Annotated in this window: 51 protein-coding genes (1 of these 51 only partly in view); 26 read left to right on the top strand and 25 right to left on the bottom strand. The window is 71.1% G+C overall.

The window, feature by feature from the left end; all coding sequences use genetic code 11:
• Window positions 1-1,114, top strand: the 3' portion of a protein-coding gene (locus AB0B96_RS00255; RefSeq protein ID WP_362895173.1) for an ArsB/NhaD family transporter. It extends 173 nt beyond the left edge of the window; the window shows 1,114 of its 1,287 coding nt (coding positions 174-1,287); its start codon lies off the left edge, out of view; it ends in the stop codon at window positions 1,112-1,114.
• A 162-nt stretch (window positions 1,115-1,276) separates the two neighbouring features.
• On the opposite strand, the gene AB0B96_RS00250 is transcribed toward AB0B96_RS00255, so the two are convergent.
• The 9 genes from AB0B96_RS00250 to AB0B96_RS00210 all read right to left on the bottom strand — a co-directional run bounded on the left by AB0B96_RS00250 (window position 1,277) and on the right by AB0B96_RS00210 (window position 10,849).
• The gene (locus AB0B96_RS00250) at window positions 1,277-2,839 is read right to left on the bottom strand and encodes an MFS transporter (RefSeq protein WP_362895171.1); all 1,563 of its coding nucleotides are present in this window, start codon (window positions 2,837-2,839) and stop codon (window positions 1,277-1,279) included.
• Between the two features lie 2 nt (window positions 2,840-2,841).
• Window positions 2,842-3,522, bottom strand: coding sequence for an LppX_LprAFG lipoprotein (locus AB0B96_RS00245; RefSeq protein WP_362895169.1), 681 nt, complete (start codon window positions 3,520-3,522; stop codon window positions 2,842-2,844).
• Between the two features lie 59 nt (window positions 3,523-3,581).
• Window positions 3,582-4,046: a MarR family transcriptional regulator gene (locus AB0B96_RS00240; protein ID WP_362895167.1), complete on the bottom strand. Its 465-nt coding sequence runs from the start codon at window positions 4,044-4,046 to the stop codon at window positions 3,582-3,584.
• A gap of 120 nt (window positions 4,047-4,166) precedes the next feature.
• The gene (locus AB0B96_RS00235; protein ID WP_362895165.1) at window positions 4,167-5,609 is read right to left on the bottom strand and encodes an aminopeptidase P family protein; all 1,443 of its coding nucleotides are present in this window, start codon (window positions 5,607-5,609) and stop codon (window positions 4,167-4,169) included.
• Window positions 5,610-5,728: 119 nt separating this feature from the next.
• On the bottom strand, window positions 5,729-7,021 hold the full coding sequence (locus AB0B96_RS00230) for an ABC transporter substrate-binding protein (protein WP_350948251.1): 1,293 nt from the start codon (window positions 7,019-7,021) through the stop codon (window positions 5,729-5,731).
• 4 nt (window positions 7,022-7,025) lie between these two features.
• Window positions 7,026-8,186, bottom strand: a complete 1,161-nt coding sequence (locus AB0B96_RS00225; RefSeq protein ID WP_362895163.1) for a branched-chain amino acid ABC transporter permease — start codon at window positions 8,184-8,186, stop codon at window positions 7,026-7,028.
• On the bottom strand, window positions 8,179-9,069 hold the full coding sequence (locus AB0B96_RS00220; RefSeq protein ID WP_362766613.1) for a branched-chain amino acid ABC transporter permease: 891 nt from the start codon (window positions 9,067-9,069) through the stop codon (window positions 8,179-8,181). The genes AB0B96_RS00225 and AB0B96_RS00220 overlap by 8 nt, the downstream gene beginning before the upstream one ends.
• A complete protein-coding gene (locus tag AB0B96_RS00215) occupies window positions 9,066-10,025 on the bottom strand; it encodes an ABC transporter ATP-binding protein (protein WP_362895161.1) in 960 nt (319 codons plus the stop codon). Before AB0B96_RS00215 ends, AB0B96_RS00220 begins: the two co-directional genes overlap by 4 nt.
• The gene (locus AB0B96_RS00210) at window positions 10,022-10,849 is read right to left on the bottom strand and encodes an ABC transporter ATP-binding protein (RefSeq protein ID WP_362895159.1); all 828 of its coding nucleotides are present in this window, start codon (window positions 10,847-10,849) and stop codon (window positions 10,022-10,024) included. Before AB0B96_RS00210 ends, AB0B96_RS00215 begins: the two co-directional genes overlap by 4 nt.
• A gap of 183 nt (window positions 10,850-11,032) precedes the next feature.
• Between AB0B96_RS00210 and AB0B96_RS00205 the strand changes: the two genes are divergently transcribed.
• Window positions 11,033-12,232, top strand: a complete 1,200-nt coding sequence (locus tag AB0B96_RS00205) for a helix-turn-helix domain-containing protein (RefSeq protein ID WP_350948255.1) — start codon at window positions 11,033-11,035, stop codon at window positions 12,230-12,232.
• Between the two features lie 92 nt (window positions 12,233-12,324).
• Entirely contained in the window at window positions 12,325-12,753 is a 429-nt protein-coding gene (locus tag AB0B96_RS00200; RefSeq protein WP_362895157.1) for a CBS domain-containing protein, read from the top strand.
• Between the two features lie 241 nt (window positions 12,754-12,994).
• Here the strand turns inward: AB0B96_RS00200 and AB0B96_RS00195 are convergent, their stop codons facing one another.
• Window positions 12,995-16,339: a S8 family serine peptidase gene (locus tag AB0B96_RS00195; RefSeq protein ID WP_362895155.1), complete on the bottom strand. Its 3,345-nt coding sequence runs from the start codon at window positions 16,337-16,339 to the stop codon at window positions 12,995-12,997.
• Between the two features lie 398 nt (window positions 16,340-16,737).
• Here AB0B96_RS00195 and AB0B96_RS00190 point away from each other — a divergent pair, with 398 nt between their 5' ends.
• The 3 genes from AB0B96_RS00190 to AB0B96_RS00180 all read left to right on the top strand — a co-directional run bounded on the left by AB0B96_RS00190 (window position 16,738) and on the right by AB0B96_RS00180 (window position 19,132).
• Window positions 16,738-16,992, top strand: coding sequence for a Smr/MutS family protein (locus AB0B96_RS00190; RefSeq protein WP_329093428.1), 255 nt, complete (start codon window positions 16,738-16,740; stop codon window positions 16,990-16,992).
• A 146-nt stretch (window positions 16,993-17,138) separates the two neighbouring features.
• On the top strand, window positions 17,139-18,494 hold the full coding sequence (locus AB0B96_RS00185; RefSeq protein WP_362895153.1) for a hypothetical protein: 1,356 nt from the start codon (window positions 17,139-17,141) through the stop codon (window positions 18,492-18,494).
• A gap of 275 nt (window positions 18,495-18,769) precedes the next feature.
• Complete coding sequence (locus AB0B96_RS00180) at window positions 18,770-19,132, top strand: hypothetical protein (protein WP_350948259.1); 363 nt, start codon at window positions 18,770-18,772, stop codon at window positions 19,130-19,132.
• 205 nt (window positions 19,133-19,337) lie between these two features.
• Here AB0B96_RS00180 and AB0B96_RS00175 read toward each other — a convergent pair whose 3' ends face one another.
• The 3 genes from AB0B96_RS00175 to dhaK all read right to left on the bottom strand — a co-directional run bounded on the left by AB0B96_RS00175 (window position 19,338) and on the right by dhaK (window position 21,483).
• Complete coding sequence (locus AB0B96_RS00175) at window positions 19,338-19,709, bottom strand: phosphoenolpyruvate--protein phosphotransferase (RefSeq protein ID WP_362895150.1); 372 nt, start codon at window positions 19,707-19,709, stop codon at window positions 19,338-19,340.
• Window positions 19,703-20,332 (bottom strand): dihydroxyacetone kinase subunit DhaL, encoded by a 630-nt coding sequence (gene dhaL, locus AB0B96_RS00170; protein ID WP_362895148.1) that lies wholly within the window; start codon window positions 20,330-20,332, stop codon window positions 19,703-19,705. The genes AB0B96_RS00175 and dhaL overlap by 7 nt, the downstream gene beginning before the upstream one ends.
• Before the next feature lie 158 nt (window positions 20,333-20,490).
• Entirely contained in the window at window positions 20,491-21,483 is a 993-nt protein-coding gene (gene dhaK / locus AB0B96_RS00165; RefSeq protein ID WP_362895146.1) for a dihydroxyacetone kinase subunit DhaK, read from the bottom strand.
• 194 nt (window positions 21,484-21,677) lie between these two features.
• Between dhaK and AB0B96_RS00160 the strand changes: the two genes are divergently transcribed.
• The 5 genes from AB0B96_RS00160 to AB0B96_RS00140 all read left to right on the top strand — a co-directional run bounded on the left by AB0B96_RS00160 (window position 21,678) and on the right by AB0B96_RS00140 (window position 26,898).
• Window positions 21,678-22,451, top strand: coding sequence for a cyclase family protein (locus AB0B96_RS00160; protein ID WP_362895144.1), 774 nt, complete (start codon window positions 21,678-21,680; stop codon window positions 22,449-22,451).
• Window positions 22,448-24,211 (top strand): thiamine pyrophosphate-binding protein, encoded by a 1,764-nt coding sequence (locus AB0B96_RS00155; protein WP_362895142.1) that lies wholly within the window; start codon window positions 22,448-22,450, stop codon window positions 24,209-24,211. The genes AB0B96_RS00160 and AB0B96_RS00155 overlap by 4 nt, the downstream gene beginning before the upstream one ends.
• 76 nt (window positions 24,212-24,287) lie before the next feature.
• On the top strand, window positions 24,288-25,040 hold the full coding sequence (locus AB0B96_RS00150) for a lysophospholipid acyltransferase family protein (RefSeq protein WP_362895140.1): 753 nt from the start codon (window positions 24,288-24,290) through the stop codon (window positions 25,038-25,040).
• 85 nt (window positions 25,041-25,125) lie between these two features.
• Window positions 25,126-25,677 carry a hypothetical protein gene (locus tag AB0B96_RS00145; RefSeq protein WP_362895138.1) on the top strand — a complete coding sequence of 184 codons (552 nt, stop codon included), beginning with the start codon at window positions 25,126-25,128 and terminating at the stop codon, window positions 25,675-25,677.
• 327 nt (window positions 25,678-26,004) lie between these two features.
• On the top strand, window positions 26,005-26,898 hold the full coding sequence (locus AB0B96_RS00140) for a hypothetical protein (RefSeq protein ID WP_362895136.1): 894 nt from the start codon (window positions 26,005-26,007) through the stop codon (window positions 26,896-26,898).
• 257 nt (window positions 26,899-27,155) lie between these two features.
• Here the strand turns inward: AB0B96_RS00140 and AB0B96_RS00135 are convergent, their stop codons facing one another.
• The 5 genes from AB0B96_RS00135 to AB0B96_RS00115 form a co-directional block, all read right to left on the bottom strand.
• Window positions 27,156-27,428: a type II toxin-antitoxin system RelE/ParE family toxin gene (locus AB0B96_RS00135; RefSeq protein ID WP_362895134.1), complete on the bottom strand. Its 273-nt coding sequence runs from the start codon at window positions 27,426-27,428 to the stop codon at window positions 27,156-27,158.
• On the bottom strand, window positions 27,425-27,712 hold the full coding sequence (locus AB0B96_RS00130) for a type II toxin-antitoxin system Phd/YefM family antitoxin (protein ID WP_350948270.1): 288 nt from the start codon (window positions 27,710-27,712) through the stop codon (window positions 27,425-27,427). Before AB0B96_RS00130 ends, AB0B96_RS00135 begins: the two co-directional genes overlap by 4 nt.
• 84 nt (window positions 27,713-27,796) lie before the next feature.
• The gene (locus AB0B96_RS00125; RefSeq protein ID WP_362895132.1) at window positions 27,797-28,561 is read right to left on the bottom strand and encodes an SDR family NAD(P)-dependent oxidoreductase; all 765 of its coding nucleotides are present in this window, start codon (window positions 28,559-28,561) and stop codon (window positions 27,797-27,799) included.
• 19 nt (window positions 28,562-28,580) lie between these two features.
• On the bottom strand, window positions 28,581-29,021 hold the full coding sequence (locus AB0B96_RS00120; RefSeq protein ID WP_362895130.1) for a MarR family transcriptional regulator: 441 nt from the start codon (window positions 29,019-29,021) through the stop codon (window positions 28,581-28,583).
• Window positions 29,018-29,572, bottom strand: coding sequence for an NAD(P)H-dependent oxidoreductase (locus tag AB0B96_RS00115; protein ID WP_362895128.1), 555 nt, complete (start codon window positions 29,570-29,572; stop codon window positions 29,018-29,020). The genes AB0B96_RS00120 and AB0B96_RS00115 overlap by 4 nt, the downstream gene beginning before the upstream one ends.
• 301 nt (window positions 29,573-29,873) lie before the next feature.
• Here AB0B96_RS00115 and lanM point away from each other — a divergent pair, with 301 nt between their 5' ends.
• The 10 genes from lanM (at window position 29,874) to AB0B96_RS00065 (ending at window position 42,871) form a co-directional block, all read left to right on the top strand.
• On the top strand, window positions 29,874-32,756 hold the full coding sequence (lanM, locus tag AB0B96_RS00110; RefSeq protein ID WP_362895126.1) for a type 2 lanthipeptide synthetase LanM: 2,883 nt from the start codon (window positions 29,874-29,876) through the stop codon (window positions 32,754-32,756).
• Window positions 32,746-33,003, top strand: a complete 258-nt coding sequence (locus tag AB0B96_RS00105) for a hypothetical protein (protein ID WP_362895125.1) — start codon at window positions 32,746-32,748, stop codon at window positions 33,001-33,003. The genes lanM and AB0B96_RS00105 overlap by 11 nt, the downstream gene beginning before the upstream one ends.
• A gap of 40 nt (window positions 33,004-33,043) precedes the next feature.
• On the top strand, window positions 33,044-35,977 hold the full coding sequence (locus tag AB0B96_RS00100) for an AAA family ATPase (RefSeq protein WP_362895123.1): 2,934 nt from the start codon (window positions 33,044-33,046) through the stop codon (window positions 35,975-35,977).
• A 208-nt stretch (window positions 35,978-36,185) separates the two neighbouring features.
• Complete coding sequence (locus tag AB0B96_RS00095) at window positions 36,186-39,416, top strand: type 2 lanthipeptide synthetase LanM family protein (protein ID WP_362895121.1); 3,231 nt, start codon at window positions 36,186-36,188, stop codon at window positions 39,414-39,416.
• Window positions 39,413-41,578: a peptidase domain-containing ABC transporter gene (locus tag AB0B96_RS00090; protein ID WP_362895119.1), complete on the top strand. Its 2,166-nt coding sequence runs from the start codon at window positions 39,413-39,415 to the stop codon at window positions 41,576-41,578. Before AB0B96_RS00095 ends, AB0B96_RS00090 begins: the two co-directional genes overlap by 4 nt.
• A gap of 77 nt (window positions 41,579-41,655) precedes the next feature.
• Window positions 41,656-41,841 carry a hypothetical protein gene (locus tag AB0B96_RS00085; RefSeq protein ID WP_362895117.1) on the top strand — a complete coding sequence of 62 codons (186 nt, stop codon included), beginning with the start codon at window positions 41,656-41,658 and terminating at the stop codon, window positions 41,839-41,841.
• Window positions 41,842-41,932: 91 nt separating this feature from the next.
• Window positions 41,933-42,106 carry a hypothetical protein gene (locus AB0B96_RS00080; RefSeq protein WP_362895115.1) on the top strand — a complete coding sequence of 58 codons (174 nt, stop codon included), beginning with the start codon at window positions 41,933-41,935 and terminating at the stop codon, window positions 42,104-42,106.
• Window positions 42,107-42,136: 30 nt separating this feature from the next.
• Window positions 42,137-42,304, top strand: coding sequence for a hypothetical protein (locus AB0B96_RS00075; protein WP_362895113.1), 168 nt, complete (start codon window positions 42,137-42,139; stop codon window positions 42,302-42,304).
• Window positions 42,305-42,335: 31 nt separating this feature from the next.
• Window positions 42,336-42,515 carry a hypothetical protein gene (locus AB0B96_RS00070; protein WP_362895111.1) on the top strand — a complete coding sequence of 60 codons (180 nt, stop codon included), beginning with the start codon at window positions 42,336-42,338 and terminating at the stop codon, window positions 42,513-42,515.
• Between the two features lie 179 nt (window positions 42,516-42,694).
• Window positions 42,695-42,871 carry a hypothetical protein gene (locus tag AB0B96_RS00065; RefSeq protein ID WP_362895109.1) on the top strand — a complete coding sequence of 59 codons (177 nt, stop codon included), beginning with the start codon at window positions 42,695-42,697 and terminating at the stop codon, window positions 42,869-42,871.
• A gap of 244 nt (window positions 42,872-43,115) precedes the next feature.
• On the opposite strand, the gene AB0B96_RS00060 is transcribed toward AB0B96_RS00065, so the two are convergent.
• From AB0B96_RS00060 to AB0B96_RS00050, 3 genes are all read right to left on the bottom strand, one after another.
• Window positions 43,116-44,375 (bottom strand): PP2C family protein-serine/threonine phosphatase, encoded by a 1,260-nt coding sequence (locus AB0B96_RS00060; RefSeq protein WP_362895107.1) that lies wholly within the window; start codon window positions 44,373-44,375, stop codon window positions 43,116-43,118.
• A 275-nt stretch (window positions 44,376-44,650) separates the two neighbouring features.
• Window positions 44,651-46,276, bottom strand: a complete 1,626-nt coding sequence (pruA, locus tag AB0B96_RS00055) for an L-glutamate gamma-semialdehyde dehydrogenase (RefSeq protein WP_362895105.1) — start codon at window positions 46,274-46,276, stop codon at window positions 44,651-44,653.
• Window positions 46,276-47,202 carry a proline dehydrogenase family protein gene (locus AB0B96_RS00050; protein ID WP_362895103.1) on the bottom strand — a complete coding sequence of 309 codons (927 nt, stop codon included), beginning with the start codon at window positions 47,200-47,202 and terminating at the stop codon, window positions 46,276-46,278. The genes pruA and AB0B96_RS00050 overlap by 1 nt, the downstream gene beginning before the upstream one ends.
• Window positions 47,203-47,296: 94 nt before the next feature.
• Here AB0B96_RS00050 and AB0B96_RS00045 point away from each other — a divergent pair, with 94 nt between their 5' ends.
• On the top strand, window positions 47,297-48,367 hold the full coding sequence (locus AB0B96_RS00045; protein WP_362895101.1) for a helix-turn-helix domain-containing protein: 1,071 nt from the start codon (window positions 47,297-47,299) through the stop codon (window positions 48,365-48,367).
• A 13-nt stretch (window positions 48,368-48,380) separates the two neighbouring features.
• Here the strand turns inward: AB0B96_RS00045 and AB0B96_RS00040 are convergent, their stop codons facing one another.
• Window positions 48,381-49,130 (bottom strand): glycoside hydrolase family 16 protein, encoded by a 750-nt coding sequence (locus AB0B96_RS00040; RefSeq protein WP_362895099.1) that lies wholly within the window; start codon window positions 49,128-49,130, stop codon window positions 48,381-48,383.
• A gap of 111 nt (window positions 49,131-49,241) precedes the next feature.
• Here AB0B96_RS00040 and AB0B96_RS00035 point away from each other — a divergent pair, with 111 nt between their 5' ends.
• Window positions 49,242-50,195: a hypothetical protein gene (locus AB0B96_RS00035; RefSeq protein ID WP_350947024.1), complete on the top strand. Its 954-nt coding sequence runs from the start codon at window positions 49,242-49,244 to the stop codon at window positions 50,193-50,195.
• Between the two features lie 203 nt (window positions 50,196-50,398).
• Here the strand turns inward: AB0B96_RS00035 and AB0B96_RS00030 are convergent, their stop codons facing one another.
• Window positions 50,399-51,553: a glycosyltransferase gene (locus AB0B96_RS00030; RefSeq protein WP_362895097.1), complete on the bottom strand. Its 1,155-nt coding sequence runs from the start codon at window positions 51,551-51,553 to the stop codon at window positions 50,399-50,401.
• 275 nt (window positions 51,554-51,828) lie between these two features.
• Window positions 51,829-53,688, bottom strand: coding sequence for a SpoIIE family protein phosphatase (locus tag AB0B96_RS00025; protein WP_362895095.1), 1,860 nt, complete (start codon window positions 53,686-53,688; stop codon window positions 51,829-51,831).
• 125 nt (window positions 53,689-53,813) lie between these two features.
• Between AB0B96_RS00025 and AB0B96_RS00020 the strand changes: the two genes are divergently transcribed.
• On the top strand, window positions 53,814-54,536 hold the full coding sequence (locus AB0B96_RS00020; protein WP_350947027.1) for a GAF and ANTAR domain-containing protein: 723 nt from the start codon (window positions 53,814-53,816) through the stop codon (window positions 54,534-54,536).
• A gap of 185 nt (window positions 54,537-54,721) precedes the next feature.
• Here AB0B96_RS00020 and AB0B96_RS00015 read toward each other — a convergent pair whose 3' ends face one another.
• Window positions 54,722-55,093, bottom strand: coding sequence for an STAS domain-containing protein (locus AB0B96_RS00015; protein ID WP_350947028.1), 372 nt, complete (start codon window positions 55,091-55,093; stop codon window positions 54,722-54,724).
• Between the two features lie 195 nt (window positions 55,094-55,288).
• On the opposite strand from AB0B96_RS00015, the gene AB0B96_RS00010 reads away from it, so the two are divergent.
• Together AB0B96_RS00010 and AB0B96_RS00005 are read left to right on the top strand one after the other, a co-directional pair.
• Complete coding sequence (locus tag AB0B96_RS00010; protein WP_350947029.1) at window positions 55,289-56,065, top strand: SigB/SigF/SigG family RNA polymerase sigma factor; 777 nt, start codon at window positions 55,289-55,291, stop codon at window positions 56,063-56,065.
• A gap of 176 nt (window positions 56,066-56,241) precedes the next feature.
• Entirely contained in the window at window positions 56,242-56,640 is a 399-nt protein-coding gene (locus AB0B96_RS00005) for an ATP-binding protein (protein ID WP_362895092.1), read from the top strand.
• The last annotated feature ends 138 nt before the right edge of the window (window positions 56,641-56,778 follow it).

Below are 56,778 nucleotides of genomic sequence, written 5' to 3'. Positions count from 1 at the left end.
CATCTTCCTGCTGCTCGGAATGATGATCATCGTAGGGATCATCAAGCAGACGGGGATCTTCGACTACCTGGCGATCTGGGCCGCCAAGCGGTCCAAGGGCGATCCGTACCGGCTGATGGTCATGCTGATGGTGATCACGGCCATCGCCTCGCCGTTCCTCGACAACGTCACCACGATCATGCTGGTGGCGCCGGTCACGGTGGTCGTGTGCGACCGGCTGCGGATCCCGGCGCAGCCCTACCTGATCGCGGAGGTGCTCGCCTCCAACATCGGTGGTGCGGCCACCCTCATCGGGGACCCGCCCAACATCATCATCGGCAGCCGGGCGGGGCTCACGTTCAACGACTTCCTGGTGCACATGGCACCCATCGTGGTCGTCATCTTCGTGGTGTTCGTCCTGCTGACCAAGGTGTTGTTCAGAAGCTCCTTCCAGTACAACCCCGAGCACGTCTCGGCGGTGATGGCCCTGCAGGAGAAGCGGGCGATCACCGATCCACGTCTGCTCGTGCGATGCCTGGCGGTGCTCGCCGTGGTGGTGGTGGGGTTCGGGATGCACGCGGTGGTGCACATCGAGCCGTCCATCGTCGCCCTCGTGGGAGCGGGGGTGATGCTCCTGCTGTCGCGCCTGTCGGTCTCGGAGGTGCTGGCGGAGGTCGAGTGGCCGACGCTGGTGTTCTTCATGGGACTGTTCGTGATGGTCGCGGGTCTGGTGCAGACCGGTGTGATCGCGACGATCGGGACGTGGGCCATCGACGTGGTCGGCGACGACTACTTCCTCGCGGCGACGTCGCTGCTGTTCGGCTCCAGCGTGCTGGGGGCGTTCTTCGACAACATCCCCTACGTCGCGACGATGGCGCCGGTCGTGGAGGGGATGGTGGCGCAGGCCCCCGACCCGGCGACCGGGCAGGCGCTGTGGTGGGCGTTCGCGCTGGGTGCCGACTTCGGCGGCAACGGTACGGCGGTCGCGGCCAGCGCGAACGTGGTCGCGATCGGCATCGCGGCGCGGACGGGACACCCGATCAGCTTCTGGCAGTTCACCAAGTACGGGATCGTGGTGACGGTGCTGAGCACGCTCATGGCGTGGGTGTACGTCTGGCTGCGTTACTTCACCTGACCGCCTCGCGGGGCTGGTTCCGGTCCGCGTCGGGGGCCGGAACCGGGCCGGCCCGTGTCGAGGTCGTGCCCGGTTCGGGATCGTGTCCGTTTCCGATCTCGAACCGCGCGGCCGGGTCCGCGCCCGGTTCCGGCTCGTGCCCGGTCGGCGCGGGTGTCGAGGTCAGGTCCGGTCGGCCCGCCGGGACCCGCGGGGCAGGAGCAGCGCGACCAGCGCGCCCACCCCGCACAGGACGGCCGTGATCAGGAAGATCTCGCTGTACTCGATGTGCAGCGCCTCCTTCACCTTTTCCTGGTACTCGGCGAGCCGCCCGGCGTACACGACGGGGTCCACCCCGAAGGGCAGCGGCGTGTCCAGGTCGGCGGTGAGTGACTGGAAGCGGTGGAAGCCCCACGCGGACAGCGCCGCGACGCCGAGCAGCATGCCCATCATCCGGGCCACGACCACCGCCGCCGAGGCCACCCCGTGCTGGACGGCGGGCACGGCCCGCAGCACCGCGGAGGAGACCGGTGCGATCACCAGGCCGAGACCCAGGCCGGCGACGACGAGGTCGACGTCCGTGCGGTATCCGGCCGAGGCCAGGTCCAGGGGCCACTGGCCGATGCGCGCGTACCCGGCCGTGGCCACCGCGAGCCCGAGCACCGTCACCGCGCGCTCGCCGTAGCGGCGGGACATCACGCCGCCCACCAGCGCGGCGACCGAGAGCGCGACGAGGAAGCGCGACAGCACCAGGGCGCCGTCCAGGCTGTCGAGCCCCAGCAGCGTCTGCGCCGACAGCTGCACGTCGACCAGGGTGACCAGCAGCGCGGCGCCGGTCAGGAAGCTCACCCCGAGCGTGGCGAAGAACGGGCCGCGCCGCACCCCCGTCATGTCGATCAGCCGGGTCGCGGAGCGCCACTCCCAGGCGACGAACGCCGCGCCGGACACGACCCCGGCGACGATCATCGGCATGCCCCACGGGGGGAGGACCGACCGGCCGGGGTCGGGGTTGTAGAGACCGGCCACGAGCAGGCCGAGTGAGAGCGCGAGCAGCAGCCCGCCCACCACGTCGACGCGCCTTCGGGCCCCGGGTTCCCTGTCGCGGGAGGGCGGCGGCACCGACCGCTGCACGGCCACGGCGGCCAGGGCCACCAGCGGGACGTTCAGCCAGAAGATCGACCGCCAGCCGCCGAGCTGCACGCCGCCGATCTGGAGCCCGGCGGGGACGAGGGCGGCGAGGGCGGCGCCGTACAGGGGACCCAGCACGCTGCCGAGTTCCTGGGCCGACCCCACCGCGCCGAGCGCCACCGGGCGCTCGTCCTCCTCCCACAGGTCCCCGATCAGGGCCATGGTGATGGGCAGCAGCGCGCCGCCCGCCACTCCCTGCAGGGTCCGCCCCGCGACGAGCCAGGGCACGGTCTCGCCCAGCGCGGTGATCACCGAGCCCGCTGCGAAGCCCGCCAGGCACAGATGGATGAGCGGGCGCCTGCCGTACCGGTCGGAGAGCTGGCCGAGCAGCGGCATGGCCGCGATGTAGCCGAGCAGGAAACCGGTGACGATCGGGGTGGCCCGCTCCAGGTGGTTGAGGGGGACATCGACGTCCCTCGCGATGTCGACGAGGACGGTCACCACGACGTAGGCGTCCAGGGCCGCGAGCAGCACCGCGGTGCCGCCGACGCCGAGGGCGGTCCGCCGCCGGGCGGGGAGGGCGTCGCCCGAGGAGGTGCGGGCCCCTGCGTGGGTCACCGTCACTCCGCCGGAGCGGTGACCTGGACCGGCACGTCGTAGTCGCCGAAGCTCACGATCACCTTGCCGTCGGTCAGCGGCAGGTCCGCCTTGAGCAGCCGGTTGGTGGCCTTGTCGATCCAGAGCACCGCGTCGACATTCTGCGTGAGACCGGGCACCATCGTGGCGAGCACCTGCTGGGAGAGCGTCGCCGAGACCCGGTAGGTGTCGACGCCGTCCAGCTTCTCCGCCGCCTGGGTCTTCGCGTCGAGCGCGTTGGTCAGTAGCTGTACGACGCCCTTCTCCGGGTTGAGGATGGCGGACGGGTCGTAGATCGCCGCCAGCTGGCTCCGCGACATCTGCTGGAAACCGCCGGTCACGCCCTTGAAGTGGACGGTCTCCCCGATCAGCACGAAGTTGATCTCCTGGAGACTGCCCAGTACGTCGATCTGGAGGGTGCCGTCCGCGTCGCCGGTCCCGCTGAGACGACCGGAGGCCTTCTTGACCGGTACGGGCGGGGTGCCCTCGGTCTCCAGGGAGAAGGTGGCGGACTTCACGGAGCGCGTCGCCTCCGCGGACTTCTTGACCAGATCCGCCCCGCTGGGAAGGGCTGTCGTGCCGTCGGAGGCACCGCCGCCACTGCATGCGGTGACCAGGGATAACGCGGCGATCACCGCGGTGATGAGGATCCGGCGAGCAGACATGGGCGGATCGTAACGACCTTCCGGTCTACTAACGAGGAACGACCGGTATCGGTTTCGCGTCAGCGGATGCTTTTGAGGTGCTTGACCACCGGCGTGTACGCCGCTTCCAGCTCGACCAGCTGGTCGTCGGTGAGCAGGTCGATGAAGTGACGGCGCACGCCGGCCACGTGGTGGGGCGCGACCTTCTGGATGGTGGCCCAGCCGTGCTCGGTGAGGACGGCGAAGGTGCCGCGCCTGTCGTCGGCGCAGGTCTCCCTGGTGACCAGACCGGCGGCCTCCATCCGGGAGATCTGGTGTGACAGGCGGCTGCGGGACTGGATCGTGGCCTCCGCCAGATCGCTCATCCGCATGCGGTGACCGGGGGTCTCCGAGAGGTTCACCAGAATCTCGTAGTCGTTGAACGAGAGCCCGAAGGGCTGGAACTCACGGTCGAGGCGATGCTCCAGGAGCTTGTGCGCGGCGAGGTGGGCACGCCATGCCCGCTGCTCGACGGAGGACAGCCAGCGAGGCTCCTGATCTTTCACCGGCCGCTCACCACTTTCGTTCACCGCGCGTGTGACCACGACTCCGACGGGTTCACCCCCCAGTCGACCACTCCACACGCCGGGCGGGGCTTGCTTCGCGGTCATAGATCAGAATCTACCTCAGAAGGCGTCGTTCGCTCGTGGTGGCTGTGCGGCGAGGTCCATCCATCTCTCCACCTCGTCGGGGTGGCGGGGCAGCCCGGCCGACATGAGGCGGGCGCCGTCGGAGGTGATGATCAGGTCGTCCTCGATGCGCACGCCGATACCGCGAAGCTCCGGCGGAAGCGTGAGGTCGTCCGGTTGCAGGTAGAGGCCGGGCTCGACGGTCAGCACCTGTCCCTCCTCCAGCACACCGTCCAGGTAGACCTCCGAGCGTGCCCTGGCGCAGTCGTGCACGTCCAGGCCGAGCATGTGGCCGCTGCTGCACAGCGTGTAGCGGCGGTACAGGCCGCTACCGGGCTCCATCGCCTCGTCCGCGCCGATCTTCAGCACACCCCAGTCGTGCAGTCCCTCCGCGATGACCCTCATGGCCGCGCGGTGGAAGTCACGAAAGCTCACACCGGGGCGCAGGGTGGCGATCGCCGCCTCCTGGGCCTCGTACACCAGCTCGTAGACCTGACGCTGGACCGGGCTGAAGCGCCCGGAAAGCGGGAGGGTCCTGGTGATGTCGGCGGTGTAGAGGTGGTCGGTCTCCACACCCGCGTCGAGGAGCAGCAGTTCGTTCGCGTCCAGCCGCCCGTCGTTGCGGATCCAGTGCAGGACGCACGCGTTGGCGCCGGAGGCCACGATGCTGTCGTAGCCGACCGCGTTGCCCTCCAGGCGGGCGCGGAGGCCGAAGACCCCCTCCAGATAGCGTTCGCCGCGCCGGTGTCCCAGCGCGGCCGGCAGGGCCCGCACCACGTCCTCGAACCCGCGCACGGTGGCGTCGATCGAGAACTGCAGCTCGGCGACCTCCCACTCGTCCTTGATCAGTCGCATCTCGGACAGGAACGTCTCCAGCTCCTCGTCGCCGTCGCCGGGGGAGACCCGCGCGTCGACGGACGCGTCCACCCCGCGCAGCACCCGCGCCGGTCCGCCGAGCACGTCGTCCAGCCTGTCGATCGGCGCGCAGGCGATCTGGTGCAGGGCCTCGGCCTCGGCCAGGTCGGGGCGGCGGCCCACCCAGAACTCGCCGTAGCGGCGGTCGCGGTAGAACTCCTGCCCGGCCTCGCCCGGCGCCGATCTCGGTGAGCGGGGTCGCAGGAACAGCGTGGCCTCCCCTGAGGGCTCGACGACCAGCACGTCGTCGGGCTCCTGGTCGCCGGTGAGGTAGGCGAAGGCGCTGTGCGCCCGGAACCGGTAGTCGCTGTCGTTGCTGCGGACCTTGAGCGTGCCGGACGGGACGACCAGCCGCTCGCCGGGAAAGCGGGCGGCGAGCGCGGCGCGTCGCTTGGCGGTGTAGGCGGCCTGCGGCAGCGGGGCCAGGTCGTCGCGGTGCGTGTCGGCCCAGCCGGTGTTCATGAACGCGGCGAGGGCCTCGGAGACCGGCAGGTCGTGGCTGCCGGTGTTGAGCTTCTGGGTCATCGTGTTCCCGGGAGCGGAGGTCTCTGGTCGCCCCCACGCTAGCCCGGAGCGGTGCGGCCCGCACACCCGGCGCGTACCGGGCCGCACGGAGGACACGGGGGAGCACAGGGGACCGTGGGTCAGCCCACCGGGACCCGGTACTCCCTGGCCAGGTCGGACGTCGCGGCCTCCTCGAAGACGACCGCGCCGCCCAGGGCCGCCTTGTCCGGCTTGGCCACGTACGACAGCAGCGAGGCGGGCCTGTCGAAGGTGGTGAAGTCCATGATCGTGCCGAACTCCTCGCCCCAGGCCGACTGGCCGCGGTGCGCGGCGACCACCGCCGCCCGGGTCAGGTCCTTGCCCTCGCAGGCCTTCTTGAGCGCGTCGACGACGATCGCCGCCGCCGAGTAACCCGCAGGAACGCCGCTGTCGATGGCCGTGTCCGGATATTTCGCCGTATAGTCGGCGGCCAGCTTCTTCAGGGCGGGCAGTTCTGAGCTGATCGGCGTGCCGGCGGTCATGTAGTAGAAGTCCTTCAGCAGGGCGGGCCCGGCCGGAGTGGGCAGCAGTTGCGGGGAGTAGGCCGAGTTGCTGCCGACGAACGGCACGTCCATGCCCTTGGCGAGCGAGACACCAACGAGCGAGGCGGTCTGCCTCGGACCGACGGAGACGAGGACGGCCTTGACGCCCTCCGCCTTGAACGCGGCGACCTGGGCGCTCATGTCCTGGTCGGTGGCCTTGATCTTCTGTTCCACGAGCGTGAGGCCGAGCTTCTCCGAGGCGTACTTGGAGCCGTTGAGGGCGCTCTCACCGTAGTCGCCCTCGAAGTACAGGTGCCCGATTCTGTCCCCGGACCTGAGGCCCTTCTCCCTGGTCAGGAAGTCAACCCCGTTGATCATGTCGATGTCGTAGGTCGTCCCGGTGACCTGGATGGCCCTGCTGCCGAGCAGCCCGGTCGCCCAGGCCTGCGGGAGGGTGAGCATCTGGTCGGTCTCGATGCGCTGCTTGAGCGCGTTGACCATGGGCGAGCCGACGACGTGGGCGAGCGCCACCACCTTCGGGGCGATCTCGGTGTAGGCCGCGACCGCCTTCTGCGCGTCGTAGCCGTGGTCGCGCACCAGGGCCTCCAACTGCCGTCCGCACACGCCCCCGGCCGCGTTCGCCTGCTCGAAGTACAGCTGCTGCGCCTGGGTCAGGCTCTTGCCGAACGAGGCGTACGGGCCGGTGAGGTCGGTCATCAGACCGATCGTGATCTTGTCGGCGGTGACGCCGGGTCCCGTCTTCACACCGTCCCCTCCGACGGCGGAGGGGGCGGAGGCATCCCCGCCGCCCCCGGTGGCCTTCTCACTGGCGCACGCGGTGACGGTCAGGGACAGGGCGGCCAGGGCGGCGAGCGCCGCGACGCCTCGGACCGGGGTTCTTGGGATTCCCATGTCATCAGTTCCTTGTGTCGGGGGAGTCGGGGGATGGCGGCGGCGATGGCGGGGCCTTCGTCGCCGCGGGAGCCGGGGAAGTGGGAGCGGGGGAAGCGGGGGCGGGGGCGAGCCGCCGACCGGCGGCCGGGCGCAGGCGTCCGGCGAGGCCGAGCAGGCCGCCGGGCAGGAAGAGGACGATGACGACGACGGCGGCGCCGTACAGGACGCGGGCCGCCTCCGCGGGCGAGACCCCGCCGGAGCCCGGCTCGGCCACCAGCGGCAGGGCGTCGCTGTAGCGGCTGAGCAACTGGGGGAGCATCGAGACGAAGAACGCGCCGATCACCGCGCCCGCGACGGAGCCGAGTCCACCGATGACGATCATCGCAAGGTAGTCGAGGGAGAGCAGCAGGCCGAAGTAGTCGGGCACGGTGCGCTGGAAGATCAGCGCGAGCAGGACCCCGGCCAGCCCTCCGTACATCGACGAGAGCACGAACACCCCGGCGCGGTAGCGGGCCACGGGCACGCCCATCACCCCGGCCGCGATCTCATGGTCGCGGATGGTGTTCATGGCCCTCCCAGGACGGCCGCGCAGCACCCCTCGGGCGAACAGCGCCGCGCCGGTCAGCAGGACCAGGCCCAGGAACCACAGCCGCTCCAGCGAACCGAAGGGCACTCGCGCGACCACCAGTTCGGGGGTGTCGGCGAACACGAACCCGAACAGCTCCATCGGTGGTACCGGGCGTCCGTTGTACCCGCCCGTCACGGGTTCGGCGTTGAAGAGCACGTGCTGGCCGACGAAGATCAGCGCGAGGGTGGCGATGCCGAGGTAGGCGCCTTTCAGGCGTCCCGCGATGGGGCTGAACACGCCGCCCGCGACGCCCGCAGCGAGCACCGCGAGCAACGCCGCCACGGGCGTGGGCAGGCCCAGGCCGCCGAGGGCGTGTGCGCCGCCCTCCGGCTCGGAGGCGAGGTAGACGTAGGCGTACGCGCCGACCGCGAGGAAGAAGGCGTGTCCCATGGACAGCTGGCCGGTGGCACCGGTCAGCAGGTTGACACCGATCGCCCCGATCGCCGCCGACATCGCGAAAAGTCCGGTCTGCAGCCAGAAGCCCTCCAGGTAGAACGGTACGGCGACCGCCACCACGGCCAGTACGGCGCAGGAGAGGATGATCTTCCTAGACACGTGCCGGCTCCCTCGTCCCGAACAGTCCCGCGGGGCGGATGAGCAGGACCACGATCATCACGAGGAACGGCGCGACGTCGCCGATGCCCCGGCCGAGGAAGGCGAGGTCGTTCTGGTAGCCGCTCATCATGGCCTCGGTGACACCGATGATCAGTCCTCCGGCCAGCGCTCCCGTGGTGGAGTCGAGGCCGCCCAGGATCGCCGCGGGGAACGCCTTCATCGCCGCGAAGGCGGTGCCGCGGTCCAGCCCCGGGGTCGGGAAGACGCACAGGAAGAGCGCCGCGACGGCGGCGAGCGCCCCGGCGACCGCCCAGGCTCCCATCGAGACCCGCCCGCGCCGCACGCCCATCAGCGCGGCGGTCTCCGCGTCCTCCGCGGTGGCGCGCATGGCGATGCCCCAGTTCGTGTGCTTGAACGCCAGCAGGAACGCGGTGATCAGGGCCGCCGCGACGGCCAGCGCGACCACCCGGGTCTGGGCGACGCTGACGTCACCCAGGTGCAGCACCCGGTCGCGCCAAGGGTCGCCCATGGCGAGCACGTCGGTGCCGATCCGCCTGGTCAGCTCGGTCGTCAGCACGATGTCGACACCGATCGTCACGATCGCCAGCACGCTGTGCGAGGCGGTGTTCGCCCTGCGGATGACCAGGAACTCGATGAGGGCGCCCACGACGGCCGCACCGGCGACGCCCAGCAGCAGGGCGGTCCAGAAGCCCACCGACGGGTGTGTTCCGGCCACGATGAAGCCGCCGACCAGCAGTAGCGAGGCGTGCGCGAAGTTCACCACCTCGGTCGCCTTGAAGATGATGACGAAGCCCAGGGCGATCAACGCGTACACGGCTCCGACGGAGATCCCGTTCACCAGGAGTTCGAGAAAAGTGATCACGGAGCGACCTCCCCGTCCCCGCCCGCCGCGCTTCCGGCGTTCGTGTCCTTGCCCGTCGTGTTCTCCGCGCTCGCGTTCTCGACGGTCGTGTTTCTCTCGGTGGTGTCCTCGGCGGTGGGAAGCACCGCGGTCGCGCTCTCGACCACGGTGCTTTCCACCGCCGCGCCCAGGTAGGCGCGGACCACCTCCGGATCGTTCTGCACCTCGCGGGGAGACCCGTCCGCGATGCGCCTGCCGAAGTCCAGGACCGTCACCGCGTCGGCGAGCCGCATGACGATCCCCATGTCGTGCTCGACCAGCAGGATCGAGATGCCGAGGCTCTCCCGTACCGCGACGATCAACTCGGCCATGTCGCGGCGCTCGCCGCCGTTCATGCCGGCGACCGGCTCGTCCAGCAGCAGCAGCCGGGGTTCCATGCACAGGGCCCGTGCCAGCTCCACGCGCTTCTGCACGCCGTACGGCAGCAGTCCGGCGGGCGTGGCCAGTCGTTCGGAGAGCCCGACGAACGCGGCGATCTCGGCCACCCGCTCGCCGTGCTCGGCCGCCTCGCGCCGGGCCGCCGGCAGTCGCAACCCGGCCGAGAGGAACCCGGCGCGGGTCAGCCGGTGGCGGCCGAGCATGAGGTTGTCCCTTACCGACAGGCGCGGCGACAGGGCGATGTTCTGGAAGGTGCGCGCCACGCCCAGGGCGGCGACACGGTGCGGGGCCAGGGAGGTCAGTTCCGCGTCGCCGAACCGCACGCTGCCCGAGGCGGCCCGGTAGACGCCCGACAGGACGTTGAAGAAGGTCGACTTTCCCGCCCCGTTGGGCCCGATCACCGCGTGGAGGCTGCCGGGCTCGACGGTGAAGCCGACCGCGTCCAGCGCGGTGAGCCCGGCGAACCGCACGGTCACGTCACGCACGTCGAGCCGGGGAATGGAAGGGGCCGTACCATCCGGTTGGTATGTGTCGCTCACGCCGACCACCTCGCCAGCGCGGGCCGAGCCGCCTTCCGCGTCCCACGTGCCGCGACCGGGGAGGTGTCCTCGATGCCAAGGTAGCGACGGCGCACCTCGTCGCTCGCGGCGAGTTCCGCGGCCGGCCCCGACAGCACCACCTCGCCGACCTCCAGCACGTAGGCGTACGAGGCCAGGGACAGGGCCATCGCGGCGTTCTGCTCCACCAGGAGCACGGTGGTGCCGTCGGCGTTGATCTCGCGGACGGTCTCGGCGATCCTGGCGGCCATCAGCGGCGCGAGACCGAGGGTGGGCTCGTCGAGCAGCAGCATCCTGGGCCTGGCCATCAGCGCGCGGCCGATGGCGAGCATCTGCTGCTCCCCGCCGGACAGCAGACCCGCGCGTTGTCCGGCGCGCCTGGCGAGCACGGGGAAGAGCGTGAGCACCCTCTCCCTCGCCTCGGCCGCCGACCGCCGGTCGGGTGCGCCGAGGGCGCCGGCCCGCAGGTTCTCCTCGACCGTCATCCGCGCGAAGACCTTGCGCCCCTCGGGTACCTGGACGACGCCCCCCGCCACGATGGCCGAGGTGGCGGCGCCGGACAGCCGTGTGCCGCCGAACCCGACCTCGCCCGCGGTGATGCCGCCCCGGTGGAAGCCGAGGGTGCCGGAAACGGCGCGCAGCAGGGTCGACTTCCCCGCGCCGTTACCGCCGAGCACCGCGACGACCGAACCGCGCGGGACGCTCAGCGAGACACCCCGCAGGGCCGGGACCGGGCCGTAGCCCACCGCCAGATCCCTGACGGCCAGCCCGGAGTCCCCGGGAGGGCGAGGGGCGTGCACGTCCATGTGTGCCTCCTGACAGCCGATGAACGCACCCAACCGAGACGCTTCACCGGCGTCCAGAGGGCGGGGTGAAGTCGGGGCGGACGCCCATGCGGGACGGGGCCCGGTTGTGCGTGTGCACAACTCCGGGTCACGAAACAGAACAGAACCTTGTTCGGCAAGGTGTTTTGCTGTCACGATCCCCAGATGGGGACCCGGCCGGTTACGGACGACGAAGTACGCAGGGTCATGCGCCTGGCCGCCCGCAGGCTGTTGCTGAGACTTCCCGAGCTCACCGACGAGCTCGTCGCCAAGATCCGTGACACCGACGAGGCGTACCGGCGGATGGTTCCCACCGACGACCACTGGCAGAGCGTCTACGAGGCGATGCGGGACGGTATCGGCGCCATCCTGCTGCCCCGCTCCGAACGGTGCGACGTGCCGCAGGCGGAGAGGACCGCCCGGCGCAGGGCTGAGCAGGGACTGCCCATGGACTCCCTGCTGCGCAGCTACCGGCTCTCCGCGCAGGTGATGTGGGACGGTCTCATCGACGTGGTCACCGAGGAGGAGTCGGACAGCCTGCCTGTCCTGATCCGCAGCGCCACGAAGGTGTGGCACGCCACCGACCGGCAGGCGATCGCCGCCGCCGAGGCATACCGAAGGCGGGAGTCCGAGTTGTTCGGCCGCACAGCCGAGAGGGTCCAGGCCCTGCTCGACGCGCTCCTTGAGGACCGGGCCGACGCCGGCCTCGTCCGCAGCGCCGCCGCCGCGCTCGACCTGCCCGAACTGGGCCGGTACGCCGTCGTCATCACCCGGCTGCCCGGCCGCCACGACCACGGCAACGACACCCCGCGGCCGACCACCTTGGGCGTGATGCGGCTGCTGTGGCGGATGCGCCCCGACTACGAGGTGTCGGTCGTGTTGCTGCGCGACGCGGACATGGACGACCTCGCCGGAGAGCTTCGCCCGTACGTCACCGGATGCGCCGGGATCAGCCCGGTCGTCGAGGGACTGGCCGAGCTGGGCCGCGCCAGGCGGCTCGCCGAACTGGCCCTGCGGACCTGCGTGGGCGAAGGCCCGGAGATCGCCAGACTGGAGGACAGACTGCCCGCCGCGCTGGTGGTCAGCCAGCCCGAACTCGCGGGTCACCTCAGCGGTGCCGTATTACGGCCCATCCTCGCTCTCGACCCGGCCGACAGGGAGGTGCTCCTCGGGACCCTGGAGGCGTGGCTGCGATGCGAGGGCTCGGCCATGCGCGCCGCCGGGCGGCTGTACTGCCACCGCAACACGGTTTTCAACCGCATCCGCCGAATCGAGCAGCTCACCGGCCGCTCGCTCGCCCGCCCGCTCGACATCGTGGAGCTCACCCTCGCCCTCGACGCGGTGCGGTTGCTGCCCGTCACCTGACGGTCGATACTTTGCTCTCCTGCGTGCTTAGCGTGTGGCACAAGAGGGCAAAGGTAGGAATACTCGCGCCAGGCTGAACCGAGGTGATGCCAATGCTGATCGGTACGATTCTTCAAGGCAAGGGCACGGAGGTGGCGACCGTCCGCCCGGATTCGACGGTCGCCGCGTTCCTGGCCGTTCTGGCCGAGAAGAACATCGGCGCCGTGGTGGTGTCCGAGGACGGCTCGTCCATCGCGGGCATCGTCTCCGAGCGCGACGTGGTGCGGCGACTGCACGACCGGGGCGCCGCCGTGCTGGAGGACCCGGTGTCCTCCATCATGACGGCCGAGGTCCGCACCTGCTCGCCGGACGACAACGTCGACGGACTCCGCCAGACCATGACCACGCACCGTATCCGGCACGTGCCGGTCGTGAGCGCGGGCCGGCTGGCGGGGATCGTGAGCATCGGTGACGTGGTCAAGAGCGCCATCGAGGCGCTGGAGACAGAGAAGGCCCACCTGGTCGACTACCTCCACCGCTGAGCCGGAGGTCTCCGAACCCCGGGTTTCGAGGGTTCGACCCCTGAGTTCGAGCCCTCGGGACCGGGTTCCCGAGGCGAGGCCCGCTGAGCCCGTGTCGCCCGGAGGGACCGTTTTCCCGAGCCTGGGTTCGTGAGCTCGACCCGCCCTTTCCCGAGCCTGGATCCGTGAGCCCGGCCCGCCGCGACCCTCCCAGGAAGCCCGGATGGGCCCGGCGCGTCGCGCCGGGCCCATCACGTTCTCGCTACTGCACGGTTATCTTGTCCACCTCGATCGTCAGTCCCTTGACCTGCGGTGTCGACGTGCCCGTCGTCACCGTCCCGGTCCCGGCACTGACGCCCTTGATCTTCATCGTGTAGCTCAGGCTGCCGCCGGGGGCGCCGGGTGTGCTGGACACCCGGAGGTCCGTGGCCGGCGGGCCGGTGATCTGGCCACCTGCGGTGCCGTCGGCGTTCTCGGCGCCCACGGTCAGGCCGTAGCCGGCGGGAGGATCACCGGGCAGGTTGCCCGGGTCGTAGGTGTAGGTGATGTCCTCGGTCCCGTTCAGGCCGATCCACTGCTGGAAGACCTTGAGGTTGCTCGTGCCGTAGAGGTTGACCCGCCACTCGATGACGAGCCAGTCGTTGACGCCGTCGGTCAGCGTGCCGGCGTAGATGCCGGGCGCGCCGGTGCCGTCCAGGTCGGTCCAGTAGGTGGCGAGCACGTTGTTCGGGGTCGTGGGGTCGGGCAGGGTCTGCGGTTCGAACGAGACGTCGGCCGAGCCCGAACTTCCCCCGGCGATCGTGTAGCCGTTGGAGACGATGCCGATCCTGTTGTAGGTCTGGCCCGCGTACTGGAACGAGGGCACGGTGAAGTTGATCGCCTGCTCGTCGCCGATCGGTACCGGCGCGATGCCGAAGGCGTCGAGCGGCAGGTACGGGGCGGGACCGGTGCCCGGGGCGATGCCCGGCCTGTCCGGCTGCCTGCCCGCGAGGGTGGTCTTCGTCGTCGCGATCTGGGTACCGATCTTGGTGGCGCCGGTCACCGAGTTCAGCCGCAGCTTTCCGTCCAGCGTGCTGAGCGCCGTGACCTCGGCGTTCTCAAGGGTGTCGTTCCGCACGGTCACCGTGCAGGTGGACTCGCCGGTGTTGCGCGGGATGGTGGCCGGTGCGCAGGTCTGCTCCACCGGGACCGCGCCCTGCTTGCGGACGAACGCGACCGGCAGGTGCAGGTTGCGCGAGCCGCCCACCTGCTTGAGGTTCACCTGGCCGAAGTACTGGCCCTCCGGCAGGTCCGGCGCGGTGATCACCACGCTGAGCTTGACGCTCTTGCCCGCCTTCACGCTGAACAGCGGCGGCAGCACGGTGATGTTCGCGCCGTTCACCGTCGTGCCCGTCGCGGTGAAGGTGAGCGTCGAGTTCGTGACGTTGGTGAACGTCCGCTTGGCGGTGATGAGACCCGGCATGATCGGGGCGTTCACCGACGGCAGGTTCAGGTCGATGCGGTTCAGCGGGTCGTCGGCCGAGGCGGCGAAGTTCTCGCCCGTCTCGTCCAGGGTCAGGCCGGGGTCGCCGGCCTTGGTCAGGTCGACGCGCCCGCCGCCGGTGTCGAACGGGTCGGCCGGGGTGACGCGGTCCTGCTTGGTGACCGAGGTCTTCGCCGTTGTCTCCAGCGCGGACTTCACCTGGCCGGGAGTCCAGGTCGGATGCAGCGCGAAGAGCAGGGCCGCGGAGCCCGCGACGTGCGGCGACGACATCGAGGTGCCCGAGATGGCCTGGTAGAGGTTGCCCTGCGGGCCACCGGCCGGACTCTCCAGCACCGGTGTCTGCCCGGCCAGGATGTGCAGGCCGGGAGCGGTGACGTCCGGCTTGAGGAAGTCGCCACCGGGGCCGCGCGAGGAGAAGGTGGTGATCGCGTCGCCCTGCCAGGTGGTCTTGGTGCCCTGGGTGAACGAGGCCGTCGCGCCGGGGTTGGCCGACAGGAACGCCAGCAGTGCGTCCCCCTCGGGCTTGTCGATGTGGACGGTGGGGAGCCAGTGGTTGTCCGTCATCACGTCGAGCGGGGAGGAGTTGTACAGGATCATGCCGGCCGCGCCGCCCTGCCGGACGCTGAAGCCCTTCAGGACACGGTCGGGGCCGCGCTCACAAAGGACGATCTTCCCGGTGAACAGACCCGGAGGTGCGGGCGTGGTGCAGAGCGCGTTGGAGTACGGCGGGGCCGAGGCCCGCACCACCGGCAGCGCGGAGGCGATGCCCGGGGTGATGGAGGCGCCCTTCACCGTGGCCGTCGCGCCGCCGGAACCCGACAGCGTGATCGTCGACTGGAAGGTCCTGGTCTGCGTGGAGGCCGCCACCGTGGTCACCCACGGGCTGACGTGGTTGACGGTCGCCGCGCCGGGGCCGGCGTTGCCCGCCGAGGCCGAGACGAGGACGCCCGCCGAGTACGCGTCGAGGAAGGCCAGCTCCACCGGGTCGCTGTAGGGGGAGGTGCCGCCGGAGATCGAGAAGTTGATCACGCGGACGCCGTCGAGGATGGCCCGGCCGACCGCCTGGGCGGAGTCGGAGGGATAGCAGCCAGCCTCACCACAGACCTTGTAGACCGACACGTGCGCCGCCGGGGCGATGCCGTGGATCGGGCCCCGGCTGATGCCGAGCGGGTTCGCGTCGGCCACCGGCCCGCCCGCCGAGGTCGTCGCGGTGTGGGTGCCGTGGCCGTTGGAGTCGCGGGCGCTGTCGGGGAAGGTCTCACCGCCGACGTTCGCGTTGTAGGTCTCCAGGAACGGGGCGCCACCGATGAGCTTCCGGTTGCAGACGAACGGGTCGGCCGCCGGGGTGAGCGGGTTGTCGCCGAAGTTACAGGTGCGCGGCGTGCCGTCCTTGGTCGCCGGTGCGGCGGGCAACGTGCCGGGGTCGGCGAACTGGGGGTGCTCGGGCCAGGCGCCGGAGTCCAGGATGCCGACGATGACGCCCTTGCCCGAGGAGGAACTGCCGCCCAGCTTGTTGTAGATCGTGGGCGCTCCGATGAACGCGGGGCTGGAGTCGGTGAGCAACTGCTCGGGCTTGTCCTCCTGGACGGCCGCCACGCCGGGCAGCTTCAGCAGCGAGGCCGCCTTGTTGGCGGGAATGCGCAGCGCGATACCGCCGTAGACGGTCCGCAGCTTCTGGCCCGCCTTGGCGCCTGGCACGTTCCTGGCGAGTTCGGCGAGGAAGGTGTTCTCGACGTCCTCGATGTGTCGCTGGTATTTCTTCGCGTCGTTGCTCTTGATGTCAAGAGCCTTTCCGGTCTTCGCCGGACTCGTCGCGGGAAGTCCCGCGAGGCCACCCTGATAGGCGGCGAAAGAGTCGTAGTCGAGCTTGACCATCACGCTGACCGTGGCGGCCGAGGTCGACTTCAGTAGCCCCTCATCACTTTGGGCGAGTTTGCCGGTGGGGGACTTCGCGCCCTGGATCGGCTCACCCCCGGTCAGGGGAGTCGCCGTCCATTTGGCGGACGGCGTGGGGGTGGGGGTGGGATCCGCGCTCGCCGGCGGCGCCATCGCCGCGACGAGCCCGACGCCGGCGGCGAGCACCGCCACGCGTCTGATCCTCGGTGAGTAGGGCCTTCTGGTCAACGAGACCTCCCTGTAGGCACGCATGAACAGATCACGCGGCAGGGAGGGGAGGCCACCTGGCATGCCTGGGGCACGGCATGCCGGGGAGGGCGCCGACCCTCCCCGTCGGGTGACACGTGCTCGGCCACCCGGCAGGGGCGGCCGATCATGACAGGGAGCCTAACTAGAGGTCATTTGTTTGCCTAGATCGTTAAATTGACACAATAATCCCCGGAATTGGTCAAATTTGCTTGCAGACTCGGCGGTGTTCGCATACCTCCGCAGTTCGGGCGCCTCCGTGCCCGTGTGCCTCGTGTCCCCGAGCCCGCGTGTCCCGTGGCCGGGGGAGGACACGACCACCCCGAGGAGGATGTTCCGTCGCGCGTAAACTGGCCGCACCTGACACACGGGAGGCTCGGTTGAAGCTCAAGCTTGATCTACATCCCCTCTACAACAAGGGTGGAGAGATCGACAAGGCGCTGCGGGGCATCATCGACGAGGCCATCAGGAAGAAGGCCACCGAGGTCGAGATCATCCCCGGCAAGGGCTCGGGCCAGCTGAAGAAGAAGGTCCTGCGCTTCCTGGAGCAGAAGGAGATCAAGGCCCTCTACCACCGCATCGACAAGGACGCCAAGAACCACGGCCGCCTCTTCGTCTACTTCCGCTACAAGTAGGCGCTTTCCGGCCCGGTGACGTCTCTCCGTTCGGGAACTTTATGTTCGCTTTATCCGTCGCTTCTGGAAAAAGGAGAATTTTCGGGGCGGGGGAGACGGGGGTAGCGATAGGCGCGACGCGGGTGCTCGCCGGAGGCGGGTGTGAGATGAGGGTGGACGACGGCTGTCTCGTCGTCGACGTGCCGGGCCGCCATCCGATCCGGTTGCCGCTCACCGGCGAGGAACGCGCGGCCGGCCTGGTCCTGTACCGCCTTCCCCGCGAGAGCGGGGTCGTCTACGGGATCACGGTCCGCGACACCGCCGGGAGGGTCGTGCTCGACTCCCCGGGGGCCAGACATCGCCACCTGGTGGAGGAGTTCGCCGAGGACACCGGGTTGACCTTCGAGTACCGGGGCTACGCCACGGAGTTCGAGGGGCGCGCCGACCTTGAGAACCGGGCGCCGCGGTGGCACACCACGGAGCACGCGGGGCTTCCGGTGCGTGGCGACCACTCTCCCGGGAAGGTGGCGCTCAGGCTCCGGCCGTACGACGAGGTGTCCGGCGAGATCAGGCCGCGCGAGGGTGCGCTGGAGGGCACCCCCTGTCCGGCGACCGCGCTCAGCTGGGACGGCCCGACGCTGGTCGCGAAGGATCCGGCGGCCGGACGCTCGCTGCGGCTCGCGCCCGCCTCCCTGTACCACTACCGGTACGAGCGCCGGGTGATCGTCTCCGGCAAGGAGGAGCGGCGCTCTCTCACCGGGCTCGCCGTGCTCGACGCCGACGGGCTGGTGCTCGCCGACCTTCCCGGCGACTGGCCGGTCCACGAGGTGGCCGTCTTCGCGGCCGGGCGGAAACTCCCCGTGCACGACGCCCTGAAGACATCGTCGAAAGGGGTGCGCGCCGCGCTGAGCAGGCGGGCTCCCGGATGGACGCGTCTCGCCGGCCTGGAGGTTCCACGGATGTCCAGGGCCAAGAAGGCCGTCGCGGCCGGCGCGGGAGTGGCCGGGTTGTTCGTGATGGCCTACGTCGTCACGGCGGGTGGCTGGCTCGCGTGGCGGGGGGTGTCCGCGCTGGGCGGGATGATGCTGGACCTGCTGGACGCCAAGTGGCTGGCGGTCTTCTTCGCCCCCCTGGTCGTCGTCTTCAAACCCGCGCGCCAGGCGTGGCACACCTGGCGCACCCGGCGCGGCGCCGCGCTCGGGCCACCCGGCGGACCGTACCTCTCGGTCCGGGGCGGGACGACGCTGCGCGTCCGGCTCGGTTCGCGGATGGTCCCCGACGACATGGAGATCGGGCCTGAATCCCGCTGTGTCGGCGGCCTGATGACCTACCGCCACGAGAGGCTGTCCGGGCTCTTCGTGATGGACGGTGTGGGAAGGCCCGTACGCCACCTGCCGGGGCCGTGGCCGGCGGAGGAGGCGCACCGCTTCGCCACGCGGTACGGACTCGGCTTCGAGGCCCGTACGCTGGGCCGTGAGGAGTATCTCGACCTCACCGCCCGCGCCCGGGACGCCGTACCCTGACCGGCGCGACGCCGCCGCCAGGGGCATACCTCGATGCCCGAGGTCTCTGAGCATGAGGATTCCACCGGGATAGATCGACGCCGAGTGGGCTCATACGGCACCATTATGTGACGCATGACGGCAATGTCCTCTCCGATGATCGGCGCAGCCTCCAGCAGCTCGTGGATCGCGGCGGGGTTCTGCCCGGGTGCGGGCCCGGTTCTCTCGTGCACGACCTTCCCAAAAGAGTCCGGCGCTCCCGCCCGCATACCTCTCACCTCCCCGAAAGGCCCCCCATGAGCGACCTCAACGCACTCCTCGCCCAGCGCGCCGAGCTGGACCGTCAGATCGAGGAACTCCAGTCCGGAGACCTGAAGGAGCGCGAGAACACGCTCGGCGGCATCCTCGTGGCCGTCGCCGAGTGGGCCACGGCGCGCGGTCACGAGGCGCTCAGGAGGGACCTCAAGAACTGGGAGTACGTCACCTTCGCCGGTATCGAGGTCGGCGTGGGTCACGACGGCGGTGAGCGCTGGGGTCTGCCGCAGAGCTCGGTCAGCGTGATGGACTCCGTCAGCGGGACCGACGTGGAGTTCGGGACCACGCCCCCTCCGATCCAGGCCGTCCTCGGCCTGCTGGAGGGCCTGCTCGCCACGCGCTGACCTCGCCTCCGCGCGCCATGCGCCGGAGCTTCGGCGCCGTACCTCCGCGCGTACGCCGGAGTCTCGGCACAGCACCTTCGCGCGTACGCCGGGCCTCGGCTCGCGCGGCACCTCCGTGTCATGCGCCGGAGCCTCGGCCCGCACCGTCCGGCCTCGCGGGTACGCCGGACCCCGCTCTCCCCCGCGGAGGGCGGGGTTTTCCGCGTCAGAGCTTGCGGATGGTCCGCGCCTCCTCGGCCGCCGCGAGCACGACGTCCAGCGAGGAGCCGATGCCCGCCGACACGACGGCCGAGATGGTCCCCTCGACGAACGGCACGTCGGCGATCACCACGCGCTCGTCGGCGAAGAGCCGGGCGGTGAGCACCGAGCTTCCCAGGTCGGGGATGAGGATCACCCCGTCCCCCCGGTCCACCTCCTCGATCGCCGCCGCCACCAGGTCGGGACTGGTCCCGAGACCGCCGTCCTCGCTGCCGCCCGCGGCGGCGAGCGGCACGTTCGCGCCGCCGATCTGTGAGGCGAGCAGTGCCACCTCGGCCGCCAGCGGGCCGCTGTGCGAGATGAGGACGATGCCTACCACGACGTCGCCACCGTGTGCAGGGCGGAGACGACGAGTGCGGTGGAGGCGGCGCCGGGGTCCTGGTGGCCCACGCTGCGCGGCCCGAGATAGCTCGCCCGCCCCTTGCGGGCCTGCATCGGGATCGTCGCCTCGGCTCCGGTGCGTGCCGCCTCCGACGCGGCGCCGATCGCCTCCGCCGGGTCCTTGCCGTCCCGTACGGCCTGCTCCAGTGCCCGTACGGCCGGGGCGAGGGCGTCCACCATGGTCTTGTCGCCCTCGGCGGCCGAGCCCAGCTTCCGCACCCCGGCGAGCCCGGCCTCCAGGGCGGTGTGGAGTTGCGCGAGGGACACCTCGGGGGTGTCGCCCAGCGTCCTGCCCGCCTCGCGGAACGCCGTGCCGTACAGGGGGCCGGACGCCCCGCCGACCTTGCGGATCAAGGTGTTGCCCACCAGCACCAGCAGCGATCCCGGGGTATCGGGTCCCTTGGCCGCGAGCGCCCCGGTGACAGCGGTGAACCCCCGGTCGAGATTGGCCCCGTGGTCGGCGTCGCCGATCGCGGCGTCCAGACCGGTCAGCCACTCCTTCTCCGCGGCGACGACCCTGGCGATCTCCTCGATCCAGGCGGCGAAAAAGGCGGTGTCCATCGCGGTGCTCATCTCGGCTCGGTTCGTGTTGGTGGTCGTGCCAGTGTTCGTGCAGGTGTGTGCCCCGGTGTCCGTCCCCCTATCCGTGTCGGCCTGTGTTCCGGCGGGCGTGACAGGGCCCGTGTCGGCGTCCGAGTCAGGCCCCGAGTCAGCGGTCATCAGCGGCCCCAGCGCAGGGCGGAGGTCTCGACGGGGGCGTCCCAGAGCCGGGTGAGCTCCTCGTTCAACCGGCAGACCGTGATCGAGAACCCCTGCATGTCGAGGCTCGTCACGTAGTTGCCGACGAGGTTGCGCGCCGCCCGCGCCCCCTTCTCCGCCAGGTGTTCCACGACGGCCGCGTAGGCGATGTACAGCTCGATCAGCGGCGTGCCGCCCATGCCGTTCACCATGACGAGGGTGTCGCCGGAGATCGGCAGGTCCTCGTGGATCGCGTCCATCGCGAGGTGGACCAGTTCGCGGGCCGGGCGCATGGCCGAGCGCGTCCTGCCGGGCTCGCCGTGGATACCGATGCCCAGCTCGATCTCGGTGTCGGAGAGGTCGAAGGTGGGCCTGCCCGCCGCGGGCGTGGTGCAGGGGCTTAGCGCGACCCCGAAGGAACGGCTGCGGGCGTTGACCTCCCTGGCCACCCGCGCGACCTCGGGCAGCGGCGCGCCGGCCTCGGCGAGCGCCCCGGCGATCTTCTCGACGAACAGGGTGGCGCCGGTGCCCCTGCGCCCCGCCGTGTAGAGGGAGTCGCGTACGGCCACGTCGTCGTCGACCAGCACGCTCTCCACCCGCACCCCCTCCTCGCCGCTCAGCTCGGCCGCCATCTGGAAGTTCAGCACGTCGCCCGTGTAGTTCTTCACGATGTGCAGGACTCCCGCCCCGCCGTCCACCGCCGTGGTGGCCTCGATCATCTGGTCGGGTACGGGAGAGGTGAAGATCTCACCGGCGCAGGCCGCGTCGAGCATGCCGTAGCCCACGAATCCGGCGTGCAGTGGTTCGTGCCCCGAACCACCGCCGGACACCAGGCCCACCTTGCCGGGGCGGGGCCCCGAGGCCCGGAACACGATCTGGTTGTCCACGTCCACCCGGAGCCCGGGATGGGCCGCCGCGAGGCCGCGCAGCGCATCGGGAACGACTGACTCGACATCGTTGATGAGCTTTTTCACAACTCCCAACCTCGCCCTGTTCGCAGGCGATGGCAAGCACCGGCCGTGGAGGCCCGCTCCCGCGCGGGCTCGAATCCCGAAGCGGCGAGCAGACCGGTACGCATCCCGGAGGTCCGGCGCGCGTACGCGAAGCTGGCGGTCCGAGGTGGCGGTGTAGGAGGATCTGCCCAGATCTCATCCCTGCTGGAGGCGTCATGTCGGTGTTGCGGAACCTGGTGGAGAGCATCCGGAGCGGCGGGATCGAGGTGATCGACCTGACGGCGCCGCTGTCGTCGGAGACGCCGATCCTGAGGCTGCCGGAGCCGTTCGGCAACACGGTCCCGTTCACGCTCAAGGAGATCAGCCACTACGACGATCGTGGCCCCGCGTGGTACTGGAACGACATCGTGACCGGCGAGCACACCGGCACCCATTTCGACGCGCCCGTTCACTGGGTCACCGGCAAGGACGGCGAGGACGTCTCGCGGGTGCCGGTCGAGCGGCTGATCGCCCCGGCCGTGGTGCTCGACTTCGCCGCGGAGGCGGCCGAGGATCCCGACTTCCTGCTGGAGATCGCGCACGTCAAGGCGTGGGAGCAGGTCAACGGGCCGCTGCCCGAGGGGGGATGGCTGCTCTACCGCACCGGCTGGGACGCCTACTCCCACGATCAGGAGCGCTTCCTGAACGCGAACGAGACGGGCCCGCACACGCCGGGTGTCTCGGTCGAGTGCGCCCGGTGGCTGGCCGAGGAGACCTCGATCGCCGGGCTGGGCGTGGAGACCGTGGGCACCGACGCGGGCGCCGCGCACGGCTTCGACCCCGCCTTCCCGTGTCACTCGTTCCTGCTGGGCGCGGGGAAGTACGGGCTGACCCAGCTGCGCAACCTCGACCGGCTCCCGGTGACCGGCGCCGTGGTCGTCGCGCCACCGCTGCCCATCGTCGGAGGCTCGGGCAGCCCGCTGCGCGTGCTGGCCCTGGTCGAGAGGTGAACGTCGCCGAGGTCGTGGGACGGACCCTCGCCTCACTCGGAGTGGACACCGCCTTCGGGGTGGTGGGCAGCGGCAACTTCCACGTGACCAACGCGCTGGTCGCGCACGGCGTGCGCTACGTCGCCGCGCGCCACGAGGGCGGTGCGGCGACCATGGCCGACGCCTACGCCCGCCTCAGCGGCGGGGTCGCCGTGCTCAGCGTCCACCAGGGGCCGGGACTCACCAACGCGATGACCGGCATCGCCGAGGCCGCCAAGAGCCGCACCCCGCTCGTCGTGCTGGCCGGAGAGGTGAGCGAGCCCCGCTCGAACTTCTTCGTCGACCAGACCGCACTGGCGGAGGCCGTGGGCGCCGTACCGCTGCGGATCGGGTCGGCGGAGACCGCCGCCGCCGACACGGCCGAGGCGTTCCGCACCGCTCGCGACGGGCGTCGTACGGTCCTGCTCAACCTTCCGCTGCAGGTCCAGGGGCTGACCGTCCCCGCCGCGGGCGCGCAGGTCGCGGCGGCCCTCGCGGACGGCACGGACATCGAGGCAGGGGGAGCCGGGCGGATCGTCCCGACGGGGGCAGAAGAGAGGGGTCGGCCGCCGGAGGTCGGGGAGGTCGTTCGATCACCGGAGGCCGGGGAGGGCACCCCGGCACCGGAGCCGGGAGCCGAGGAGGTCGCCCGGCTGGTGGAGATCCTCGCGGCGGCGCGCCGTCCCGTCTTCGTCGCGGGGCGGGGCGCACGCGGGGCCCGGCGCGAGATCGAGGAGCTCGCCGGGCGGACCGGGGCACTGCTCGCCACCTCCGCAGTGGCGAGGGGACTGTTCAGGGGCAGTCCGTGGGACCTGGACGTGAGCGGCGGCTTCGCCTCGCCGCTCACGGCCGAGCTCATCCGCGACGCCGACGTGCTCGTGGGCTGGGGATGCGCGCTCAACATGTGGACCATGCGCCACGGCACGCTGATCGGCCGCGACACAACCGTCGTCCAGGTCGACCTGGACGACGCCGCGCTCGGCGCCCACCGGCCCATCCATCTCGGGGTGGTCGGCGACGTCGCCCGCACCGCGCGCGCCGCCGTCCGCCTGCTCGGTGAGAGCGTCCCGGACGGTGACGGAGCCGGTTACCGATCGACGGAGCTGGCAGCGCGGATCGCGGGGGAGAACCGCTGGCGGGACGTGCCCTACGTCGACGAGAGCGGCGACGGCAGGATCGACCCACGAACGCTCACCATCGAGCTGGACGACCTCCTTCCCGAGGAACGTGTTGTCTCCATCGACTCCGGAAATTTCATGGGATATCCGTCGATGTTCCTCGATGTCCCTGACGAGCGAGGGTTCTGCTTCACGCAGGCGTTCCAGTCGATCGGACTCGGCCTCGCCACCGCGATCGGCGCGGCCCTCGCCCAGCCCGACCGGCTCCCGGTGGCCGCGCTGGGCGACGGGGGCGCCCTGATGGGCGTCGCCGAACTGGAGACGGTCGTACGGCTCGGCCTTCCGATGGTGATCGTCGTGTACGACGACGACGGTTACGGCGCGGAGGTGCACCACTTCGGCCCGGACGGGCACCCCCTGGACACCGTGACCTTCCCGCCCGCCGACATCGCCGCCGTCGCCAGGGGCTTCGGCTGCGAGGCGGTGACCGTACGGGACCGGGCCGATCTCACCGCGGTGGCCCGGTGGCTGGAGGGGGCCCGCGACCGGCCCCTGATGATCCACGCCCGGGTCAGCCGGGCACGGGGGGCGTGGTGGCTGGAGGAGGCGTTCCGGGGGCACTGAGGTCCCTCCCCGCACGAGCGCGCCCGGGGAGGACGGGGAGGTCGGAGGGAGGGGGTGGCTGAGGTACGGTTCAGCCATGGCTGAGATCGTGTACCCCCCGGTCATCGGGGCGGCGTTGACCTTGTTCCGCGCGCTGGACCTCAAGATCAGCGTTGAGGGCGCCGACCGCATCCCGAAGACCGGCGGAGCCGTGCTGGTCAGCAATCACATCAGCTATCTCGACTTCATCTTCGCCGGCTGGGCCGCGCGGCCCGCCGGGCGCCTGGTGCGTTTCATGGCGAAGAAGGAGGTGTTCGACCACCGGATCTCGGGGCCGCTGATGCGCGGCATGCACCACATCCCGGTCGACCGCGCGGCCGGGGCCGCCGCGTTCGGCGCGGCGCTGAAGGCGCTCAGGGGCGGCGAGGTCGTCGGCGTGTTCGCCGAGGCCACGATCAGCAGGTCCTTCACGGTCAAGGAGATCAAGAACGGCGCGGTCCGGATGGCCGTCGCCGCCAAGGTGCCGATGATCCCCGTCTCCCTGTGGGGCACCCAGCGGCTGTGGACCAAGGGCCACCCCAGGAAACTGCTCCAGCGGCACGTGCCGATCACGATCCGGGTCGGCGAGCCCATGCATCCCCAGCGCGGTGACGACTACGACAAGGTCACCGCCGACCTGCGCGAGCGTATGTCCGAGATGCTCGATGCGGCGCAGCGGAGCTACCCGGAGATCCCGCAGGGCGTCTGGTGGCAGCCACGCCACCTCGGCGGCACCGCGCCCACTCCTGAGGAGGCCGCGAAGCTGGACGCCGCCGAGGCCGAGGCCAAGGCGACCGGGGGCATCTCCTGAGGCCCTCGATCAGGGGCGGCATCGTGAGCGTTGACCTCAAGTCACCAACAGGTGGTTCGCAAGTGGCGTGTCGCATCCTGTCCCCATGAGTAACGCCTTCGAGGACGTGGCGAACGTCTTCCAGCCGGTGCCGACCTCCGGTCCGGGAAGAACGCCGGGGAAGATCGGCATGACCATCCTGTTGATCCTCTGGACGGGTCTGGGTGTGCTGCCCTTCGTGTTCGCGGTGCCCGGCCTCAAGCTCGCGACGGGTTCCGTCGGCGTTCCCGGCACGCTCACGGTCGTCTCGTGCGAGGAACTGGGCCGGGGCCGTTACGACTGCAAGGGCAGCTTCGCGCCCGACGGCGGCGGAGACGCCGTCCCGGTCGACGCCTCACCCGACTCCACCGCGGGAGACATCAGGCGCGCCCAGCTCACCCCCGAGGGCGACCGTGCCGTCCGGACCGGCACCTCGGGCATCCTCGCCGCGCTGACCATGCCGTTTCTCGGCGTCGGTGTGCTGGGCTTCCTGCCGTACGTGTTCCTCTACGTTCTCAAGGTGCGTCGCGGCAGGCGCGCCGCGGTGGTCCTCGGCTGCGTCCTCACGCTCGTCTCACTCGCCGGTCTCGTCGTCGGCATGGTCGCCGCCTACTCCTGAACCGTCCTCGCCGAGACGCGTCCCGGTTCACACACTTCGCGATGATCAGAGAAGGGCACGCGAGACGGCCCGAGGCACGTTTGCAGGCCCTGAGGGAAATTTGTTGTAATTCGCGAAATGTGGCGGTGAGCTGGCGAAAGTTTCGGTTTCGACGGCCCGTCGTCTGTTGCGCCTGCATGGCTGCTCCGGAAGCGGGAAGTCTTCCCCGCGCCCCTCGATGGAGGACCACGGCCGGGCGGTGGTCCTCGGTCTCGGCGGCGGGCGTGAGAGCACCCCTTCGACTTCGACGCCCCCGCTGGTTCCGGATCAAACCAGATGGAGGACAAGGTGACGCTAACAAATCCCGACAGGCCCAACGCGGTGTCGTCGAGCGGACCGGGCGGACCACCACGGCGCATCCCCCGCCCGATGGTCATCGCCACCGCCGTCGTGCTGGTGGCGTCGGGCGGCGTCGGGGCCTCCCCGGCGTCAGCGGCATCGCCGCCGCCCGCACCGACGGAATCACCGACGCCGACCCCCAGTGTGACGGTGAGCGAGACACCCCCGCTGAGCCCGACACCGATTCCCCCGCCCTCGACCGAGACACCGACGCCGACCCCCACCCCCACCCCCACCACCACGACGCCGCCCCGGGTACCCCCGGTGGCGTTCCCCGGCACGCTGCACGGCGAGTTCGTCCTACCGGCGAAGGACGGCTGCGGCTTCACCGTGTTCGCCCAGACCGGCGAGGCGACCGCTCTGGCGGAAGACTCGATCACCGTCAAGAGCCAGGACGGCTTCGAGCGGGTGTACACGATCGCCGACACCACCAAGTCCCTCTCGGGGCGACGGGACAACGTGCTCAGGCAGGGCGACTGGGTCTCGGTGACCGCGACGACCTCCGGCGAGACGGCGACGGCCGCCTACGTCTTCGGCCTGACGCGGCCTCACAAGAAGTTCTGGCGCGGTGGCGGCTGGTGGTCCATCAACGAGTGGCGGCCGGGCAGCAGGTGGCACAAGCCCGCCATCTGCCCCACGCCGCCGGTCGCGACCCCCACGCCGCCCGTGGAAACCCCGCTGCCTCCCACCCCGCCTCCCACGGATACCCCGTTCCCGCCGACGGAGTCCCCGCTGCCTCCCACCGAGACCCCGCCGCCCACGGAGGAGCCGCCGCCCGCCCCCACTCCAGAGCCGACCCCCACCGTGACGGAGGGAACCCCGACCCCGACCCCCACTCCCTGAGCGAGCAGGAAACGGGCGCGGCCGCCACGCGGCCCTGACCCGCGTGGCCGCGCCGTGGAACCGGGGTCGTCCGTCACGACGTGACGGCCCCGGTTCCGGTGACAGGCGGCTCAGAACGGTGATGCCCGGGTCTCCGACCGGAGACCCGGGCATCACCGCTGGGCGGCGAAGTCGTGCACATGCTTGCGGCGCCGGCGTGTCCGGCCGAGATCTGCCGTCCGGCGGTCACACCGGTACCGGCGGCGGTCGGCCCGCCTTTATGGGCGGTAGGCGTCTCGGCGATGTTTGATCGTCTGGATCGTCACAGTGCGCTTGTCCTCGTCGATGCGATAGACCAGGCGATACGTTCCGCGTCGGGCGACATGCAGCCCTTCGTACGGCTCTTGGAGGGGTTTGCCGACACGCCAGGGCTCGCGTGCGATGGCGCCGGTGATCAATTCCCAGGCTGCGGACGCCACGGTCTCGGGCAGGCCCGAGGCGAGTGCGCGGCGGGCAGGCGGATCCAGCAGGACGGTGTATCGGTCGCTCACGCGCTCGCCTTGCCAAGGCGGGCGGCCATGACGGCGGCCATCTCCTCCTCCGTGGTCACGTCGCCGCGTGCTTCGGCGGCAGCGGCCTCGACCAGGTCGGCCCGCATTTCAGGGTCAGCGAGGATTTCCAGCGTCTCCTGCAGGGACTCCCACTCGGCCACGGACACGATGACGGCATGGGGTCGCCCGTTCCGGGTGAGCGTGAAGTGATCGTGCTCACGAGCGGCCCGGTCGGCCAACTCGGTCAACCGGTCCTTCGCTTCGCTGATCGGGATGATCTCCATGGAGCCCATGGTATCTCTTTGGCTGGAATACTGGCCAAAATCCGGGCCAACTTTCGTGTGGTTGCAACGCCGGGTGCCGAAGGGTCAGCCTGGGGTGAGGAAATGGCCGTCGGTCCTGATGGCCTCGCCGGTGGTGTTGGTGTTGGCGGTCGAGCACAGGTAGACGATCATGCGTGCGGCGTCGTCGGGGTGGCTGACGCGCTTGGTCGCGGCGGCCTCGGCCGCCTTGTCGAGCAGCTGTTGCGGCATGGGTTTGTCCGCGGGGGTGAAGCCTGGCATGACGACGTTGGTGAGGATGCCGGCGGAGGCGAGTTCCCTGGACATCACCCGGGTCAGGCCGTGCAGCCCCGCCTTGGCGGCCACATAGGAGACGTTGCCGGGGAAGCCGTCCTCGACCAGTCCTGTGGAGACGTTGACGATGCGGCCCCATCCGTTCGCCCGCATGTCGGCCAGCACGGCGCGGGCGAGCAGGTAAGGGCCGACCAGGTTCGCGGTCATCGACGTGGCGAACCGCTCAGGCGGCGCGGTCTCGAACAGCTCGCCGGGCGCGGGCCAGTCCGGCCAGCGGACGGCGTTGTTGACCAGGACGTCGACCGGCCCGAGCCGGGCGCGGGCGTCCTCGACCGCCGCCTCCAGCGAGTCGGGGCGGCCGAGGTCGAGTCGCCAGGCGATCGCCTGGGCTCCACGCTGTTCGGCCATGGCGACGGTCTCCTCCGCGGCCTGCCGGTTGGTGTGGTAGCCGACGGCGATGTGCGCCTTCTCCTCTGCGAAGGCCAGCGCGGTGGCCCTGCCGATGGCGGTGCTCGCACCGGTCACCAGAACGACTTTTCCTGCGAGTCCGAGTTCCATGGGTTTCTCCTATGGGGGATCAGGTGAGGTTGTCGCGGACGGCGTGCAGCAGCCGGATGAGACGCGCGGCGTCGGCCTCGTCGAGCCCGGCGACGGCACGGCTTTCCACCTGCGCCCACGCGGCCACGACGGCGTCGACCACGGCCTCGCCGCGTTCGGTCAGCCGCAGCCGGGTCACCCGGCGATCGCCGGGATCCGGGGCACGCTCGACGAACCCGGCCCGCTCCATTCGGGTGATCGCCTTGGCGATGGTGGGCTGTTCCATGCCGATGCGCTGGACCAGTTCCGCCTGGGTGGTCTCGGGGTTGTGGTGAAGGTCGACGATGAGAAGCTCCTGGCCCAGGTGCAGGCCGAGCTCGGCCATCCGGCGCTGCATCTCGGTGCGGTGTGCCCTGGTGACCTCGGCGAGGGCGTAACCGATCGGCCCCTGTGCGGCCGCGACCTGCCGCCCGGCGGTCACGCCGGCACCGTCGGCCGGTCATCCGCGACGCGGGCCAGGACGCGCCGCCACAGCCGGGTGATGTCGTTTCGCGCCTCTTCTTCGGTCAAGAATCCGTCGGTGTCGATGTGACGGTGGGCGAAGCCGACCGCCACATCGAAGTCGGAGAGCACTTCTGCACCGACCCGCCGCAGCATGTCGCCGAGCTGCAACTGGGCGAAGACCCCGCCGAACTGATTGGGTGACGCGCTCATCAGCACCACCGGTTTGCCCGCCAGCGGGCGTGGGGGTGCGAGGATCGAAAGCCAGTCGACGAGATCCTTCATCTGTCCGGGGATGCCGCGGCTCAGCTCCGGCGTCACCAGCAGCAGCGCATCGGCCGCCGCCGCGCGCTCACGTAGAGCGCTGACGGCCTGAGGGAACGGGCGCCCGCGAGTGGCGTCCAGACGGGGAATCCGGGCATGGTCGTCCCACACCTCCACCCGCAGCGGGGCCTCCGCCAGTTGTTGTGCGGCGTGGAGGAGAGCCCGGTTGTGTGATCCCTCCCGGCTGCTCCCGCAGATCGCCAGCACATCGACTATTTCCATAGTCGGCTATCTTATAGTCGGCTATGGAAATTCCACAACTTCGGCCGGTGAGATGCCCATGAGCCCGGAACCCTGCGAGCCCGTTCGTCGCCGTGCCGTTCCGAGCCTGGATGACCTTCTTGAGATCGGGCCGCTGACAGCCGGGCCGCGGGACGTCAGTCCATGTGCGGTAGCGGTGGTCGACCGGGGGAGTTTCCGGTGGGGAGACGGCGGGTGGAGGTTTTGCGGAAATATGGGGGCATTGCCCCCATATCGTGGTTCAGGGTGGTCGTCATACTTGACGGCTGTGAACTCCGCGAGCCCGTTCGTCGCCGTGCCGCCCCGAGCCCGGACGGCGGCACGTCCCTCCGATCGGGCCACCGCCTCCGACGCGGCTCGCCTCGCCGCTCCCGGCGTGGAGCGTCCCGTCGCCGGAGCAGGCGCGCCGGAGGTCGTTGTGGACATGTCCGGCGTTCCGGCGGGCCGGGAGGTGACTCTGTCGGACGCGGTACTCCCGTTCGTCCGGCGGGCGGTGGAGCGGCTGGCCGCCGGCACGGCACGACTGGAGGGCGGGGTCTGGGGCGCCTCGGTCGGGGAACGGTTCGCGAAGGATCTGACGGCCCGGCTCACGCGGGTCGCCTCCCGGGTCCTGGTGTTCGAGCTGAACGCGCGGAGGACGAGGGGAGAGCTGTCAGGAGACACGCCTACCGAGCGGTTCGCCGATTTCGTGGGCCGGGTGAGCGGCGAAAAAGGGCTCGCCGAACTACTCGGGGAGTATCCCGTCCTCGCCCGCCTGCTGCGCCAGGCCGCCGACCAGGCGGTGGAGACGGGGCTGGAACTTCTGACGCGCTTCGCAGCGGATCGTGAGCACCTGAGGGAACTGCTGGGAAGTGACCCCGGGAGCCCGGTGGAGTTCTCCGCCGTCGGCGACAGCCATCTCGGGGGACGCGCCGTCACCGTGGTGACCCTGGCCGGCGGCGCGAAGGTCGTCTACCGGCCGCGATCGGTCCAGGCGTACCCGCACTTCGCCGAGGTGCTCGACTGGCTCAACGAACGAGTCCTCGGTCTCGGCCTGCGCGTTCCGCGCGTGGTGCGGCGGGAGGGCTACGGCTGGGTCGAGTTCGTGCCGGCCGAGCCGTGCGCGGACGCGGCCGAGGTGGAGCGGTTCTACACGCGCGCCGGTGCGCTGCTCGCCCTGCTGTACGCGTTGAACGCCATCGACGTGCACTACGAGAACCTCGTCGCCTGCGCGGACCGGCCGGTGCTGGTCGACGTCGAGACACTGTTCCACGCGGCGCTGCCCGCGGAGGCGTCCGCCGACCCGGCGCTGCACGCCCTGCGGGACTCCGTCCAGCGCACCGCGCTGCTGCCGAAGATGATGGTCGGCGAGCAGGGCGCGCTGGACGTCTCCGGCCTGGGCGGGGACAAGGGCGGGGTGTACCCGTTCCTGTCCCCCCGGTGGGAGGAGGAGGGGACGGACACGATGCGGCTGGTGCGCGGTGTCACCCGTTTCGCCGGAGCGGTCAATCGTCCCACCCTGAACGGGGTGGACGCCGACCCCGCCGACCACCTGCCGAACCTGCTGGCCGGTTTCCGGCGTGCCTACGACGCCATCGCGGTGGGACGCGACGAACTGCTGCGCGGGCCGCTGGCGAGGTTCGGCCAGGCCGAGGTCCGCGTGCTGCTCCGGCCCACCCGCTTCTACGGCGAGCTGCTGATCGAGTCGACGCATCCGGACGTGATGCGGTCCGACGCCGACAGGGACGAGGTGTTCGACCTGCTGGACGCCGTGTCGGTCGGCGACCCCGCGCGGTCGGCGGCGGTGCCGTTCGAGCGGGCCGACCTGTGGGCGGGGGACATCCCGTACTTCAGCACGTCCCCCGGCGAGCGGGAGATTCGCGATGGCGGGGGCAGGGCGCTGCCGTGGTGTTCGCGGGAGAGCGGGCTGGACGTCGTGGCCGCCAAGCTGGCCCGGCTGGGCGCCGCCGACCGGGAGAACCAGGAATGGATCATCGAGGCGTCGATGGCGACCCGGGTCGCGGGCGGGCGGCATGATCCCGGCGAGCCGTCCGAGACGCCGCTGCCGGCCACGGTGCCCCATCGCGCGGCGCTCGTGGCCGCCGCGCGGGGCATCGCGGATCGCCTGTGCGCGACCGCGCACCGCGAAGGCCGTACCGTCAACTGGCTGGGCCTGGAGCCGGTGGAGGACGGCCGGTGGACGATCATGCCGTTGGGCGCCGGGTTGTCCAGCGGGTACCTCGGCGTCGCGCTGTTCCTGGCACAGGCGAGTCGCGTCACCGGAATCTCCCGTTATATGGACTTCGCCTGGATGGCGGTTCGGCCGCTGCCGCGGCTGCTGGAGCGGATCGCCGGGAACGAGGCTCTGCTGCGAGCCGTGGGCTGCGGGGGATTCGGCGGTCTCGGCGGCATCGCGTACGGCCTGTCACAGCTCGGGGTCCTGCTCGGCGACGCCGAGGTGGCGAGCTGGGTGGAGCCCGCGGTGGAGGCGGCCGGCGCGGCGGTCGTCGACGAGTCGCCGCTGGACGTCCACGACGGCCTGGCCGGGTGCCTGGCCGCGATGCTCGCCGTCCGGCACAGCACGGGAACGGCCGGGGCCGACCGCGTGGCGGCCAGGTGCGCGGAACGCCTGGCGGCCGCGGCGCCCTCTGCGGCGGATCTGCCGCCGGGTTTCGCCTTCGGCGCCGCGGGCGTGGGGTGGGCGCTCGCCAGGCAGGGGCAGAGTGTGGACGGCGCTCGTCTGCTCATCCATGCCGCCGCGCGGGCGGCGGCAGCGGAGGACACCTGGTGCCACGGCCGGGCGGGAGTGCGCCTGGCCCTGTCCGACGCCGCCCTCCCCGGCGATCCGGCGGCGTTCCAGATCTCCGACGTCCCGCTGGGGGGACACGGTCTGTGTCACGGCGAGGCGGGACGTCTGGAGACGCTGGGCGCCCTCGCCCGGCGAGGCGACCCCGTGGCACAGCGGTCACTGCACCGCCACGCCGGCAGGCTGCTGGCCTCGCTGGACACCTACGGAGCGCGGTGCGGTACTCCCCGCCACGCGCCGACCCCCGGCCTGCTGGACGGCCTGGCCGGCATCGGCCACGGTCTGCTCAGGCTGGCCCTTCCCGAGATGACACCGTCGGTGCTGCTGTTGCGGCCCACTGATGAAGGAGAGATCCATGGACCCTGAGAAGGACGCTGAGAACCGTTCGACCACCGAGGAGCCGGCCGCGTCGTGGCAGGAGCGGCTGGGCACGCCGGCCGGATCGATCATGATCAGACTGGCCGGCGTGTCCCCGGTGACCCGTGCGCTCGTGCTGGCCGGCCTGACAGCGGGGACGACGATCGCGTTCGGCTCGCCGGACACCGCGGCGCACGCGGTGATGGCCGCGAGCGGGGACGACACCGTCATTCCCGTTTCCCTGAGTGCTCGCTAAAAGGCATTTTTGGTGACATGGCGGCAGTTAACCTGTCGTCATGTCATATACCTCCCCCATTTTGGTCGGACGCGAAAGGGAAGTCGAGCAACTCGACCGGCGCCTCGCCGCCGCGCGAGACGGCCGGGGTGGCGCGGTTTTCCTGCTCGGCGATCCCGGAATAGGAAAGTCCCGCCTTTCTGCGGAATGCGCGTACCAGGCGTTCGACACAGGGATGATCGCGTTGCGGGGACGGGGCGGGGGCATCAGCGCGGACATCCCGTTCAAACCGCTGTGCGAGGCGCTGCTCTCCTACACCAGGACCAAGGAGCCGCCGGACGATCCGGCCCTGGTGCCCTATCTACCGGCGCTCACCAAGCTGGTCCCGGAGTGGCGCCGGGCGGGGGGCACCGACCATCTGGAGTCGGTGATGGTGCTGGCGGAGGCGGTCCTGCGGCTGCTCGCCGTCATCGGGCGAGACGGTGGCTGCCTGCTCGTCCTGGAGGACCTGCACGACGCGGACGCCGACACACTCGCCGTCGTCGAGTACCTGGCCGACAACCTCGCCGGGGTGCCCGCCTTCCTGCTGGCCAACCTGCGCAGCCACGCGGGACCGGCACGGTCCGTCGCCGAGGCCTGCGCCCAGCGGCGGACCGCGACCCTCGTCGAGCTCGCGCCCCTGCCGCCGGAGCAACTCGCCCGGCTCACCGCCGCCTGCCTGGAGGCCTCGCCCGACGACCTGCCCCGGCAGCTTCTCACCCGGCTGGAACGTGATACGGCGGGCGTCCCGTTCGTCGTCGAGGAACTGCTCGCCGCCATGGTGAACGTCGGCGCCCTGGAGCGCGACGGGCGGCGGTGGCGGCTGAACGGCGACCCCGCGATCGACGTGCCGACCACGCTGGTGCGCAGCATCATGCTGCGCGCCGCCCAGCTGAGCTCCTCCGCCCGGGAGTCGCTGCACATGGCGGCGGTCTTCGGCTCCCGCTTCCCGATTCCGATGATCCAGGAGGCCACCGGCCTGGCCGACCGCGAGGTGATGGAGTTCCTGCGCGCGGGTACGGGGGCGCGGCTCATCACGCCGGACGACTCCGCCGGCGACTGGTACGCCTTCCGCCACGCGCTGATGGCCGAAGCCCTGCGCTCCTCGCTCATCCCCGCCGAGCGGGTGTCGATCGCGCGCCGCGCCGCCGACGCGCTGGAGCGGCTGTACCCCGGGCTGCCCGGCGAGTGGTGCCAGATAGCGGCCACCCTGCGCCTGACCGCCGGGGACACCCTGGGCGCGGCCGACCTGCTCGCCGGCGCCGGCCGCCGCCTGCTGGACGACGGTGCCGCCGACCTCGCCGTCACGCTGCTCGAACGCGCCTACGCCCTGCTCGGATCCGCCCCCGCCGACCTGCGGGCGCGCGTCCTGCAGGGGTTGTTGCACGCGCTGACCGAGAGCGGGCAGGCCGACCGCGCCTTCGCCCTCGCCAAGGACCTCCCGATCAGCGGCGACCTGGCGATGACCATCCCGCACGAGATGGACCTGCGCACCAAGCTGGCCTGGGTCGCCGCCGAGATCGGCGGGACCGCCGACGGACTGGCGCACGTCGCGGCGCTCCGCAGGCTCCTCCAGATCAACCCGGACGAGGCCCGTACGGCGGCCGTCGACGTGATCGAGGCCCAGCTCATCGTCCCCGACCACGGGGTCCTCCAGCAGAGCCCGCAGCGGATGGCCGCGGCCGAGACCCTCGTACGGCGAGCCGTGGAGGTCGCCGAACGCGTCCCGCTCCCCGAGGTGGCCTGCCAGGCGTGGGAGCGGATGGCGATGTTCTCCAGGGTCCGTGGGTTCGACGAGCCCGACCGGTGCCTGACGCGGGTGGTGTCCATCGCCGACGCCCACGGCCTGAAGCTGTGGAAGCTGCGGGCGATGTTGCGCCTGGCCGTGAACCACGCCCTGCGCACCGGCGAGCGGGAGCCGCTGGAGGAGGTCGGCAGGGCGGCGGCACAGGCGGGCGCGATCAGTCTGGTCCACTCCACCCAGGCGTCCCTGGTCATGACGGGCGTGCTGCGCGGTGAGTACGGTGAGGCCCACGGGCTCGCCGCCCCGTGCGTCGAGTCCACCATCCGGCTCGGCCACACCGCCTACACCCAGTACCTCCTGCTCGCCCAGGCCACGCTCGCGGCCCACCAGGCCAAACGCGCGGAAATGGAGGGCGTGCTGGAGCGGTTCCGCGAGTGGGGCGGTGAGAGCAGCCTGCACATGCCGGTGGTCTACGGCCTGTGCCAGGCGATGTGCGCGCTCCTTGAGGAGGACCGCGACCTCTGCGGCGAGATGCTGATCAGGGCCCGGGAGTGGGAGGACGACAACCCCACCATCTACTACCTCACCGGCAGGTACGGACTCCGCGTGCTCATGGACGTACTCGCCGACCGGGCGGGCGCCACCGAATGCGACGCCGCGGAGAGCACCTCGGCCGCCGAACTGGCCTGGAACCGCACCTTCCTCCACCTGGCCAGGTCCGTGCTGTCGGGCCGCCAGGGCGACCCCGAGGGGGCGCTCGCCGCGTTCGGCAGGGCCGCCGAGGCCGCCCGGCCCTTTCCCCTCGCCCACCACCTGGGGCTCCGGCTGGTCGCCGAGGCCGCCCTGGCGGACGGCTGGGGCGAGCCACTGGTCTGGCTGCGTACCGCCGAGGAGTACTTCCACCAGGCGGGCGTCCCCGCGGTCACCGGGGCCTGCCGGGCGATGCTGCGCGGAGCCGGCGCGGCCGTGGCGCAGCGCCGCACCGGACGGGAACAGGTGCCGAGCGGGCTGCGCGCCCAGGGCGTCAGCGTGCGGGAGTATCAGGTGCTCACCCTGCTCGCCGAACGGCGTGGCAACGTCGACATCGGCAAGCGGCTGTTCATCTCGCCGCGCACCGTGGAGAAGCACGTCGCGAGCCTGCTGCAGAAAACGGGCCTGCCCGACCGGGCCGCCGTGTACGAGCACGCGGCCGAGTTGCTGCGCCCCACCTGACGTCTCCTCAGGTGGCCCCGGTACGAGCGCGCGCGAACGCCGCCGCCGCTCCACCTGACGTCCTCTCAAGCGCCCGGTCCGAGCCCGCGCGAACGCCGATGCGCCCCACCTGATGTGACCGATGCCCCCATCACCCCCGGCGGGCCCGCGCGAATATGGGGGCGGCTCCCGCATGTGGCCGACGCCGCGCGTCGGCAGAGTGCCAGCCATGAGCGGAGACGGAATCACCCTGGGGGCGGCGCCCGAGCTCGGCGCGGCATGGTGGGCCGGCGGACTGACGCTGGCCGAGCGGCTGGACCGGACCGGCGGTGACATCCCCGCCGGCCGGTCGCCGGAGTCGGCCGGCGAGACCGCGCGCTGGCGGCTACGGGAGTGGCGGAACGCTCACGGGCTGCTGGAGAGCGGACAGTTCGACCGGCGGCTGGCCGCGGCCGGGCTCACCGTCGACGAGCTGACCTCGCTGCTGGACGAGGAGCCCGCCGTGCTGGCCGGCCGTGTCGCCCGCCCGGACTGGGCCGTACAGGCCGAGGAGGCGATCGCCGCGGCGCCTGCCGGGTCCGGCGCCCGCGCGGACGGGATACCCGTCGACGAGGGATTCGCGGCGATCATGACGCCGTTCGCCGAAGGCGCGCTGCGGCGCCTGGGTGACGCGCTGAACGCGTGCGGCCCCGCCGTTCGGGCGGACGCCCTGCTCGCGGCCTGGGGCGTCGAGCTCCGGCAGCGGCTCGCGGCGCTCGCGTCGCGGACGCTGGTTCTGGAGCTCAACGTCATGCGCGTCTCGCGGCGGCTTGAGGGGGCGACGCCCGAGGAACGGTTCGCGGACTTCGTCCGATGGTTCGGGCGTCATCCCGAGGCGCTCGCCGCGCTGTGCGAGGAGTACCCGGTGCTGGCCAGGCTGCTCGCCCAGACGGCCGACCGGTTCGCGGCCGGCCGGGGCGAGATGCTCGCCCGCTACACCGAGGACCGTCCCGACATCGTGCGGACGCTGCTGGGCGGCGTCGATCCCGGCCCGCTGACGGCGATCGAGGGCGGCGGCGACACCCACCAGGGCGGCCGCGCGGTGAGTGTCCTGACCTTCGAAACGGGTGCGCAGGTGATCTACAAGCCGCGCCCGCAGGCCGTTCACCGGCACTTCAACGACGCCCTGGCCTGGCTCAACGAGCGCGTCGCGGGCTTGGACCTCATCCGCCTGGCCGTGCTGGACCGCGGCCCGTACGGCTGGGTGGAGTTCGCGCCCCACCTGCCGTGCCAGGACCGCCAGGAGGTCGCCCGTTACTACCACCGGCTCGGGGCGCTGCTCGCGATGCTGCACGCTCTCGACGGCGCCGATTTCCACTGCGAGAACCTGATCGCCTGCGGCGACCAGCCCGTGCTGGTCGACCTGGAGGCCCTGCTGCACCCGCTGGTGCCCGGGGCGGGGATCGAGCGCCTCATGGGGGACCCTGCGGCGCTCGCCCTGGAGTCGTCGGTGAGCCGCAGCGGTCTGCTGCCCGAGCTGATGGTGGGCGAGAACGGCGTGATCGACCTGTCCGGCATGGGCGGCGACAAGGACGTCATGCTGCCGATGAAGACGCCGACCTGGACCGGACAGGGCACCGACGAGATGCGGCTGGTCCGCGAACACCTGGTCTTTCCCGGCGTGCGCAACCGCCCGCGCCTGGGCGAGGACGCGGCCGACCCCGCCGACCACCTCGACGACCTGCTGGCCGGGTTCGGCCGCGGCTACGAGGCCATCGTGGCCGACGCCCCCGCACTGGTCCGGCTGATGACCACGTTCTCCGACGACGAGGTTCGCGTCGTCCCGCGGGCGACCCGCACGTACGCCAAGCTGATGATGGAGTCCACCCACCCGGACGTGCTCCGCCACGGCCTCGACCGTGACCGCGTGCTCGACCACCTGTGGGCGATCACCCGCGGCGACCGCACCCGCGAGCGGCTGATCGCCTATGAGGCGGAGGACCTCTGGGCAGGCGACATCCCGATCTTCACCACCCGGCCGGGCAGTCGCGACCTGTGGACCTCGGGCGGTGTCCGCATCCCGGACATCCTGCCCGAGGCCAGCCTGAGCCGCGCCGTCCGCAAGGTTCTCGGCATGGGGCCTGTCGATCGCGCCCGCCAGGAGTGGGTCATCCGGGCCGCCATGGTCACCCGGGACCGCTCCGGGCTCGCCGCCCTCGCCGTCGGCACGACGTCCTCCGTCTCCGCCTTCGCCCCCCTCTCCGCCGACAGGCCGGACGAGGCCCGGCTGATCGCCGCCGCCCGGGACGTCGCTGACCTCGTCGACCGCCACACCTGTGCCTCGGAACCCGGCGGTCGCGTCAACTGGCTCGGGCTGGAGCTGGTCGAGGAGAAGTACTGGATGCCGCGGCCGCTGAGCTGGGACCTGTACGGCGGCTACACCGGCGTGGCTCTGTTCTTGGCGCAGTGCGCCGCCGTCACCGGTGAGGAACGGTACGCCGACCTGGCGCGACGCGCGGCCCTCCCTCTCGCGGGGCTGGCCGAGGACCCACCGGAGGAAGGCGTCATGGGCGCCTTCACCGGCCTCGGCGGAGTCGCGTACACCCTGGTCCACCTGGCCGCCCTGCTGGACGACACGAGGCTGGCGCGGCCGGTCGAGGACCTGGTGGAGCTGTGCGCGAAGACGGCCGCCCAGGACGAGGCGCTGGACGTCATCGTCGGCTCCGCGGGCACCCTGGCCACGATGCTCGCGATCCACCGGGCCACCGGGTCACCCGCGGCCTGGCGCACCGCGGAGGCGTGCGCCGAACGCCTGCTGGACACCGCGGCCCCCGTCGGAGCCGGAGTGGCCTGGCACACGCCCATGAGCGACGACCGGCCGCTGACCGGCTTCTCCCACGGGGCCGGCGGCATCGGCTGGGCGCTGCGCCGCTACGCCGAGGCGGGCGGCGACCCGCGCGCCCGTGACACCGCCCTGGCCGCCTTCGCCTACGAGAGCGAGCACTACCGGCCGGACCTGCGAGGCTGGCCCGACTACCGGCAGGGACAGGGCGGCGACGACATGCTCCACGCCTGGTGCCACGGAGCACCCGGCATCGGCCTGTCGCGCGTCGGCGGCCCGGTGTCCGAGCACCTCGACGGTGACCTTGACGGTGACCTCGACCGCGCGCTCGCCGCCGAACTGGAGCGCGGGCCGATGGCCAACCACAGCCTCTGCCACGGCGAGCTGGGCAACCTCGAACTGCTCATCCAGCTGCGCCACCGGCCGGAGGCGGCCGAGCTGCTGACGGCCCGCACCGCCCACCTCCTCGACGACCTGGCCCGCCGCGGCCCCCGCTGGGGCGCGCCCGGCGCCGCCCCCACCCCCGGCCTGATGAACGGGCTGGCCGGCATCGGGTACGGCCTGCTCAGGCTCGCCCGGCCCGAGCACGTCCCGTCCGTGCTTCTGCTCGACGCGCCCATCGGAGCTGAGCGCCGATGAGCAGGGTCCCGCTGCGACACCAGCTCACCTCCACCGAATGCGCCGCGGCCTGCCTGGCCATGATCGCCAGCTTCCACGGCAGGGACACCCGGGTCGCCGAATGCCGGGAAATGCTCGGTATCGGACGCGACGGCGTGTCCGCCGCCCACCTGATCGCCGCCGCCCCCCGCATGGGCCTGACCGCGCGGACCGAGCGGATGAAGAGCCTCGGTCCCATCGACCGGCCGGCCATCGCCTACCTCGCCGACCACCACTTCGTCGTCGTGGAACAGGTCGGCGCGCGGCGCGTCCGCCTGGCCGACCCGGGCGGCGGACGCCAGTGGCAGAGCAGGAAGGACTTCGACCGGCGCTTCGGCGGCGTGCTGATCCACCTCTCGCCCGGCCCCGAGTTCGTCCGGCGGCGCACTCCCATGCGGGAGTGGCTGATGCTCCGCTACCTGCGGGACTTCGTGGCGATGCCGGGCAGCCGGAGCCTGCTCGCCGCCGTGCTCGCCTGCGCGACCGTGCTGAAGCTGCTGGCCCTGGTGCTGCCGCTCGCCACCCAGCAGGTCGTCGACACCTTCGCCCCCGACCAGCGGACGGACATCCTGCCGCTCTTCGCCGGGGTGGTGCTCGGCACCACCGTCCTGGCCGGGCTGACGACCCTGCTGAGGGAGATGGCGGTGCTCACCCTGCGCGTCCGCGCCGAGGCGACGCTGGGACGGCAGCTCATCCGCCACATGCTGCGGCTGCCGCTGTCGTTCTTCATCCAGCGCCGCAGGGGAGACCTGCTCGCCCGGCTCGGCAGCGTCTCCACCACCCGAGAGACCGTCACGCAACGGCTGCTGATACTCGTGCTGGACGCCGCGCTCCTGGTGGGCTACCTGATCGGCCTGGCCGTCCTCGCCCCCGGCTACGTGCCCGTCGTCCTCACCCTGGGCGCCGCCCACGTGCTGCTGGTGCTACGGGTCTCCCCGCGGGTCGCGGCCGTCTACCAGCGGGAGCTGTCGGCGAAGGCCGAGGAGCAGAGCTACCTCACCGAGACCCTGGAGGCCGTGGTCCCGGTCAAGGCGAACGGCGTCGAGGGACGGGCGGAGCAGCACTGGGTGCGGCTGTTCGAGACGTATCGCGGCGCCCTGGTCGTCCGCGGCCGGATCACCGCCGGCCTGGAGGCCTTCCATCAGGCCCTCACCGTCGCCGCCCCGCTGCTCCTGCTGCTGACCGGGCTCGCGCTCGTACTGAACGGTGGCATGACGATCGGCACCGCGCTCGCTGCCAGCACCGTCGCCCTCGCCGTGCTCGCCCCCCTTCAGGGGCTGGCCAGCGCGGGCCAGAGCTACCCGATGCTGCGCAGCCAGATCGAGCGGGTCTACGACATCGTCGACGCGGACGAGGAGGCCACCGGCCCCGTGCGTCTTCCCGAGAACACAACCGGCGGCATCGAGGTCGAGGAACTGGTCTTCCACTATCAGGCGGACGCCCCGCCGGTGCTCAAGGACCTCACCTTCACCGTCCCGCCCGGCGCCAAGCTCGGCATCGTCGGCCGCACCGGCTCCGGCAAGAGCACCATCGCCCTGCTGGTCCTCGGCCTGCTGCGTCCCAGCGCCGGTACGGTGCGCCACGACGGACACGAACTCGACGAGCTCGACGTCCACGACCTGCGCTCCCGCTGCGGGGCCGTGCTGCAGGACCTCAACCTGTTCAACGGCACGATCATGGACAACCTCACCCTCGGACGGGAGGACGCCACCGAGGAGGAGGTGGTGCGCGCCGCCCGCATCGCCGGACTGCACGACGACGTGGAGGCCATGCCCATGGGGTACGGCACCCTCGTCGGAGAGGCCGGCGCCGCGCTGTCGGCCGGGCAGCGCCAACGGGTCGCCCTGGCCCGCGCCCTCGTCCACAAGCCTCGCCTGCTCATCCTGGACGAGGCCACCAGCCACCTCGACCCCGAGACAGAACGCCGCGTCGACGCGGCGCTGTCCCGGCTCGAGGTCACGCGGATCGTCATCTCGCACCGCCTGAGCGCGATCCGCGACGCCCACAAGATCCTCGTGCTCGACCGCGGTCGCATCGTCGAGCGGGGCACGCACGAGGACCTCGTCGCACGAGAGGGGACCTACCGAGAGCTGTTCGCGCACGACGCGGCGCCCCGGCAGCGAGCGGGGGCACTGAACGCGTGAGGCGCGCCGGGTTCCGCCGACGCGCCCCATGGACCGATTCCGAACCACGAAATCTCAATCCAGAAGGAGAGTACGTCATGTCCGAGAACGAGCTGATCCGTCAGTGGAAGAACCCGCAGGTCCGCTCCGCCGACCTGGCTCACCCGGCCGGGGAGATCGCCCTGGACGACGCCCGGGTGGTCGGCGGCCGCGAGCCGCGGACCGAGTACATCATCTCCTACGGCTGCTGCCCCACCGGCATCTGGTGCGGCGGCGACTTCTGACCCGCTTCACCACGAAGGGGCCTCGGCCCGTCTCCGCGCCGGTTCGGCCGGAGCTTTCCACAACATCGAATCCCATGAAGGAGAGTACGTCATGTCCGAGAACGAGCTGATCCGTCAGTGGAAGAACCCGCAGGCCCGCTCCGCCGACCTGGCTCACCCGGCCGGGAAGATCGCCCTGGACGACGCCCGGGTGGTCGGCGGCCGCGAGCCGCGGACCGAGTACGCCATCTCCTACGGCTGCTGCCCCACCGGCATCTTCTGCTGATCCCTGCGGCCCACACCAAGGAGTCATGAGATGTCCGACAACGAGCTGATCCGTCAGTGGAAGAACCCGCAGGCCCGCTCCGCCGACCTGGTCCACCCCGCCGGGGAGATCAGCCTGGACGAGCTGGTCGGCGGCCGCGAGCCCGCCACCGAGGGGATCGCCTCCTGGGGCTGCTGCCCCACCGGCTACTACTGCTGACCCGCGGCCGCGTGCGCGAAGGAGGCGCGAGATGTCCGGCGACGAGCTGATCCGTCAGTGGAAGAACCCACAGGCCCGCACCGCCGGCCTGGTCCACCCCGCGGGCGAGATCGACCTTGACGAGCACCTCGCGCGCGTCGTCGGTGGCATGCCACAGGAGACCTGGCCTCCGGTGATCTCGCACAAGTGCTGCACCGTGGACCTCTGCTAGGAGGCCGGGAACCGACCCGAGGTCGTGACCGAACGCCGCACCGCGGACCTCTGCCACGTGGTTCGCGACGGACCATCGGACACAGCCACCAACGGTCACCAAGGGCGTCCGGCCCGGTCCTCGTGCCGGGCCGGTCCCCGTGTCCCACGCACAACGAATCTCGACGAAGGAGACAAGTGATGTCCGAGAACGAGCTGATCCGTCAGTGGAAGAACCCGCAGGCCCGCTCCGCCGACCTGGTCCACCCCGCCGGGGAGATCAACCTGGACGAGCTGGTCGGCGGTCGCGAGCCGCGGACGGAGCACTTCATCAGCATCGGCTGCTGCGCCACCAGCACGCTCTCCTGCCCGGTGTAGTCACGTCCTGCGGTCGAGTACGGACCGGACACGGACGGCTCACCGCGGTGGGGGCGATGCCCCCGCCGTAGCGGGAAACGAGTGACGCCTGGGTTTCGGATGCGAAACCCAGGCGTCACCGTTTTTCGCGGCCTGTTCGAAGACAGACGCGCTTCTTGAGATCTGGTCGATGCCGACCGGGCCGCGCGACATCGACCCATGTGCGGGTAGCGGTGGTCCGACGGCGAGGGAAGAGCTCTCCTTTTCACAGGTGCAGCCGCTCGTGGGCGTCGCCGTGCCATTCCACCAGCAATACCGTGACGTCGTCCTGCAGGCGATCGGTGTGGTACTTCAGCACGCCGCGGATCATGCGGCGCAGCGTCTCGGGCACAGGCAGGCCGTCGGCGGTGTGGCGGATGATGAAGTCGACGAACCGGTCGAGGCCGAACTCCTCGCCGTCGGCGTTGCGGGCCTCGGTGATGCCGTCGCTGTAGAACACCACCCGGTCTCCGGGCTCCAACTGTTCACGGCACATCACGATCTCCGTGCCCAGGTTCAGGCCCATCGGGGTGGCCGGAGGGCATTCCAACGTGGCGACCCAGCGGCCGCCGCGGATCACCACCGGCGGATGGTGACCCCGGTTGACCCAGGACAACACCCCGGTGCGGGTGTTCAGATCACCCAGGATCGCGGTGACGAAACGGGTGGCCTGACCGAACTCGGTGATCAGGACCTGCTCGACTGCCTCGCTGGTCGCCGCCAGGCCGGCGCCCTGACGGCGGCTGTTACGGCAGGCGGCCACCGCCAGATTGGCACTCAGCCCCGCAGAGACATCGTGCCCCATCGCGTCGAAGATCCCCAGATGCGCCACCTCGCCGGCCAGCGCGTAGTCGAAGGCGTCCCCGCCGACCTCGTAGGCCGGCTCCAGCGCCGCGGCGATGGTCACCCGCTGATCGGCGAAGGTCAGCGGCGGCATCAACGTCCACTGCATCTCCGCGGCCACGTGCATCGGCCGGGTACGCACCAGCCGGGCGTAGGAGTCACTGTAGGGACGCTTGTCGACCAGCAACAGTGCCACCAGCGACGCCAGGTCCCGCATGTTGTCCTGGATCTGCGCGTCGGCGGCGGCCTCGACGCCGATGCGCAGCACCCCCATGCGTTCGACGCCGTTCAACAGCGGGACCCACCACCGTTGCGGCCCGTCGGTGTCCTCGTCAGTGTCCCTTTCGGTGCCCTCGCCGACGCCGACCAGGATCCGCATCTCCTGGAAGGCCCGCCCGGCCAGGGTCGCGTCGATGCGCAACTCGCAGGCCGCCGTGCTCGCGACCTCCCTGCCGCCGTGGCCCTCACCGGTCAACAGACGCAGCACGTTGCACTGCAGATCCGCCAGGTAGATCAGCACCTCGGCCAGGCCCGCGGACACGGCGTGCTCCGCGACCAGGCCCGGAATCTGCTCCAGAGCCGCCAGGTGACTGGCCCGTAGCAACTCCACCAGCATCCGCTCGGGGCCGGGAGAGGGCTTCACCGCCACGCCACCGCCGACACGCGCTCACTCACCTTGGCGGCCCCTTCCATCTCTCACATCCCTGCGACACGATCATCCGCTTTACCGAAGGATCGCAGGATCGGCCGTGTCCGAAGGCACCTTCGCCCCTCGCCTCCTGGAACTTTCCTACCCGTCGGCCTCACGTCGAAGCCGACCGACAGAGGACGGCGGTGCCGGAACTCGTGAATCCGAGTCCCGGCGCCGCCCTCTTCCGCCGTCGTCAGGTCGGGCTCCTGCCGACCGTCCGGAGAAGGTCAGCCCTGGTGCGGGTAGCGGTGGTCGGTCGGCGGGGCGAAGGTCTCCTTGACGGTCCTGGCGCTCACCCAGCGGGTCAGGTTGAGGATCGACCCGGCCTTGTCGTTCGTGCCGGACGCCCGGCCCCCGCCGAAGGGCTGCTGGCCGACGACCGCGCCGGTCGGCTTGTCGTTGATGTAGAGGTTGCCCGCCGCGAAGCGCAGCCGCTCCGACGCCGAGGCGATCGCGTAGCGGTCCTGGGCCATGATCGAACCGGTCAGCGCGTACGGGGAGACGCCCTCCATCTGGTTCAGGACCGTGTCGAAGTCCGCGTCGTCGTAGACGTGCACGCCGAGGATCGGCCCGAAGTACTCCTTGACGAAGATCTCGTCGGTGGGGTCGGCCGACTCCAGGATGGTCGGCCTCACGAAGTAGCCGGTCGAGTCGTCGTACGACCCGGTCAGCACGTTGATCGAGTCGAGCGAGCGGGCCCGGTCGATCGCGGCCCTGTGCTTGGCGAACGCCCGCTCGTCGATGACCGCGCCCATGAAGGTCGACAGGTCCGCGGCCACGTCGCCGACGGTGAGCGACTCGGCGGTGCCCACGAGCTCGTCGCGGATCACCGACCAGACCGAGCGCGGCACGTACGCGCGGGAGGCGGCCGAGCACTTCTGCCCCTGGTACTCGAACGCGCCGCGGATCAGCGCCGTGGTGAGCGCCGCGGGGTCGGCCGAGGGGTGGGCGAGCACGAAGTCCTTGCCGCCGGTCTCGCCGACCAGGCGCGGATAGGACCGGTAGGAGGCGATGTTCGCGCCGACCGTGGACCACAGGTGCTGGAAGGTGGGCGTGGAGCCGGTGAAGTGGATGGCCGCCAGCTCGGGGTGGGTCGTCGCGACCTCGGAGACGGCCGCGCCGTTGCCGGTCACCATGTTGATGACACCCGGCGGGAGCCCCGCCTCCTCAAGCAGGCGCATGGTGAAGTGCGCGGAGAACTGCTGGGTGGGGGAGGGCTTCCAGACGACGACGTTGCCCATCAGGGCGGGAGCCGACGGCAGGTTCGCCGCGATGGCGGTGAAGTTGAACGGCGTGATCGCCAGGACGAAGCCCTCCAGCGGCCGGTACTCCATCCGGTTCCACACGCCGGGCGAGGAGACCGGCTGGTCGGCGAGGAGCCGCCGCGCGAAGTCCACGTTGAAGCGCAGGAAGTCGATCAGCTCGCAGGCCGCGTCGATCTCCGCCTGCTGCGCGGACTTGGACTGGCCCAGGATCGTCGCGCCGTTCAGCGTCTGCCGGTAGGGGCCGGCCAGCAGGTCGGCGGCCCGCAGGAAGATCGCGGCCCGCTCGTCGAACGGCAGGGCGCGCCACGCGGGCGCGGCCGCGAGCGAGGCGTCGATCGCCGCGCGCACGTCGTCGGCGTTCGCGTCCGCCATGCGGCCCAGCACGGAGGCGTGGTTGTGCGGCTGGACCACGTCGATGGGGGCGCCGCCGCCCATCCGCTGCTCGCCGCCGATCGTCATCGTCAGGTCCAGCTGGGCGCCGGCGAGCTCCTTGACGCGGTTCTCCAGCGCCGTACGCTCGGCGCTGCCGGGCGCGTAGCCGAGCACCGGCTCGTTGACCGGGGCGGGAACGGTGGAGATGGCATCCATTAGTTGCCTCCAAGGGCACGAAGGAAGAAGGCGATGTTCGCCGGACGCTCGGCCAGGCGGCGCATGAAGTAGCCGTACCAGTCGTCTCCGTACGGGATGTAGACACGCACGGTGTGACCCGCTCCGGCGAGGGCGAGCTGCTTGTCGGCCCTGATCCCGTAGAGCATCTGGTACTCGTAGTCGCCGCGGGACCTGGAGAACCGGTCGGCGAGCGTCTCGGTGATCGAGATCAGCCGGTCGTCGTGCGTCGCCACCATCGGGTAGCCCGCCCCCGACATGAGGATCCGCAGGCAGCGCACGTAGGCCTTGTCGACCTCGTTCTTGCTCTGATGCGCCACCGAGGCGGGCTCGGCGTAGGCGCCCTTGACCAGGCGCACCCGCGATCCCTCGCGCGCGAGGTCGCGGCAGTCGGCCTCGGTGCGGAAAAGGTAGGACTGCACGGCGACACCGGTGGAGGGAAAGTCCAGGCGCAGGGCCCGCAGGGTCTCCAGCGTGGAGTCGACCGTGGTGTGGTCCTCCATGTCGAGGGTGACGTTCGCCCCGCAGTCGCCGGCCGCCTCGCAGATCCGCCGCGCGTTCTCCAGGGCGATCTTGTCGCCGTCGGCGCCGAGCGCCTGGCCGACCGCGGAGAGCTTCACCGACACCTCGGCCCGGTCACCGAGCCCCAGCCCGCCCAGCGCGCCGAGCAGCGTGACGTACGCGCCGGCCGTCTGGGCGGCGGCGGCGGAGTCTCTCGTCTCCTCGCCAAGGTGGTCGACGGTGACGGCGAGTCCGGAGGCGGCGAGCCCGCGGATCGCCTCGACCGCCTCCCGAGGCGTCTCGCCCGCGACGAAACGATCGACGACCTTGCGGGTCAGCGGCACGCCGGAGACCGCGCGCCGTACCAGCGGCGACCGGGACGCGCCGAGAAGGAGAGAACCGAACATGTTTCCAGCCTAAAACCTCCGCTCGCCCGGCCATCATGTGCATCTGCCACGATCGACGGGCGGGGCTTTCATACACATGTATGACAATGGTGGGGTGTTGCAGGAGACGGTAGACGAGATCGCCACCAGGCTCGGCGCCTCGGCCACCCTGGAGGACCGGGCCTTCCAGCTCCTGGCCTACGCCGCGCAGAGCGGCGACATCGACGTGGTGCGCCAGGAGTCCATTCTGCGACGCCGTGCGACGGACCAGGTACGCGCCTACTTCGAGGGGTACGGCATCGCCGGGGCACGCGGCCCCGTACGCATCCCCGCCGACGCCGACCTGGGAGTCCTCGCCCGGGTGTGCGTGCCGTTGCGGCACCACGAGGTGACCTACGGCTACCTGTGGCTCCTCGACGACGGCACACTCGGTGACGAGGTCCTCGCCTCGGTCGGCGACCTGGTCTCCAGGGCCGCCACCGTCCTCGCCCAGGAGGCCCGCAGCCGTCAGGACCTGGGTGCGAACCTACGGGAGCTGTTCTCCTCCGACGCCGAAGAACGCTCCCGGGCACTGACACGGCTGGACGACGTGCGCGGCCCGGTGGCGGCGATCGCCGCCCGCGTCTCTCCGGACCGGGTCGCCGCCCTCTGGACGCTCCCGCGCGCCGTGCTCGCCGACCCCGCGTTTCCCGTACGGGGCGAGCCACTGGTTGCCCTCCTGGCCCCGGCGGGCCAGGCGGGGGAACTGGCCGACCGGATCCAGGGCATGTACGGAACGGTGGTGGGCGTCGGCGCACCCAGGGACGAGCCCGCTCAGGCCTGGCGAAGCTGGCGGGAGGCCGTGCACGCGCTGGGCGTCGCCGGACGGGTGCCCGCGCTCGCGCCCGTCGCCACCTGGCCCAATCTGGGCGTCTACCGGCTGCTCGCCCGCATGTCACCGGCGGGGCTGCGGGAGCTCGCGGAGGAGGTCACCGGGCTGGCCGACGACCCGGAGCTGGCCAGGACCGTGGAAAGCTACCTCGACCGCGCCGGTCACGTCCAGGAGACCGCCGGCGCGCTCGGCGTGCACCGCCAGACGCTCTACTACCGGCTCGCCAAGGCGGAGCGGCTCACCGGCAGGAACCTCGCCGACGGTGAGGACCGCCTGCTGGTCCACCTCGCCCTCAAGGCGGCCCACCTGCTCTGAGCCCCGGGTCCCCTCAGACAGGGGCCCGGTAGATCTTCACCCAGTCCACGTACATGCTGACCGTCGGAGGAGTGGAGCCGTTACGGCACGGCGACCACTGGTTGCACGTCACGTCGTTCTGGAGCGTCAGGTGCATGGAGCGGCTCCTCGGCACGTTCGGCCCCCGGTAGTCCCACACCTTCCTGCCGTCCAGCCAGAACGTCAGCCGTCCGGGCAGCCAGTCGACCGCGACCGTGTGCCACCGGGTGAAGTCGGCCCTCATCTGCCGTTGGGCCTGCGGCCGGTCGCCGCGATGCACGAAGATCCCGCCCGACCTGCGGCTCGGATCGATGATCTCCGCGAAGTCGACCTCCGCGTACTCTCCGCCCCCCTGGTCGGACGGCCAGAGCAGCGCCACGGGGGTGTAGCCCGCGCCGCGTTCGGCGCGCAGCCGCACCTCCCAGCGCCCGTACCGCTGGGCGCCGCGGGTCGCGATGCCCCCCGACAGGTCCCTGCCGCCGTAGAAGCCGCCCTTGAGCCGTAGGACGCCGCCGCCCACGGTCGAGGCCCGCCCGGTGCGCGGGTTGGTCTCGGCGCCGGGGGAGTGGTAGACGACCCATTTGCGGTCGTCCACACGGGTGCCGTTGAAGTTCTCCACCAGGATCGGGCTGCCCCACCCGCGCGGGGTGGACGGGGCCGTCCGCGCGGCCGCCCCCGTCGCGGGCAGCGAGGAGAGGGCGAGGGCGGCGGCCAGGACGCCCAGGAACGTGCCACGAATCGACATGGGGACATCAAAGCAACAATCGCACTCCAGTAACAGAGGTATTTCGTTTTCGCATACGTCCCACTGGTTCGGGGGGTGCCGTCCGGGTCAGGCTGTGCCACGATTCCGCACATGAACGACGTTGACGCCGTACGGCGAGCACTGGCCGGCCTGGTGGAGTCCGGCGAGCTCCGCCCCGAGCAGGTGGAGCCGGTCGCCCGCGCCGTCGGCGAGGCGTTGCGTGAGCCGGGGGCCGGCGACCGGGTCAGGTGGAGCGAGATCCTCGCGTACGTCGGCGGTGCACTCGTCCTGGCCGGTGCCGCGGCCTTCGTCGGCCTGGGCTGGGACCGGATGACCCAGCCGGCGAGGATCGCGGTCCTCGCCGTGGTCACGGTTCTCCTGCTCGCGGTGGCCGTGGGGCTCGGCGCGGCGGCGCGGTCGGCGACCGGCAGGACGGCCGCCGTGCAGGGCAGGGTCGCGGCCACGCTCGCCGCGCTGGGCTCGGCCACGGCGGCCCTGTGCGCGGGGGTGGTGGTCGACCGCCACGAGGGTCTCGTCGCCGGGGTGGCCGGGCTGGTGGTCGCGGCGACGGCCTACGCGCTGCTGCCCACCGCGATCGGCCTGCTGGCCTGCGGCGGTTTCGCGCTGGTCACGGTGACCGGCCTGCTGGACGTCCTCGCCGGGCGGGAGGGCGCGGGCTGGGGCCTGGCCTATGTCGCGCTGGGCCTGCTCATCCTGACGGCCGCCCTGGCCGGGGTGCTCGTCCCGCGCGACCTCGGCCTGGGCATGGGGGCGGCGATCGCGCTCTTCGGCGGTCAGTGGCCCGTCCTGTGGGACGGCGGCGCCTGGGGATACTGGCTGACCGCGGCGATCGCGCTCGCCTGCCTGGCCCTGTACCGGCGGTGGCGCACCTGGGTGCTGATCGTCAGTGGCGTGGCCGGGCTGACGCTCGCGGTTCCCGAGGCGGTCTGGGACTGGACGGACGGCGCCGTGGGCGGTGCGGTGATCCTGGTCCTGGCCGGTGTCGTTCTGCTGGCCGCCAGCGGCCTCGGCGTCGTCCTGCACCGTCGCGTGGCCCGGTCGTAGACGTCGCACGTGCTCGCCATGAGCCGTCATGCCCGTGCACGCGAGCGCGACATGACACGTCGAACGCAACCGAGGGCATCCTGTGGGTCACGCCCGTGCACATGGGCCCGACACGCGAAGACCGGGGACCCCTTCTGTGGGATCCCCGGTCTCGGAGCGTGTTCCGCGTGGCCCGCGGTGCCCGGCCGGCGCGGCGGACGCGGTCAGCGGGCGGAGCCGGAGAGCGCGGTCTCGTAGACGTGGACGAGCTCCTGGCTGATCCGCTCCCACGAGTAGCGGGACCGGGCGCGGTCGGCACCGGCGAAGCCGAGCGCGGTGCGGCGGGTCGGGTCGGCGAGCAGCTCGCGGGTCAGACGGGAGGTCTGCGCCGGGCGGTCGGCGGGCACCAGCAGGCCGGTCACCCCGTCCACCACGGAGTCGAGGTGGGCGCCCACGGCCGAGGCGATGACGGGGACGCCGCAGGCCATGGCCTCCAGCGCCACGACGCCCGCCGGAGCCTCCCTGGGAAGGGAGAGAACCACGTCGGCGCTGCGCATCAGCTTGGCGATCGAGGAGTGCGGGACGTGCCCGAGAACGGTGATCCGGTCGTCGACGCCGATCTCCTTGGCCAGCAGCATCATGCGGTGCGCCTCGGCGTCGTGCTCCAGGTCCACGGACGCGGGACCACCGGCGATGATCAGCTCGGCGTCGGGAATGCCCTCCAGCGCGCGGAGCGCGGTGTGCACGCCCTTGTCGGCCGTGAGCGGACCCACGTGCAGCAGGCGGGGGCGGGTGCCGCGCGTGGCGGCCGGACCCTGGCGACGGAACCGCTCGACGTCGACGCCGCACGGGATGACCGAGATGTTGCGGCGCGGCACGCCCAGCCGGATCAGCGAGCTCTCCTCGTCACCGCACCCGGCGATCACCGCGCTGGCCCGGCGCCCGATGGCCCGCTGCAGCCGGACCTTCTTGGCGTCGTGGGAGTTCTCGCTGCTGAAGGTCTGGGTGAACGGGACGTTGAGGCCGTTCGCTCCGGCGATCGCGGCGAGCCCGCCGGTCCAGGAGTGCGCGTGGATGACGTCCGGGCGGTCCTGTCCCCAGCGGTGCATCAGCTGGTCACCGAGGTCGGACAGGTAGGGCAGGACGCTGTCTTCCGGAAGGTCCTGCGCGGGGCCGGCGGTCAGGTTCTCCAGCGTGACGCCCTGCGACACGCGAACCCTGGCCTTCTCCGAGTCGGAGTTCCTGCGGGTGTAGATCGTGACTTTGTGCTCGCGGCCGAGCTCACGGGCCACTGCCATCAGGTGAGCGCGCTGGGCGGCGAGGTCGGACTCGTCCTGGGTGGAGGAGAGAGCCTCGGAGGAGACGAATGCAATGTTCACGGCACACCTCTGGGAGGAGATAGGCATAAAGAGCCTGTGATTCCTTCAGGGGTGCCTGCGTCTTAGGCACACGTCTGTATGAGGTCAACCATACCCCGATCCGCGCAGAAGCCAAACCCCTGAGGCGAAGCCGGGCCTCCCGACGCGTCCCGCGCTGCCGCGACTCCTCGGCCCCGGAGCTCAGGACGTGTGATCGGCTCTCGTGTTCTCCCTGGTCAGGGGGATGTCGAGGCGTTCGCCCGGCTGTCCGTACCGAATTCGACCGGTTATACGGCTCATACGACGCGAAGAGCGAGGATCACGATCTCATCCCAGACTCTTCCGCCGGAGAACGCGTGCCGGTCCTCCTCCACCGTCTTGACGATCTCGGCGGGGGACTGCGCGACGCAGCGCGCCAGCACGTCCGCCAGCCTGATCTCGCCGTAGGACTCACCCAGCTCGTTCTGCGAGGCGACCAGGCCGTCGGAGTAGAAGACCAGGGTCTGGCCCGAGGCCAGGGTGAGCTCCTCGGTGAACATCTCCGCCTCGGGAGCGATGCCCAGCGGAACGCCACCCCCCGCGGTGAACCGGACCCCGCCGTCGGGCAGCAGCAGCGCGGCCGGGTGGTGCCCCGCGCTGGCCAGCCTGATCCTGCGCGCCTTGATGAACCCGGTCACCGCCATCACGAACATGCCGTTGTGCTGGGCGTTCAGGGCCTGGTTCAGCTTGCGCATCACCTCGCCGGGGTCGGTCTCCCAGACGCTGAGCACGCGCAGGCCGTTGCGGACCATGGCGCTGACCGACGCGGCCTCCTCACCCTTGCCCGCGGCCCCTCCAAGGGCGAAACCCCATCCGTCGCCGACGCGGAAGACGTCGTAGAACTCGGCGCCGACCGGGCTGGAACCCGCGTTGTAGATGGCCGCGGCCTCGAATCCCGGGATGTCCGGCAGGCTCCTGGGCACCACGCTGGTCCGCAGCGCGTCGGCCGCCCGGGAACGGGTCTGGAAGCTGCGCCGCGCGCGCAGCGCGAGCCCCAGGTGGGCGCCGATCTCCTCCATCAGCCCCAGATCGGCGAGCGAGAACGGTTCGCGGTCGCGTAGCCGCACCAGGGTGAGGGCTCCCAGCACGCCGTTCTCGCCGCCGATCGGCACGATCAGTACCGAGGCGGCGCCCATCACCCGCAGCAGCGGCGGGCCACCGGGAACGTCGCCGAGCAGCCTGTCGTCCTCCAGCATCTCGTGCACCACGCCGGAGCCGCCGGTCAGCACATGCGCGACGGCCGGAGCGGTCAGCGGGTTCATCCCCTCGGCGAGGCGGAGCAGCTGGGTCACCGGCTTGTCGCTCGGGCCCAGCACGCAGGCACGTTTGGGCATGCCGTCGCGGACCACGTCGGCGATCACCCAGTCGGCCCACTCGGCGGCGAGCAGCCGGGCGGCCCTGGTGACGGTCACCGGCTGGCGCAGGCTCTCCTCGTCGAGCAGCAGGCGGGTCATCCTGGACAGCAGCTCCTGCCGACGCGCCGCGGCCATGACCAGGGTGGCGTCCGAGCGGTCGGCCGGGCCGTGCGGCGGGCCCGCCACCTGCGCCTCCAGCGGCAGGATCATGACCGCGACCATCTCCTGCGGCTCTCCCGGCATCGTCAGCCGGGTGACGGCGAGCTGAACCGTGTGCGCGCGGCCCTGGTGGGCGAGCCGCGTCTGGAATGTCGCGGTCTGGCCGCCCTGCTGGACCGCCGTCAGGTGCGAGCGGAACGCCGCCCGCCGGGAGACGTCGACGAACAGCGGGAACGAGCGGCCGATCAGGTATCCCGCCGGGCTGCCGAGCATCCGGGAGGTCTCGGCGCTGATCCGCCGCACCACCCCGGAGGCGTCCAGCACCACCACGGGGATGGGGAAGGTGCGGAACACCTGCCGCAACAGCTTGAGCTCCCGCTGTGACCCGCTCTCCCGCTCCCCCGACCGTTTGGGCGCCTTGCGCAGCTCGCGCACCGAGGCGTCCAGCAGCTCACGGGCGGTGTCGAGCTCCGCCAGCGCCGCGTCGAGTGTGGACCGGGGGTCGGCGGGGTAGGCGGACTTCGCCTCGCGCAGGGAGGAGATCCTGGTGGTCAGCGCGTTCAGCGCCTGCTCCAGGGTCTGAAGGCCAATGGCGTCGGTCAATGCTCGTCCTCGTCAGGGGCCGGAGTGGACTGGTCCCGTCGTAGACGGTACGCCACCCGGTGGGCCGAATCGATGCGCGGTCGGATAGTGGTTAAGTTAGCGACACAGGGGAGGGGAGTCGCGAGATGGACATGGTCACCCCCGTTCTCGCCCGGGACCTCGCGGCCCTCGGCAGGGTGAGCGAGGAAACGTCGAGTGAGAGCGTGCTGCGCGGTCTCACAGCCACTCTCGCAGGCGGCGTGCCCGGTTGCGCGGGCGGCTCCGCCGAGCTCTGGCGACAGGAACGGATGGTCGTCTCAGCTTCCCACAGCGAGCTCATCGTCCTGCTCGACAGCGAGGGGGAGATCGGCGAGGGGCCCTCGTCCGAGGCCCGCGCCACCGGGCGCCACGTGATCGTCCAGGACGTCCTGCACGAGCCCCGCTGGCCCGCCTACGCCGGCATGGCCGTGCGCTGCGGCGTCCGCTCGGTCCTGGCGATGCCCATCGTCATCGAGCACGCCGTCCTGGTCCTCGGCATGTACGGGGTGCGTCCCGGCGTCTTCGCGGCGAGGAACGTCCCTCCGCTCGCCGACATGCTCGCCGAGCAGGTGGGTGTGGCCCTCGCCAACATGTGGGACTACGACGAGGTACGCACCGACGCGGCCCAGATGCAGGAGGCTCTCGCGGGCCGGGCGATCATCGACCAGGCCAAGGGCATCATCATGAAGTCCAGCGGCTGCTCGGCCGAGGCCGCCTTCGACGAGTTGCGCCGAATCTCGCAGCACCACCAGGTGAAGGTCGCGGACCTGGCCAAGCTGCTGGTCGAGGAGCACCAGCGCAACCGTGAGACGAAGAAGAAAGAGGGCTGAGGTCCCGGTGGGGGGTGGTTTCCGGCGGCCGGCGGCCGGCCCGGGATCGTCGGGAGAGCACCGGGGGGCCGTCACCGGTCGGCTCCGCCTTCCGCACGTGCCCCTGCCCGAACCCGGGCGGTAACCCGTCGCGCCTCCTCGGACATGGCCGACCCGCGACAAGGCGGCACGTGCGGAAAACGGGGCTATCCAAAGGCTGCGATCGCCTCGTCGATCGTGTCGTACAGGGGCAGCCGCTGGGCCAGCCCTGTGATCCACATCACCTTGGTCTTGGCGTACTCCACCCCGATGAGGGCGAACTTGGCGCCCGCGGTGGTGCTGACCTGCCAGTGGTGGACGATGAGTCCCAGCGCGCGCGAGTCCATGAAGGTCACACCGCTCAGATCCAGCGCCATGTCGAGACCGTGCTCGCCGGTCTCCGCCGCCAGGTAGTCGGCGAACTGATCCCTCGTCGTCGCGTCAAGCAGACCCGTCACCCGGATCACGTTGATCCCACTGACCAGCGCCGACGTGAGAGTCAGGGCTGCCGATCTCTCGCCGTTCTCCGACACCGTCACTCAGGGCCTCCTCGTGCCATTCGATTAGCAACCTTACTGTTACCTGGGAGCGAGTAATACTCCTGGATTCGGGGGAATACTGGAACCCTGAGGTCCAGCAGAGGGCCTCGCCTCGAAAATTGGTCGAGGCGATGCCGTCTGCCCGGATGTTGCTTCCGTGGTCGGCTCGCCCGACAGTAATACCAGGGAGCAGCAATGTCTGTTCAGGCACTCGAAATCACCGACATGACCGCTGAGGACCTCCTCGCCGAGATGTCCCTGCCTGAGATCTCCGAATACCGCGCCGAGCGCCTGCGTGAGCGCATCGTCGAGATGCACCGCCACCTCGCCATGGAGATCGCCCGCCGTTACCGCTACCGCGGCGAGCCGATGGAGGACCTCCTGCAGGCCGCGTACGTGGGGCTCATGAAGGCCATCAACGGCTTCGACCCGACCCTCGGGCACCCCTTCCGCGGCTACGCCGTGGTCACCATGACCGGTGAGGTCAAGCGCCACTTCCGCGACCGCACCTGGGCCATCCGCGTTCCCCGCGTCTACCAGGAGCGCAGGGCCGAGCTGAACCGCCTGGTCGCGGACCTCAGCCAGGACCTCGGCCGAGCCCCCACGGTCGCCGAGCTGGCCACGAAGATGAAGATCTCGGAAGAGGACGTCCTGCTCACCCTCGACGCCTCCGCCGCCTACAGCGCGCTCTCACTGGACGCCCCCCTCGGCGCCGACGACGACGCGGGCGCACTGGGCGACGTGATCCCCGACGAGGACGACGCTCTGGGCACGCTCGTGGACCGCGAGGCGGTCAAGCCGCTGATCGACAAGTTGCCGGAGCGCGAGAAGAACATCCTCCTGCTGCGTTTCTTCGGCAACATGACCCAGGCCGAGATAGCGGCGGAATTCGGGATCTCCCAGATGCACGTGTCCCGTATCCTGCGGAAGGTGCTTGACCAGCTCCGTGAGGAACTTGTCGCCGAATGCTGAATAGACCGCCCGTTGCAGGGCACCCCAGTCGGCGACAACGGACGTGGCGTAAGGTGCGTTTGAATGGATCCCGGATGCTGAGGACAACGGCGAACGGGAACAGGGGAGGCGGATCTCGGGTGAACGAGGACGGTGTTCGTCCCGCTCGTTTCACGGCGAGTGGCGGCCGTTCCCGGATGATCCCCGCAGGCGCCGCCGTCGCCGAACTCGCCTTCTGCCTTCCCGATCTCCCCGACGTCCGCGACTTCGCCGCCGCCCAGGCCGTGCGGAGTGGCATGTCCCAGGAGAACCTCGCCGACTTCCTGGTGGCGCTGAACGAGGTCGCCACCAACGCGGTCATCCACGGTCACACCACCGCCAAGGCGGTGTTGCGGATGTGGACGGTCGGCCGGACCCTCCTCGTGGAGATCCACGACGAGGGCCAGTGGGACCCGGGACCCGCTCCGGGCGAGACGCCTCCCGGCCCGCAGGCGACCAGCGGCATGGGGTTGTGGGTGGCCCGGATGGTCAGCTCCGACATCAAGTTCGAGACCGGGGCCTCGGGCACGTTCATCACGATGTCCTTCAAGGTCTGATTTTCTCCGGGGAGGTGCTCGGAGGCCCTGGAAAGCCGGTGGGGGGGGGGGGGGGGGCCGGTCCCCCCCCCCCCGCGTTTACAGCCCCCCCCCCCCAGAGCCCGCGCGAGGCGCGGGCCCCCCCCCCCCCCCCGGAAG

Source organism: Streptosporangium sp. NPDC049046 (assembly GCF_040649155.1).
In the GTDB taxonomy this organism is placed as follows: domain Bacteria; phylum Actinomycetota; class Actinomycetes; order Streptosporangiales; family Streptosporangiaceae; genus Streptosporangium.
The sequence above is the reverse complement of the archived record's forward strand: the minus strand, read 5'-3'. Positions and strand labels throughout refer to the sequence as shown.

Excerpts from the sequence above, each read along its gene's own strand:
- AB0B96_RS00010 (WP_350947029.1), top strand. The coding sequence starts at position 55,289 with ATGTCTGTTCAGGCACTCGAAATCACCGACATGACCGCTGAGGACCTC.
- AB0B96_RS00105 (WP_362895125.1), top strand. The coding sequence starts at position 32,746 with ATGGACCCTGAGAAGGACGCTGAGAACCGTTCGACCACCGAGGAGCCG.
- AB0B96_RS00080 (WP_362895115.1), top strand. The coding sequence starts at position 41,933 with ATGTCCGAGAACGAGCTGATCCGTCAGTGGAAGAACCCGCAGGCCCGC.
- AB0B96_RS00180 (WP_350948259.1), top strand. The coding sequence starts at position 18,770 with ATGAGCGACCTCAACGCACTCCTCGCCCAGCGCGCCGAGCTGGACCGT.
- AB0B96_RS00075 (WP_362895113.1), top strand. The coding sequence starts at position 42,137 with ATGTCCGACAACGAGCTGATCCGTCAGTGGAAGAACCCGCAGGCCCGC.
- AB0B96_RS00210 (WP_362895159.1), bottom strand. The coding sequence starts at position 10,849 with ATGGACGTGCACGCCCCTCGCCCTCCCGGGGACTCCGGGCTGGCCGTC.
- AB0B96_RS00035 (WP_350947024.1), top strand. The coding sequence starts at position 49,242 with ATGAACGACGTTGACGCCGTACGGCGAGCACTGGCCGGCCTGGTGGAG.
- AB0B96_RS00205 (WP_350948255.1), top strand. The coding sequence starts at position 11,033 with ATGGGGACCCGGCCGGTTACGGACGACGAAGTACGCAGGGTCATGCGC.
- AB0B96_RS00125 (WP_362895132.1), bottom strand. The coding sequence starts at position 28,561 with ATGGAACTCGGACTCGCAGGAAAAGTCGTTCTGGTGACCGGTGCGAGC.
- AB0B96_RS00090 (WP_362895119.1), top strand. The coding sequence starts at position 39,413 with ATGAGCAGGGTCCCGCTGCGACACCAGCTCACCTCCACCGAATGCGCC.
- AB0B96_RS00050 (WP_362895103.1), bottom strand. The coding sequence starts at position 47,202 with ATGTTCGGTTCTCTCCTTCTCGGCGCGTCCCGGTCGCCGCTGGTACGG.
- pruA (WP_362895105.1), bottom strand. The coding sequence starts at position 46,276 with ATGGATGCCATCTCCACCGTTCCCGCCCCGGTCAACGAGCCGGTGCTC.
- AB0B96_RS00070 (WP_362895111.1), top strand. The coding sequence starts at position 42,336 with ATGTCCGGCGACGAGCTGATCCGTCAGTGGAAGAACCCACAGGCCCGC.
- AB0B96_RS00095 (WP_362895121.1), top strand. The coding sequence starts at position 36,186 with ATGAGCGGAGACGGAATCACCCTGGGGGCGGCGCCCGAGCTCGGCGCG.
- AB0B96_RS00150 (WP_362895140.1), top strand. The coding sequence starts at position 24,288 with ATGGCTGAGATCGTGTACCCCCCGGTCATCGGGGCGGCGTTGACCTTG.
- AB0B96_RS00145 (WP_362895138.1), top strand. The coding sequence starts at position 25,126 with ATGAGTAACGCCTTCGAGGACGTGGCGAACGTCTTCCAGCCGGTGCCG.
- AB0B96_RS00235 (WP_362895165.1), bottom strand. The coding sequence starts at position 5,609 with ATGACCCAGAAGCTCAACACCGGCAGCCACGACCTGCCGGTCTCCGAG.
- AB0B96_RS00020 (WP_350947027.1), top strand. The coding sequence starts at position 53,814 with ATGGACATGGTCACCCCCGTTCTCGCCCGGGACCTCGCGGCCCTCGGC.
- AB0B96_RS00200 (WP_362895157.1), top strand. The coding sequence starts at position 12,325 with ATGCTGATCGGTACGATTCTTCAAGGCAAGGGCACGGAGGTGGCGACC.
- AB0B96_RS00245 (WP_362895169.1), bottom strand. The coding sequence starts at position 3,522 with ATGTCTGCTCGCCGGATCCTCATCACCGCGGTGATCGCCGCGTTATCC.
- AB0B96_RS00230 (WP_350948251.1), bottom strand. The coding sequence starts at position 7,021 with ATGGGAATCCCAAGAACCCCGGTCCGAGGCGTCGCGGCGCTCGCCGCC.
- AB0B96_RS00160 (WP_362895144.1), top strand. The coding sequence starts at position 21,678 with ATGTCGGTGTTGCGGAACCTGGTGGAGAGCATCCGGAGCGGCGGGATC.
- AB0B96_RS00130 (WP_350948270.1), bottom strand. The coding sequence starts at position 27,712 with ATGGAGATCATCCCGATCAGCGAAGCGAAGGACCGGTTGACCGAGTTG.
- AB0B96_RS00100 (WP_362895123.1), top strand. The coding sequence starts at position 33,044 with ATGTCATATACCTCCCCCATTTTGGTCGGACGCGAAAGGGAAGTCGAG.
- AB0B96_RS00085 (WP_362895117.1), top strand. The coding sequence starts at position 41,656 with ATGTCCGAGAACGAGCTGATCCGTCAGTGGAAGAACCCGCAGGTCCGC.
- AB0B96_RS00040 (WP_362895099.1), bottom strand. The coding sequence starts at position 49,130 with ATGTCGATTCGTGGCACGTTCCTGGGCGTCCTGGCCGCCGCCCTCGCC.
- AB0B96_RS00005 (WP_362895092.1), top strand. The coding sequence starts at position 56,242 with ATGATCCCCGCAGGCGCCGCCGTCGCCGAACTCGCCTTCTGCCTTCCC.
- AB0B96_RS00185 (WP_362895153.1), top strand. The coding sequence starts at position 17,139 with ATGAGGGTGGACGACGGCTGTCTCGTCGTCGACGTGCCGGGCCGCCAT.
- AB0B96_RS00065 (WP_362895109.1), top strand. The coding sequence starts at position 42,695 with ATGTCCGAGAACGAGCTGATCCGTCAGTGGAAGAACCCGCAGGCCCGC.
- dhaL (WP_362895148.1), bottom strand. The coding sequence starts at position 20,332 with ATGGACACCGCCTTTTTCGCCGCCTGGATCGAGGAGATCGCCAGGGTC.